The 56858-nt window shown below is 65.7% G+C and carries 53 protein-coding genes and 2 pseudogenes (2 of these 55 only partly in view); 40 read left to right on the top strand and 15 right to left on the bottom strand.

The features are described 5' to 3' along the window. On the bottom strand, window positions 1-137 hold the beginning of the coding sequence (locus AB0L60_RS33225; protein ID WP_364622236.1) for an IclR family transcriptional regulator. 598 nt of this gene lie to the left of the window's left edge; 137 of the gene's 735 nt are visible here — the first part of the coding sequence; the start codon lies at window positions 135-137; its stop codon lies off the left edge, out of view. A 129-nt stretch (window positions 138-266) separates the two neighbouring features. Between AB0L60_RS33225 and AB0L60_RS33220 the strand changes: the two genes are divergently transcribed. After that, window positions 267-1673, top strand: coding sequence for an acyl-CoA synthetase (locus tag AB0L60_RS33220; RefSeq protein WP_364622233.1), 1407 nt, complete (start codon window positions 267-269; stop codon window positions 1671-1673). A 48-nt stretch (window positions 1674-1721) separates the two neighbouring features. Here AB0L60_RS33220 and AB0L60_RS33215 read toward each other — a convergent pair whose 3' ends face one another. Further along, window positions 1722-2360, bottom strand: coding sequence for a winged helix DNA-binding protein (locus tag AB0L60_RS33215; protein WP_364622230.1), 639 nt, complete (start codon window positions 2358-2360; stop codon window positions 1722-1724). A gap of 251 nt (window positions 2361-2611) precedes the next feature. On the opposite strand from AB0L60_RS33215, the gene AB0L60_RS33210 reads away from it, so the two are divergent. The 10 genes from AB0L60_RS33210 to AB0L60_RS33165 are packed head-to-tail and all read left to right on the top strand — an operon-like array spanning window position 2612 to window position 12197. Then, window positions 2612-3805 carry a Rieske 2Fe-2S domain-containing protein gene (locus tag AB0L60_RS33210; protein ID WP_364622227.1) on the top strand — a complete coding sequence of 398 codons (1194 nt, stop codon included), beginning with the start codon at window positions 2612-2614 and terminating at the stop codon, window positions 3803-3805. Between the two features lie 2 nt (window positions 3806-3807). Next, window positions 3808-4863, top strand: a complete 1056-nt coding sequence (locus AB0L60_RS33205) for a 2Fe-2S iron-sulfur cluster binding domain-containing protein (RefSeq protein ID WP_364622225.1) — start codon at window positions 3808-3810, stop codon at window positions 4861-4863. 50 nt (window positions 4864-4913) lie between these two features. Continuing rightward, the gene (locus AB0L60_RS33200) at window positions 4914-5789 is read left to right on the top strand and encodes a VOC family protein (RefSeq protein WP_364622222.1); all 876 of its coding nucleotides are present in this window, start codon (window positions 4914-4916) and stop codon (window positions 5787-5789) included. A gap of 1 nt (window position 5790) precedes the next feature. Further along, window positions 5791-7086 (top strand): amidase, encoded by a 1296-nt coding sequence (locus AB0L60_RS33195; RefSeq protein WP_364622219.1) that lies wholly within the window; start codon window positions 5791-5793, stop codon window positions 7084-7086. Beyond that, window positions 7086-8450 (top strand): acetylornithine deacetylase, encoded by a 1365-nt coding sequence (locus AB0L60_RS33190; RefSeq protein WP_364622216.1) that lies wholly within the window; start codon window positions 7086-7088, stop codon window positions 8448-8450. Before AB0L60_RS33195 ends, AB0L60_RS33190 begins: the two co-directional genes overlap by 1 nt. Further along, a complete protein-coding gene (locus AB0L60_RS33185; RefSeq protein WP_364622213.1) occupies window positions 8447-9199 on the top strand; it encodes an aspartate/glutamate racemase family protein in 753 nt (250 codons plus the stop codon). Before AB0L60_RS33190 ends, AB0L60_RS33185 begins: the two co-directional genes overlap by 4 nt. 28 nt (window positions 9200-9227) lie before the next feature. Next, the gene (locus AB0L60_RS33180) at window positions 9228-10082 is read left to right on the top strand and encodes an alpha/beta hydrolase (RefSeq protein ID WP_364622211.1); all 855 of its coding nucleotides are present in this window, start codon (window positions 9228-9230) and stop codon (window positions 10080-10082) included. After that, window positions 10079-10324, top strand: coding sequence for a hypothetical protein (locus AB0L60_RS33175; protein WP_364622208.1), 246 nt, complete (start codon window positions 10079-10081; stop codon window positions 10322-10324). Before AB0L60_RS33180 ends, AB0L60_RS33175 begins: the two co-directional genes overlap by 4 nt. Next, on the top strand, window positions 10315-10698 hold the full coding sequence (locus AB0L60_RS33170; RefSeq protein ID WP_364622206.1) for a hypothetical protein: 384 nt from the start codon (window positions 10315-10317) through the stop codon (window positions 10696-10698). The genes AB0L60_RS33175 and AB0L60_RS33170 overlap by 10 nt, the downstream gene beginning before the upstream one ends. Beyond that, complete coding sequence (locus tag AB0L60_RS33165; protein ID WP_364622203.1) at window positions 10695-12197, top strand: NAD(P)/FAD-dependent oxidoreductase; 1503 nt, start codon at window positions 10695-10697, stop codon at window positions 12195-12197. The genes AB0L60_RS33170 and AB0L60_RS33165 overlap by 4 nt, the downstream gene beginning before the upstream one ends. 81 nt (window positions 12198-12278) lie before the next feature. On the opposite strand, the gene AB0L60_RS33160 is transcribed toward AB0L60_RS33165, so the two are convergent. Continuing rightward, on the bottom strand, window positions 12279-12746 hold the full coding sequence (locus AB0L60_RS33160) for an SRPBCC family protein (RefSeq protein WP_364622320.1): 468 nt from the start codon (window positions 12744-12746) through the stop codon (window positions 12279-12281). Beyond that, window positions 12733-15393, bottom strand: a complete 2661-nt coding sequence (gene adhE / locus AB0L60_RS33155; RefSeq protein ID WP_364622200.1) for a bifunctional acetaldehyde-CoA/alcohol dehydrogenase — start codon at window positions 15391-15393, stop codon at window positions 12733-12735. The genes AB0L60_RS33160 and adhE overlap by 14 nt, the downstream gene beginning before the upstream one ends. 366 nt (window positions 15394-15759) lie before the next feature. Between adhE and AB0L60_RS33150 the strand changes: the two genes are divergently transcribed. The 6 genes and pseudogenes from AB0L60_RS33150 to AB0L60_RS33125 form a co-directional block, all read left to right on the top strand. Beyond that, a complete protein-coding gene (locus AB0L60_RS33150) occupies window positions 15760-16188 on the top strand; it encodes a nitroreductase family deazaflavin-dependent oxidoreductase (RefSeq protein ID WP_364622317.1) in 429 nt (142 codons plus the stop codon). After that, window positions 16188-16376 carry a hypothetical protein gene (locus AB0L60_RS33145; RefSeq protein WP_364622198.1) on the top strand — a complete coding sequence of 63 codons (189 nt, stop codon included), beginning with the start codon at window positions 16188-16190 and terminating at the stop codon, window positions 16374-16376. Before AB0L60_RS33150 ends, AB0L60_RS33145 begins: the two co-directional genes overlap by 1 nt. A 151-nt stretch (window positions 16377-16527) precedes the next feature. Continuing rightward, window positions 16528-17442: pseudogene (locus tag AB0L60_RS33140) on the top strand (nitrilase-related carbon-nitrogen hydrolase); the annotation flags it as partial. Between the two features lie 69 nt (window positions 17443-17511). Next, window positions 17512-17724, top strand: coding sequence for a hypothetical protein (locus tag AB0L60_RS33135; RefSeq protein ID WP_364622314.1), 213 nt, complete (start codon window positions 17512-17514; stop codon window positions 17722-17724). 144 nt (window positions 17725-17868) lie between these two features. Next, window positions 17869-18054 carry a hypothetical protein gene (locus tag AB0L60_RS33130; RefSeq protein WP_364622195.1) on the top strand — a complete coding sequence of 62 codons (186 nt, stop codon included), beginning with the start codon at window positions 17869-17871 and terminating at the stop codon, window positions 18052-18054. A 29-nt stretch (window positions 18055-18083) separates the two neighbouring features. Then, window positions 18084-18351 (top strand): annotated as a pseudogene (locus AB0L60_RS33125) (IS5/IS1182 family transposase); the annotation flags it as partial. A gap of 45 nt (window positions 18352-18396) precedes the next feature. Here the strand turns inward: AB0L60_RS33125 and AB0L60_RS33120 are convergent. The 6 genes from AB0L60_RS33120 to AB0L60_RS33095 all read right to left on the bottom strand — a co-directional run bounded on the left by AB0L60_RS33120 (window position 18397) and on the right by AB0L60_RS33095 (window position 26104). Then, on the bottom strand, window positions 18397-20022 hold the full coding sequence (locus AB0L60_RS33120; protein ID WP_364622311.1) for an indolepyruvate oxidoreductase subunit beta family protein: 1626 nt from the start codon (window positions 20020-20022) through the stop codon (window positions 18397-18399). Then, the gene (locus tag AB0L60_RS33115) at window positions 20019-22184 is read right to left on the bottom strand and encodes an indolepyruvate ferredoxin oxidoreductase subunit alpha (RefSeq protein ID WP_364622193.1); all 2166 of its coding nucleotides are present in this window, start codon (window positions 22182-22184) and stop codon (window positions 20019-20021) included. The genes AB0L60_RS33120 and AB0L60_RS33115 overlap by 4 nt, the downstream gene beginning before the upstream one ends. 13 nt (window positions 22185-22197) lie before the next feature. Continuing rightward, window positions 22198-22968: a cyclase family protein gene (locus AB0L60_RS33110; protein ID WP_364622191.1), complete on the bottom strand. Its 771-nt coding sequence runs from the start codon at window positions 22966-22968 to the stop codon at window positions 22198-22200. Window positions 22969-23079: 111 nt separating this feature from the next. Further along, a complete protein-coding gene (locus tag AB0L60_RS33105; RefSeq protein ID WP_364622188.1) occupies window positions 23080-24690 on the bottom strand; it encodes an NAD(P)/FAD-dependent oxidoreductase in 1611 nt (536 codons plus the stop codon). A 110-nt stretch (window positions 24691-24800) separates the two neighbouring features. Next, the gene (locus AB0L60_RS33100; protein WP_364622185.1) at window positions 24801-25238 is read right to left on the bottom strand and encodes a cupin domain-containing protein; all 438 of its coding nucleotides are present in this window, start codon (window positions 25236-25238) and stop codon (window positions 24801-24803) included. Further along, a complete protein-coding gene (locus AB0L60_RS33095; protein ID WP_364622182.1) occupies window positions 25238-26104 on the bottom strand; it encodes a fumarylacetoacetate hydrolase family protein in 867 nt (288 codons plus the stop codon). The genes AB0L60_RS33100 and AB0L60_RS33095 overlap by 1 nt, the downstream gene beginning before the upstream one ends. Before the next feature lie 81 nt (window positions 26105-26185). Between AB0L60_RS33095 and AB0L60_RS33090 the strand changes: the two genes are divergently transcribed. The 4 genes from AB0L60_RS33090 to AB0L60_RS33075 all read left to right on the top strand — a co-directional run bounded on the left by AB0L60_RS33090 (window position 26186) and on the right by AB0L60_RS33075 (window position 31300). Then, entirely contained in the window at window positions 26186-26683 is a 498-nt protein-coding gene (locus AB0L60_RS33090) for a RidA family protein (protein WP_364622179.1), read from the top strand. Window positions 26684-26788: 105 nt separating this feature from the next. Continuing rightward, window positions 26789-28402: an AMP-binding protein gene (locus tag AB0L60_RS33085; protein WP_364622176.1), complete on the top strand. Its 1614-nt coding sequence runs from the start codon at window positions 26789-26791 to the stop codon at window positions 28400-28402. Beyond that, window positions 28399-28890: a thioesterase family protein gene (locus AB0L60_RS33080; protein WP_364622173.1), complete on the top strand. Its 492-nt coding sequence runs from the start codon at window positions 28399-28401 to the stop codon at window positions 28888-28890. Before AB0L60_RS33085 ends, AB0L60_RS33080 begins: the two co-directional genes overlap by 4 nt. A gap of 7 nt (window positions 28891-28897) precedes the next feature. Beyond that, a complete protein-coding gene (locus AB0L60_RS33075; protein WP_364622170.1) occupies window positions 28898-31300 on the top strand; it encodes a bifunctional salicylyl-CoA 5-hydroxylase/oxidoreductase in 2403 nt (800 codons plus the stop codon). A 69-nt stretch (window positions 31301-31369) separates the two neighbouring features. Here the strand turns inward: AB0L60_RS33075 and AB0L60_RS33070 are convergent, their stop codons facing one another. After that, window positions 31370-32368, bottom strand: a complete 999-nt coding sequence (locus tag AB0L60_RS33070; protein ID WP_364622166.1) for an AraC family transcriptional regulator — start codon at window positions 32366-32368, stop codon at window positions 31370-31372. Between the two features lie 37 nt (window positions 32369-32405). On the opposite strand from AB0L60_RS33070, the gene AB0L60_RS33065 reads away from it, so the two are divergent. The 5 genes from AB0L60_RS33065 to AB0L60_RS33045 all read left to right on the top strand — a co-directional run bounded on the left by AB0L60_RS33065 (window position 32406) and on the right by AB0L60_RS33045 (window position 38337). Continuing rightward, window positions 32406-33389 carry an SDR family oxidoreductase gene (locus AB0L60_RS33065; RefSeq protein WP_364622163.1) on the top strand — a complete coding sequence of 328 codons (984 nt, stop codon included), beginning with the start codon at window positions 32406-32408 and terminating at the stop codon, window positions 33387-33389. A 27-nt stretch (window positions 33390-33416) separates the two neighbouring features. Continuing rightward, complete coding sequence (locus AB0L60_RS33060; protein WP_364622160.1) at window positions 33417-34646, top strand: styrene monooxygenase/indole monooxygenase family protein; 1230 nt, start codon at window positions 33417-33419, stop codon at window positions 34644-34646. Further along, a complete protein-coding gene (locus AB0L60_RS33055) occupies window positions 34643-36358 on the top strand; it encodes a flavin reductase (RefSeq protein ID WP_364622158.1) in 1716 nt (571 codons plus the stop codon). The genes AB0L60_RS33060 and AB0L60_RS33055 overlap by 4 nt, the downstream gene beginning before the upstream one ends. 165 nt (window positions 36359-36523) lie before the next feature. After that, complete coding sequence (locus AB0L60_RS33050) at window positions 36524-37429, top strand: acyl-CoA thioesterase domain-containing protein (protein WP_364622155.1); 906 nt, start codon at window positions 36524-36526, stop codon at window positions 37427-37429. A gap of 23 nt (window positions 37430-37452) precedes the next feature. Continuing rightward, window positions 37453-38337, top strand: coding sequence for a PaaX family transcriptional regulator C-terminal domain-containing protein (locus tag AB0L60_RS33045; protein WP_364622152.1), 885 nt, complete (start codon window positions 37453-37455; stop codon window positions 38335-38337). Window positions 38338-38733: 396 nt separating this feature from the next. Here AB0L60_RS33045 and AB0L60_RS33040 read toward each other — a convergent pair whose 3' ends face one another. Next, complete coding sequence (locus AB0L60_RS33040; RefSeq protein ID WP_364622149.1) at window positions 38734-39321, bottom strand: TetR family transcriptional regulator; 588 nt, start codon at window positions 39319-39321, stop codon at window positions 38734-38736. Window positions 39322-39428: 107 nt separating this feature from the next. On the opposite strand from AB0L60_RS33040, the gene AB0L60_RS33035 reads away from it, so the two are divergent. From AB0L60_RS33035 to AB0L60_RS33015, 5 genes are all read left to right on the top strand, one after another. After that, window positions 39429-40574: an FAD-dependent monooxygenase gene (locus AB0L60_RS33035; RefSeq protein WP_364622146.1), complete on the top strand. Its 1146-nt coding sequence runs from the start codon at window positions 39429-39431 to the stop codon at window positions 40572-40574. A gap of 18 nt (window positions 40575-40592) precedes the next feature. Then, window positions 40593-41261: an MBL fold metallo-hydrolase gene (locus tag AB0L60_RS33030; RefSeq protein ID WP_364622144.1), complete on the top strand. Its 669-nt coding sequence runs from the start codon at window positions 40593-40595 to the stop codon at window positions 41259-41261. 32 nt (window positions 41262-41293) lie between these two features. Further along, window positions 41294-41782, top strand: a complete 489-nt coding sequence (locus AB0L60_RS33025; RefSeq protein ID WP_364622141.1) for an ester cyclase — start codon at window positions 41294-41296, stop codon at window positions 41780-41782. 120 nt (window positions 41783-41902) lie between these two features. Further along, window positions 41903-42448 carry a 2,4'-dihydroxyacetophenone dioxygenase family protein gene (locus AB0L60_RS33020; protein WP_364622138.1) on the top strand — a complete coding sequence of 182 codons (546 nt, stop codon included), beginning with the start codon at window positions 41903-41905 and terminating at the stop codon, window positions 42446-42448. Window positions 42449-42650: 202 nt separating this feature from the next. Beyond that, entirely contained in the window at window positions 42651-42875 is a 225-nt protein-coding gene (locus AB0L60_RS33015; protein WP_364622307.1) for a zinc-binding dehydrogenase, read from the top strand. A gap of 202 nt (window positions 42876-43077) precedes the next feature. Here AB0L60_RS33015 and AB0L60_RS33010 read toward each other — a convergent pair whose 3' ends face one another. Next, window positions 43078-43830 (bottom strand): GntR family transcriptional regulator, encoded by a 753-nt coding sequence (locus tag AB0L60_RS33010; protein ID WP_364622136.1) that lies wholly within the window; start codon window positions 43828-43830, stop codon window positions 43078-43080. A gap of 98 nt (window positions 43831-43928) precedes the next feature. Here AB0L60_RS33010 and AB0L60_RS33005 point away from each other — a divergent pair, with 98 nt between their 5' ends. The 8 genes from AB0L60_RS33005 to AB0L60_RS32970 all read left to right on the top strand — a co-directional run bounded on the left by AB0L60_RS33005 (window position 43929) and on the right by AB0L60_RS32970 (window position 51690). Then, window positions 43929-45116, top strand: coding sequence for a CoA transferase (locus AB0L60_RS33005; RefSeq protein WP_364622133.1), 1188 nt, complete (start codon window positions 43929-43931; stop codon window positions 45114-45116). Beyond that, window positions 45113-45979, top strand: coding sequence for an aldolase/citrate lyase family protein (locus tag AB0L60_RS33000; RefSeq protein WP_364622130.1), 867 nt, complete (start codon window positions 45113-45115; stop codon window positions 45977-45979). Before AB0L60_RS33005 ends, AB0L60_RS33000 begins: the two co-directional genes overlap by 4 nt. Next, entirely contained in the window at window positions 45972-46781 is an 810-nt protein-coding gene (locus tag AB0L60_RS32995; RefSeq protein WP_364622127.1) for an ABC transporter ATP-binding protein, read from the top strand. Before AB0L60_RS33000 ends, AB0L60_RS32995 begins: the two co-directional genes overlap by 8 nt. Continuing rightward, entirely contained in the window at window positions 46778-47620 is an 843-nt protein-coding gene (locus AB0L60_RS32990) for an ABC transporter permease (protein WP_364622124.1), read from the top strand. Before AB0L60_RS32995 ends, AB0L60_RS32990 begins: the two co-directional genes overlap by 4 nt. Window positions 47621-47631: 11 nt before the next feature. Next, window positions 47632-48663, top strand: a complete 1032-nt coding sequence (locus AB0L60_RS32985; protein ID WP_364622121.1) for an ABC transporter substrate-binding protein — start codon at window positions 47632-47634, stop codon at window positions 48661-48663. Further along, window positions 48660-49511 (top strand): cyclase family protein, encoded by an 852-nt coding sequence (locus tag AB0L60_RS32980; protein WP_364622118.1) that lies wholly within the window; start codon window positions 48660-48662, stop codon window positions 49509-49511. The genes AB0L60_RS32985 and AB0L60_RS32980 overlap by 4 nt, the downstream gene beginning before the upstream one ends. Next, window positions 49501-50874, top strand: a complete 1374-nt coding sequence (locus AB0L60_RS32975; protein WP_364622115.1) for an MmgE/PrpD family protein — start codon at window positions 49501-49503, stop codon at window positions 50872-50874. Before AB0L60_RS32980 ends, AB0L60_RS32975 begins: the two co-directional genes overlap by 11 nt. A gap of 114 nt (window positions 50875-50988) precedes the next feature. Then, a complete protein-coding gene (locus AB0L60_RS32970; RefSeq protein WP_364622112.1) occupies window positions 50989-51690 on the top strand; it encodes a hypothetical protein in 702 nt (233 codons plus the stop codon). A 203-nt stretch (window positions 51691-51893) separates the two neighbouring features. On the opposite strand, the gene AB0L60_RS32965 is transcribed toward AB0L60_RS32970, so the two are convergent. Further along, window positions 51894-55196 carry a protein kinase gene (locus AB0L60_RS32965; protein WP_364622110.1) on the bottom strand — a complete coding sequence of 1101 codons (3303 nt, stop codon included), beginning with the start codon at window positions 55194-55196 and terminating at the stop codon, window positions 51894-51896. A 387-nt stretch (window positions 55197-55583) separates the two neighbouring features. Then, window positions 55584-56213 carry a TetR/AcrR family transcriptional regulator gene (locus tag AB0L60_RS32960; RefSeq protein ID WP_364622107.1) on the bottom strand — a complete coding sequence of 210 codons (630 nt, stop codon included), beginning with the start codon at window positions 56211-56213 and terminating at the stop codon, window positions 55584-55586. A 57-nt stretch (window positions 56214-56270) separates the two neighbouring features. Between AB0L60_RS32960 and AB0L60_RS32955 the strand changes: the two genes are divergently transcribed. Next, a protein-coding gene (locus tag AB0L60_RS32955) for an alpha-L-rhamnosidase N-terminal domain-containing protein (RefSeq protein WP_364622105.1) crosses the window boundary here: on the top strand, window positions 56271-56858 show its 5' end (the start). Its footprint extends 1800 nt past the window's final position; 588 of the gene's 2388 nt are visible here — the first part of the coding sequence; the start codon lies at window positions 56271-56273; its stop codon lies beyond the right edge, outside the window.

The raw sequence follows: 56858 nt of genomic DNA, 5'->3' as shown, positions 1-56858 counted from the left end.
GCCTGCTCCAAGGTTTTCAGACAGCGTTGAACCGTGCTCTTGGGGATGCCGAGGCGCCGCGCGAGCTCGCTCAGTCCGGTTGGTTGGGTCGTTGCGACCTCCTCGAACACGCGCAGTGTAGTCAGCACGCTGTTCATGCGGACCTCCCGAAACGAGTGGGGGCACGCCTCGATCCTTGACGGCGAGGTTGCCCGGCAATAGCGTATGCGGTCCATATAGTAGCACGCCGGTCCATAATGTGGACCATACACTAGAAGGAAACCGACATGCCAGTACCACTCCTGACATCCATCCACACCGCCTCGGACGTCGCGGGGCCGCTGGTCACGATCGGCGACCGGGCGTTGTCCGCGGGCGAGCTGCTGGGTGCGGCGACCGCCGTAGCCGACGAGATCGCCGGGGCACGGGCGGTTGCCATCGATGCCCGCGCCGACCTCGAGACCGTCGTCGCAACGGTCGGGTGCCTGCTCGCGGGCGTGGCTGCGGTTCCGGTGCCACCGGATTCCGGCGTGCTCGAGCGGCGTCACATCCTCACCGATTCGGGAGCTGAGCTGTGGCTCGGCGAAAAGCCCTCGGACGTGGTGCTTCCCGGCTTCCGCGTCGATGTGTCCGCCCGGTCCTCCACGGCTTACCCGGAACCGGAACCGCGGACACCGGCGTTGATCGTCTATACCTCCGGCACGACCGGCGCTCCCAAAGGGGTCGTGTTGTCGCGCCGGGCCGTTGCGGCGGGGGTGGACGGTGTCGCCGAGGCGTGGCAGTGGACCCCGGATGATGTGCTGGTGCACGGTCTTCCGCTGTTCCATGTGCACGGTCTGGTCCTCGGCGTGCTCGGCGCCCTGCGCGTCGGCTCCGCCTTGGTGCACACCGTGCGCCCGGCTCCCGACCGGTACGCGGCGGCCGGTGGCAGCCTGTACTTCGGCGTGCCGACGGTGTGGTCGCGGGTCTGCGCGGATCCGGCCTCGGCCCGGGCGCTGGCCGGTGCCCGGCTGCTGGTCTCGGGCAGTGCTCCGCTGCCGGTCCCGGTGTTCGAGGAGTTGACGGCGCTGACCGGCAACGCCCCGATCGAGCGTTACGGCATGACCGAAACCGTCATCACGATCAGCACCAGATTCGACGGGGAACGCCGGCCCGGCTGGGTCGGCCTGCCCGTGTCGGGTGTGTGCACCCGGGCTCGCTCGGAGTCCGGGGAGGAGATCGCCCACGACGGGGAAACACTGGGGCACTTGGAAATCGGTGGCGGTACCCTCTTCGACGGTTATCTGAACAATCCCGCCAAGACCGCCGAGGTGATGACCTCCGACGGGTGGTTCCGGACCGGCGACATCACGGTGATCGACCCGGCCGGATTCCACCGGATCGTCGGCCGGGAATCGGTGGACATGATCAAATCCGGTGGCTATCGGATCGGCGCGGGCGAGGTCGAACAGGCCCTGCTGGCGCATCCCGCTGTTCGCGAGGCCGCGGTCGTCGGCGTGCCCGATGCCGACCTCGGCCAGCGGATCGTGGCCTATGTGGTCGGCGAGACCCCGAATCCGGGCGAGGTCATCGACTTCGTCGCGGGGTCGCTCTCGGTGCACAAGCGCCCCAGGGAGATTCGCGTCGTGGAGGCGCTCCCGCGCAACGCCATGGGCAAGGTGCAGAAGAAAGTACTGCTCGATGACGCCCGATGAGGAGCATACGGCCGGTCCGTGCTTGCGCGACGGGCCGCACGACGCGGCTCACTCCGCCTGCGGCCGCCCACGCCGCCGGGCGGGTTTCGGCTGTGCCGCTTCCTCTTTCGCCGGTTCCGCCGTCGCTGGGAACATGACCGACGGGTTGATGGTCGCCAGATCCCGGCTGGCGGCCGCGTAGAGGCCGGTCAGTATGTGCATCGACCGGATGGCGTGCTGCAATTTCGCCGTCACGTCGGCCAATTCGGCCAGATTCGATGTCAGCAACTCCTGACGCAGCGCCGCGTACCGATCGGTTATCTCGCGTCCCGCCTCGGTCACCCGGAACACCGACGCGGTGCCCGACTTACTGCGCTCCAACAGCCCCAGGCTGACCAGCTTGCGCAGGTTGTACTGCACGTTCGGCAGGTCCTCGCGATTGGTGAGCTGCGCGATGGTGGCGGTGTCCTTGGGACGTTCCTGCATCCGTACCACGTGCAGCGCCACTACCTCGTTGAAGGACAGGTCGGTGTCGCCGGCGATGCGCAGGGCGTTCACGGCGAACCGCTCGAACTCGCCCTCGACTTGCAGCAGCGCGAATTCGAAGGCCGTCAGCGCTTCCTCGTGCGTGTTCTGCGCCAGATGCCAGCGTCGCTGCGGATCCAGGGGCGGCGGCTGAGTGGGCGCGGCAGGGTCGGTCGAAGCCATCGGCGCAGGGTTCTCCGTTCTGGGTATGAATCGGGCTCGATCTTCATTGACCACTCAACACTCGCGGTGGTCCGGTCCGCAAGGTGGACCATGGAATATTCGTGAAAAATCTATTGACTCTCTACGGAGATTCTGTACTGTGACTCAGGACACCGCAGTGTCCACCCCTTCGAATCGCGCAGATCTTCCGATCCGCGCGCCTCTCATCTCCCGCCGCGTGCGTGAATTCGCTTGTCTCTGGAGGTTTTTCCATGTCGTCGAAGCACTTCAACGGCAGTTCCGCCGGGGTCACCCGGCACTACGCGCCCTATGTCCAGGCCAACTGGGGCTACGCCAACCACTGGTATCCGGCACTGTTCTCCGACGAACTCGCCGACGGCGCCGTCAAGGGCGTCACCATCGGCGGCCACGACATCGCGCTGCGCCGCTCGGCCGGCAAGGCGTATGCGCTGTCGGATCGCTGCATCCATCGGGGTGTGAAACTGTCCGCCAAGCCCATGTGCCTGTCCGAGGGCACCGTCACCTGCTGGTACCACGGCTACACCTACGGCGTGGAGGACGGCACGCTCACCACCATCGTCGGCAATCCGGACGATTCGCTGATCGGCACCACGGGCCTGCGGACCTATCCCGTGGAAGAGGTCAACGGCCTGATCTTCGTCTTCGTGGGCGACCGCGACTACGGCACCCCGCCGCCGCTGGAGGCCGACCTGCCGATCCGGGTCACCAACGACCCCAACGACACTCCCGTGCCCCACCTCATGGACGAGGGCATCGTGGTGCGCGGCATCCACCGCAAGCTGGTCGGCAACTGGCGGCTCGCCGCCGAGAACGGCCTGGACCCGGGCCACCTGCTGGTCCATTGGGACAACCAGATCCTGGTCGCGCTCGACCGCGCCCTGCCGCTGGGCGTGAACGCCCTGTCGGAGAACGCGACCGAGGAGATCGACGTTCCGGACGGCCCCAAGGGCGTGATGAACCGCTACGACCGGCCCGATCTGTACAAGCCGGTGCTGGAGAACCCGAAGGTCGACATCAAGGCACGCGGAACGGTCTCGCACTACTTCCGCACCTCGCTGTGGGTGCCCGGTGTGCTGATGGTCGAGCACTGGCCCATCACCGATCACGTGCAGTACGAGTTCTATGTCCCGATCGACGACCATCATCACGAGTACTGGGAGATCGTGGCCACCCGCGTCGGCAGCGACGACGAGCGCCGCGAATTCGATTTCAAGTACGAGCACTTCTTCAAGCCGCTGGCCCTGGAGGGTTTCAACAACAGCGACGTCTTCGCTCGGGAGGCCACCGAGGAGCACTACACCCGCTTCGACGGGTGGAACAACGAAATCCTCTGCGACATGGACTATTCCATCATCGCATGGCGCAAGATGGCGGCCCGGCACCCGCGCGGCTTCTTCGAATCCCCCTACCTGGACGAGGACTGAGCATGACCATCGCTCCGATCGACCCCGTGCCGGACACCGCCGTGGCGCCCGTAACCCACTGCGTGCGTTTGAAGTTCGCCGACACCACCAAGGAGATCCAGGTACCCGAGGGCATTTCCGTGCTCGACGCGGCGACTGCGGCCGGGACCCGGCTGGTCCATCAGTGCGGTATCGGCACCTGTGGCACATGTGTGGGACGGGTGTCGACCGGAGCGGTGTCGATGCCCGAGGGCCGCGTGTATCCGCTGCGCGGCGACGAGATCGCCGATGGCATGCGGCTGCTGTGCCAGGCGCACGCTCACGGCGACGCCGAGGTGGAACTGGACTATCCGGCTGCCATGCTCGACGACAACCCGGTGGTGCTCACCACCGTGAAGCTCACCGAGCTGAACTGGCTGGCCGATACCGTGGCCGAGCTGAAAGTCGCCGTACCCAAGTCGGTGTCGTTCTCCTTCCGGGCCGGGCAGTACGTCCGCCTGCGGGTGCCGGGCACCGACGAATGGCGCTCCTATTCCATGGCGTCGGGTGAGCGCAGCAAACGCCGCCTCGCCTTCACCATCAGGGTGCTACCGCAGGGCGCGATGTCGGAGTATCTGCGCGAGCGGGCGGCCGCGGGCGACGAACTCGCGATGGAGGGTCCGCTGGGCTCGTTCGGGCTGTCGGGACAGTCCGGGCCGATCCTGCTGCTGGCGGGCGGCACCGGGCTGGCTCCCATGCTGTCGATCCTCGAATCGCTGCAAACGGTCAGGGACCGCGCGCCCATCCGGCTGGTCTTCGGCTGCGCCCGGGAGCGGGACCTGTTCCATCTCGACGAGCTCGACGGTCGCCGCAGCTTCATGCCGAACCTGTCGGTGCGGGTCACCGTCGATGAACCCGTGGAGCGGACGGATCTGGTGTGCGGCAACCCCGTCGACGCGCTCACCGCCGACGATATCGCCCCCGACACCTCGGCCTACCTGTGCGGCCCGCCCGCCATGCTCGACGCCGCCCACGCTCGGCTGCAGGAACTCGGCCTGCCGCGCGAGCGCATTCACTCCGAGCAATTCCTTCCCAGCTGAACATCTTTCGCGGCCCCGGTTGCCGCAATCGCACGAATCGAGACATCACCATGAGTATCGCCCGCCTCGGCGCTCTCGCCGTCGACGTATCGGATATGGCGGCCTGGGAGCACCTGCTCGTCGACATCCTCGAACTCGATACCCGCCCGCGTGGCGCGGAAACCGATCCGCTCCTGGTGCGCCTGGACGATCGGCCGCATCGGCTCGCCCTGTATCCCGCGGCGCAGGACCGGATCCGCCGGGTCACCTGGGAGGTTGATTCGCCGGGCGAACTGCGCGAGCTGGCCGACGCGGTGGCCGCCGAGCGCATCGATATCGAGTGGACCCACGCAGACAGTGAGGATCCGCCGAATGCGGTGTCCGCCTTCCGTTTCCGTGATCGCGATGGTTTTCCGACCGAGATCTGCTGGGGACCGCTCACCGACCATCATCCCGTCCAGACCGGCGGTGTCATCAGTGGATTCGTCACCGGCGAGCTGGGTCTCGGGCATGTGGTGTACATGTGCAAGGACTATCCGGCGGCGGTGGACTTCTACACGCGGGTGTTCGGCTTCGAGCTCACCGACTACATCGCCTGGGACGGTGCGGACGCCACCTTCCTGCACTGCAATGCCCGCCACCACAGCCTGGCGCTGATGAACGAGTGCTTCGGCTTCCAGGGCGGCGATTTCAACCATCTCATGATCGAAACCGCCACCCTCGACGATGTCGGGCGCGCCTACGACCGGGTCAATGCCGCTGGGATCGGCCTGAAGATGACCCTGGGCCGGCACACCAACGACGGCGTCACCTCCTTCTACGTCAGCACCCCTTCGGGTTTCGGCATCGAGATCGGCTGGGGCGGCGACCTGGTGGGGGAGGACTGGTCGGTGCGCACCTACGGTTCACCGGCCCGCTGGGGACACGAAGTGCAGAAGGCGCGCTGAGATGGACATCGATCAGGCGGTCCGGCACGAGCTCGACGCCTGCGCGCCGGCCACCGCGGCGGTCGAACGCTATCTGGACCGGATCGACAAGCGCGACAGCGAGATCCGCGCGTGGGCGTTTCTGGACCCGGAGCTGATCCGGGCCCGCGCCCGCGAGCTCGACACCGAGCCGGGACATTCACCGCTGCACGGCATCCCGATCGGCGTGAAGGACATCATCGACACCGCGGACCAGCCGACCGGCTACGGTTCGCGGCTGTGGGCCGGGCACCGCCCTGGTCGCGACGCCGAGGTGATCCAGCGGCTGCGGCGCGCGGGAGCGCTCATCTTCGGCAAGACCACCACCACCGAATTCGCCACCTACCACCCGACATCCACCCGCAATCCCCACCACCTCGGGCACACCCCCGGCGGTTCGTCGAGCGGGTCGGCCGCGGCGGTCGCCGACGGTCAGGTGCCGATCGCGCTCGGCACCCAGACCGCCGGATCGGTGCTGCGGCCCGGCTCCTATTGCGGGGTGTTCACCCTCAAACCGACCTACGGCCGCTGGGCCTTCGACGGCGTCCTGCCGGTGGCACTGACCTTCGACACCCTCGGCGCGTTTGCGCGCCACCCGGTGTGGCTCGGTGCGGTCGACGATGCCGTCGCCGATCGCAGTGTCGACGAATCGCTGCCTGTCACAAGGGAACTTACAGTCGGCGTGCTACGGCCGCCGTGGGCGGATCGGGCCACTCCGGCTGCGGCCAGGCAGTTGGAGGAGTTCGCCGACGGGCTGCGCGCCCACGGTGTCGGCGTGGTCGACATCGTGGTGCCCCCGGAGCTGGCGGACCTCGACGCCGCGCACACGCTGATCATGGCGGCCGAGGCTGCCGCGGCCCTGGCTCAGCGCATCGATCGCCCGGGCGCGGACCGCATCAGCGACGAACTGGCGCGCTTCCTCACCCTGGGAGAACTCGCCACCGCGAGCGAGATCCAATGCGCGCGAACGGTGCTGCGCGCCGCGCGGCGCTTCGTGACCGAAGCCCATCGGCGCGTGGACGTGCTGCTGACCCTGGCCGCGACCGGCGAGGCCCCGGAGGGACTGACCAGCACCGGTGACCCGGTGTTCAACAAGCTCGCCAGCGTCGCCGGAACGCCCGCGATGGGGCTGCCCGTCGGCACGGGCGAACGGGGACTGCCCCTCGGGCTCCAGTTGATCGGCCCGCCCCACACCGATCACGCGCTGGTGCGCATTGCCACCTGCCTCACCGACCGCCTCGACCTGGCCCGGCGCTGCCCGCTTTCGGAGGAGTTGTGATGAATACGGCCATCACCCGCGAACAGGACCCCCACGGGACCGATAGCGTCCAGTCCGTACCGCTGGACGAGGAACGGCGCGCCATGTACGACGCCGTCTGTGAACGCCTGAACCCCAACCGTTTTCGCGACCTGCTGGTCTCGCTGGTGAACATCCACAGCCCCACCGGGCAGGAGCGGCGGGCAGCGGAATTCCTTGCCGGGTACCTGCGCAGCGAGGTCGGAATCGACGCCGCCTACCAGCCGATGAGCGAGCACACCGGCAATGTGCTCGGCGAGATCCGCGGCAACGGCGGCGGCAGCCGGCTGCTGCTGTACGCGCCTCTCGACACCCACATCGATCCCGAGGCCGACGTCCCCTGGGTGGGACCCGCACTGCGGCCGGACATGCTGCCCCAGGCTCGGGTCGAGGGCGATCTCGTCATCGGCCTGGGCGCCTCGAACCCGAAATGCATGGTGGCCGGGCTGATCGAGGTCGCGCACGCCGTGGCCGACGCGGGCATACCGCTCACCGGCGATCTCACGCTCGGCTTCGCCGGGGGCGGCATGCCGGTCACCATGAGCACCCGCGACCACACCGGAATGAGCAGCGGCGTCTTCCATCTGCTCACCCACGGCGCGATGCCCGATCACGCCATCGTGTTCAAGCCGTGGTGGGCGGTCTATCCCGAGGAACCCGGCATGTGCTGGTTCAAGGTGTCGGTGCGCGGCACCTTCGGCTACGCCGGAATCAGCAGGGGCACACCGGGTTTCCGGTCGTCGATCGTGCCTGGCGCCCGGGTGGTCCAGCACATCGAGGCGTGGCTGCCCGAATACACCGCGCGGAATACCTCCGGGTCCACCATTCCCGAGGGCTGGATCTCGGCCCTGCGGTCAGGAAACCCGGACAAGCCGGCCTTCCCCTCGGCGACCACCGAGATCTACCTCGATGTGCGAGTCAACCCGCGCACCACACCCGCCGAGGTCCGCCACCAGTTCGCCGACCTGATCGCTCGCATCCGCGCCGCGGAACAGGACATCGAACTGGACTGGGAGATGTACGGTTCTCTGCCCGGCGGCATGACCGACCCGGGCAACTGGATCGTCCAATCATGCCGCCGCGGTTGGGAAGAGGTGGAGGGCCGCGCCTACGAATCCACCCCGCTGCTGGGCGGGCAGACCGATGGCACGCTCATCCGCCGCCTCGGGGTGCCGTGCGCCCGCATTGGCTATCCATGGCCGCCCGCCGCCGCGCCCGCCGAACTCAACGAGGGGCTCGGCGGCATGGGGGTCGCCTCCGTATCCGACGTCATGACCGCGACCCGCGCCGTCGCGTACGCGGTGATCGACACCCTCACCCGCTCCCGAGAGGACCTCGCACTGTGACCCATCGTGTACTCAATATCGTGCCCGTCCCGGTACCGCCGGAAGCCCTCGACGCCTTCGCCGCCCAGATCCCGCCCGCGGTCGTGCATCCTGGCTTCGAGAACGTCTTCGTCTCCGCGCGCGCCGGCGGTACGACCCTCGACAGCGCCTACGAGACCACGCTCGCCGACGCCTTCGTACTCGACGCGGGTTGCCGTGCGGAGGAGCAGGGCTATGCCGCGGTGTGCGTGAATTCCATGAGCGATTCGGCACTGGCCGCGCTGCGTTCGCGGCTCAGCATCCCGGTGGTGGCCCCCAGCCAGGCGTCCATGCTGCTGGCCGCACTGCTGGGCAAGAAGTTCTCGGTCGTCACCATGTGGCCGCAGTGGCACGAGCTGTACCACAAGGCCGCCCGCGAGCACGGTCTCACCGCGCGGCTGGCATCGGTGCGCGATATCGGGGTGCCGCCCGATACCGCCGAACTCCTCGCCGGCAAGGAGGATTTCGTGTTCGCCGCGCTGGAACGCGAGGCGCGCGCGGCCATCGACGAGGACGGGGCGGATGTGATCCTGCTCGGGTCCACCACCATGCACCAGTCGCACGCTCACCTGGAGCGGGTCCTCGAGGTCCCCGTGATCAATCCCGGAGTCGTCGCCTACAAGATGTGCGAACTGCTGGTGCAGACCGGGCTGAGCCACAGCAAGCGGGCCTACCCGGCGCCTGCGCGGGTGCAGGACGAACTGCTGGCCGCCGTGGCGGTGGCCGGATGAATTCTCTTTGTCGCGAACGGAGTACACGATGACGACCACCAATCCCGAGATCGGCCTGAGCCTGCGCACGGGTTCTTTCGACACCAACTACCACGATGTGGGTGAAGGCAGCCCGGTGCTGCTGCTGCACGGTTCGGGCGCGGGCGTCTCCGCCTGGGCGAACTGGCGCGGGCTGATTCCCGTACTGTCCGAACGGTTCCGGGTGATCGCGCCGGACCTGGTCGGCTTCGGCTACACCTCGCTGCCGGAACCAGCCGAGTTCGCCATCTTCGACAGCTGGATCGACCAGATCCTGGCGCTGCTCGACGGTCTGGGCGTCGAGAAGACGCACGTGGTCGGTAATTCCTTCGGCGGCGGTCTCGCGCTTCACCTGGCCACCCGGCATCCCGAGCGGCTGGACCGCATCGTGCTCATGGGCGCGGGTGGAGTGAAGATGGCCTTCACCGACGAACTCGATCAGCTCTGGGGCTATACGCCGTCGGTGGCCAATATGAAGAAGATCATGGACATCATGGCCTTCGACCGGTCACTGGTGACCGACGAACTGGCCGAACTGCGCTACCGCGCCACGATCCGGCCGGGCGCGCAGGAAGCCTTCGAGCAGGTGTTCCCGCCGCCGCGGCAACGCTGGCTCGACGCCCAGATCGTCCCCGACGAACTGCTGGCCGCCATCGAGCACGAGGTGCTGATCCTGCACGGGCGCGAGGACCGCGTGGTGCCGCTGGACGCCTCGCTGCACATGTTCCGCACCATCCCGAACGCCCAGCTGCACGCCTTCGGCCGCTGCGGGCACTGGACCCAGATCGAGCATGCCCAGCGCTTCCAGCAGCTCGTCGACCAGTTCTTCCGGGAGGCCGGCTCCGCGATCGGAGCCGGCGTATGACCAGTGCCGCCGTGCTGGATTCGCCGATCAATGCCCTGGTCTGGCTGGCCAACACGCTCGGCACGGTCGGCGTCGCGGTGGAGCGGGGCGAGATCGTCATCCCCGGCTCCATGACCGCCGCACTCCCGGTGCGCCCCCGGCGACAGCTTCCACATCGAATTCGCCGGCCTGGGGACGCTGGCAACCCACTTCGCCGCCGAGTGAATCACACCGCGGCACAACAGGAGTCACCATGCCCATGATCACGGCCGCGATAGTCGGCCCAGGCAATATCGGCACCGAGGTACTGGCAACGGTCTTCGACAGGCTCGGCGTCAGGACCGGGGTCGACAAGGACGTCTTGCTGTCGGCCGCAGAGGAAGTCGTCAAGCCGCACATCACCCGGCTGCCGGTCATGGACCGGTCCTCGATCGTCCAGGGTTATGCCGGGGTGTACCCGAGTTTCCTGCTGCACGCCGAGCGCGCCGCGGCGCGCTACGGCGTGGCCTCGCACGAGATCCTCTACCGCATCGGCGCGAAGCGCTGTGTCGGCGGCCAGCAGGACATGACCATCGACATCGCCCTGGAACTATTGCGGGAGCAGGCCGCCGGCGAACTCGCGATGGAGGCCCGATGAGAATCGCGATCGTCGGCGCGGGGGTGGCCGGATTGTGCTCGGCCAAACTGCTACGCGAATTCGGCTACGACGTCACCGTTTTCGACCGCACACCGGATGTCGGCGGCGTGTGGAGCCGGACACGGCAGTATCCGGGCGTCACAACACAGAACAACAAGGGCACCTACGCGTTCTCGGATTTCCCGATGCCCCGGCATTATCCGCAGTTCCCCACCGGCGCGCAGGTGCAGGCCTACCTGGCCGACTATGCCTCGCGGTTCGCCTTGGCCGACTGCATCCGGCTGAATACCGAAGTGCTCACCGCCGACCTGGACGAATCCGCCGGGGTATGGACGCTGATCGCCAGGGATGTGGCGACCGACGTGGTGTCCTCGTCGGAGTTCGACCAGCTCATCGTCGCCAACGGTATCTTCTGCGACCCGTTCGTCCCCGAATACCCAGGCCTCGACGACTTCCGCACCGCGGGCGGGAGGGTCTGCGCGGCCTCGGAATTCAACGATCTCGCCGACGCGGTGGGCAAGGACATCGTGGTGGTCGGGTACGGCAAGTCGGCCTGCGATATCGCGGAGGCGCTGAGCGAGGTGGCCGAGTCGACGACCGTGGTCGCGCGCGAGGTCACCTGGAAGATGCCGCGCCGGCTCGCGGGTTTCCTCACCTACAAATACATCCTGCTCACCCGCCTGAGCGAGGCGTTGTTCGAGCACGTCGACCAGCGCGGCGCGGCCCGGTTCCTCACCGGGCCGGGACGGTTCGTGCGTACCGGTTTGCTGGGCGCAGTCGAGTGGATCACGCGGCGGCAGTTGATGTTCGACCGTCTCGGCCTGGTGCCGGAAGGCCGCTTCGAACGGATCGTCCGCCACGCGGTGAGCCTGGCCACCGAAGGGTTCTACGAGAAGATCCGCGACGGGGTCATCGACTTCCATCGCGGTGCGGTCATCACCGGGCTCTACGACAAGGACGGCCGGCCGACCGTGGCGCTGTCGGACGGTACCGTGCGCGCGGCCGATGTCGTGGTCTGCGCCACGGGATTCAAGCAGGAGACGCCGTTCCTCACCGAGGACATCCGGCATCGGGTGACCGACGCCGACGGCAACTTCCTGCTCTACCGCCAGATCCTGCCCCTGGACGTGCCGCGCCTGTTCTTCGTGGGCTACGGCTCCTCCCTGCTGAGCCCGCTCAGCGTCGAAGCGGCGGTGCTGTGGGTGATCAGCTATCTCGGCGACGGCGCCGTGCTTCCCGATCCGGCGGACCGCCGGGCGTTCACCGAACGCCGACTGGCCTGGATGATCGAGCGAACCGAAGGCAAACAGGCCAACGGCACGAACATCATCCCGTTCTCGGTGCGGCACATCGACGAGGTGCTCGACGAGGTGGGCATCAATCTCGGCCCCGCGGCCCGCCTACGCCAGTGGTTGCTGCCCGTCGATCCCGGAGCGTACCGCTCGGCGGTCCGCAAGCTGCACCGCCGACTGGGCGAAACCGGCAGACGCGGAAACTGACGAGTCTGCCCGACCACCGCGCCATCGCCAGGGCGTTCCACGGCGCGGCCGGCCACGGCCCCGGCGCGCACTTCATTCTGGTCATAGCGGCCGGTCTCGCCGAGATCCACCGCTCAATTCAATCCTCTGCTGCAAACCGGTCAGTGTGCTGTCCACCAATCCTTTGATGACTCTGCTGCGGATGAAGCCGGGCAGCGGCAGGTTGTGACGAATGGTCAGCTGATAGGTGACGGAGGTGGTGTCCGGCGTGATTTCGTCGAGCTGGTAATGGCCTTCCTGACCGGTCTGCAACCGCCCCTGCACCATGGACCAACTCATGCCGTCGTCACGGTGACGGTATCTGAGGGTGTAGCTGTCGGTGCCGACCGGCGCGGATGCCGTGAACCGGGCGGTCACCGGCAATCCGGTCTGCTCATCGATCTCGAGTACCTCTGCTTGGCGGATCTCGGGGATCCACTCCGGCTGGCTGTTCAGGTCGCGGATCGTCGCGAGCACCGTCGCCCGCGGCGCCTGGACCCGCACGGTCCTGGTGGCGCTATCGGTCGGCATGGTCACCGTCCCCGTAGTAACCGAGGCGAAGCAGCGTGGTGATCTCACTGAGCAGCGGCATCCGCGGGTTGGTGCGATTGCTCAGGTCCTGGAATGCGGTCATCGCCAATTCCGGTAGGGCCGCGAGGAATTCGTCCTCGGGAATGCCGATCTCCCGAAGTGTGCGCGGCATTTCGAGCCGGTCGAGCAGGTCTTGCACACCCTGGAAGAGCCGGCGGCGGCTTTCTCCGGGTTCGTGCCCGCCGAAGACGATCCGCCCGAGTTCGGCGTACTTCTCGGGGGCGACATAGGCCGAGTAGCCAGGAGCGGGCATGAACTTCGTCGGCAGGCCGGCGTTGTAGCGCAGGGTGTGCGGCAGGAAGACGCCGTTCGCACGGCCGTGGGCGATGCCGAACCGGGCGCCGACAGCGTGGGCGAGAGCATGATTGGTGCCGACGAAGGCATTGGAGAACGCCAGGCCGGCCAGCGTGGCGGCATTGGCCATATCTGTGCGGGCGCGCAGATCCCGGGGATCGTCGCAGGCTCGGGGAAGCGCCTCGAAGATCAGCCGCGCCGCCTGCACACAGAACGCATCGGTATAGGGCGAGGCGAAGACCGAGGCCAGGGCCTCGAGGGCGTGGGTGAGGGCGTCTATACCGGTGTCGGCGGTCAGGGTCCGCGGCATCGAGACGGTGAGCAGCGGATCCACGATCGCCATATCGGGCACCAGGGAATAGTCGACCAATGTTTCCTTACGGTCTTCCAAGGTCAGCACCGCTGCGGGAGAGACCTCCGATCCGGTGCCCGCGGTGGTCGGCACCGCCACCAGTCGCACCGTGTGCGGATCCTGCGGGTAGTCGGCCATGCGCTTGCGTGGATCGAGGAAGGGCAAAGTGAGTTCGGACAGATCCTTCTCAGGGTGCTCGTAGAACAGGCGGATCGCCTTGGCCGCGTCGATCACGGATCCGCCGCCCACGGCGATGAGCACGTCGGGCTGGTATGCCTCGAGCAACTCGACGCCGCGCCGGACGGTGGCCTCGCCCGGCTCCGGCTCGACCTCGCTGAAAATCTTGATGTGCCGCGCGCGCAGTTTGCCGCGGAATTCGTCCACCACCCCGCGCTGTTCGCTCAGCGCGTCGGTGATGATGAGGACGCTGTCGCACTCGATATTCAGCAGGTTCTCGAGCGCCCCCGCATTGAAGAACGTGTTCGACGGGACGCGGAACCACTGGGGCGGGCTGCGCCGATACGAGACCGTCTTGATGTTGAGCAACTGCATGTAGTTGACGTTCTCCGTGGTGCTCGAACCGCCCCACGTGCCGCAGCCGAGGGAGAAGGTCGGGGTGAGGTTGTTGTAGATCCCGCCGAGGGCCCCGACCGCCGTGGGCGCGTTGACCAGGATCCGCCCGGTGCGCACAGCCAGGCTGTAGGCGTCGACGACAGCCTTGTCGTTGGCGTAGATCGCGGAGGTATGCCCGAGGCCCCCCTGCTCGGTGACGAGGACCGCGGCATCGATGGCGTGCTGGACATCGCGGGCGCGCACCAGCCCGAGAACCGGCATCAGCTTCTCGCGCACCAGCGGATGTGTGTCGAGCCGGTCGAGTTCGGCCGGCAGCGGCGCGAGGAGAATCTTGACCGATGGGTCCACGGCGAATCCGGCCCGGGCGGCCAGGTCGGGTGCCTGGCGGCCGAGAGCGTCGAGGTTGGCCGTCTCGCCGCAGCCGAACGCGAATTCCGCGAGGGCATCGGACTGCTCCTCGGTGAGCAGGTGCGCGCCCATCCGCTCGAATTCGGCGACGGTGGCGTCATAGATCGCATCGTCGACGATGCAGGTCTGCTCGGCAGGGCAGATCACCGATGCGTCGAAAGTCTTCGAGATCAAAATATCGACGACGGCGGCCTTGATGTCGGCCGTGCGATGCAGGTAGATGGGCGCGTTGCCGGGACCGACACTCAGCGCGGGCTTTCCGGCCGCGTTGGCCAGGGCGACGATCTTCCGGCCACCGGTCACCCAGATGAAGTCGACCCCCGGATGCCCGAACAGATAGTGGGTCACCTCGTGGGCGGCGTCGGGAATCACCTGCAACGCGCCTGCGGGTAAACCCACCGCCTCCCCGGCTCGCCGAAGGATCTCGACAGTGCGTTCACACGACCGCACGGCGACGGGCGACGGCCGGAAGAGGATCGCGTTGCGCGTCTTGGCGGCCACGATCGCCTTGTACAGCACGGTGGACGTCGGATTGGTGACCGGGGTGATCGCCAACACCACTCCGATCGGATCGGCGACGCGAACGATGCTGCGCTCGGCGTCCTCCTCGATAACGCCCACCGACTTCTTGTCGCGCAGATAGTCGTAGAGGAACTCGGTGGCAACGTAGTTCTTGACGACCTTGTCCTCGAACACGCCGAAACCGGTCTCCTCGATAGCCACCCGCGCCAGCTCGGGCGCCGCCCTGATCCCGGCGCGGGCCATTGCCTCGACAATCGCATCGACCTGTTGTTGATCGAGTTCGCGAAACGCCTTCGCCGCGGCGCTCGCCGTGTCGACCATTGCGTCCACCTCGGCGAACCGGGCCGGGCTGCGATCGGCCACAGCCGTGTCGGCAGTGGCTGCGTCGCTGCTGTGATCGACGGCCCGAGCTTCGGTACCGGTCCGGATGTCGGTCATGAGATCTTCTCGAATCGGAGATTCTCGGTTTCGAAGGCACTCATCGGCGACAGTACTCGCGCCGGCCGGCGTTGACTGAGGTCTTTGTGCCCTGCCATAGGCCCTGTTCGGCCTCCGACGGGACGGGCGCCGACTGCCGGGCCGGAAGCAGTCGATGGGCTCTTCGGTACTCATCCGCGACAGCGAACCACGGTGGTGAGCGGACTGGCCTCGATGATCGGCGCCATCATCGCGGCATCGCCCGGCCGTGAGGGCCTCGCTGGGCGATGCGCTGTTCGCGCCCACCACGGTCAAACGTCCAAACGGCCGTGCGGTCGGGGGCGATCGGCCCTGGGCTGCGGACCTGCGCTGCGCGAAACTGACGGTATGGCCGACACTCCGGCACCGGCTCCTCGGGCGGCATCGGCGCGTGATGCAGTGCGCGTGTTCAACAAGTACGTGACCAATCCGGTCATGATGCGGCTGGCCGGCCGCAGGCACTGGTATGCGTCGGTGATCCGGCACACCGGCCGACGGACCGGGAAGCCCTATGCCACTCCGGTCGTCGCCGAACCGGTCGCCGAGGGGTTCCTCATCCCGCTTCCCTATGGGACCCATGTGGATTGGCTGCGTAATCTGCAGTACTCCGGCACCGCAACGATCCAGTACCAAGGCCGCGTCTACGCCGTCGGTTCACCCGAGATTGTCGATGCCGCCGCGGCGGCGCAGCAGCTGTCGGCCCGGCGCCGGCGCCAGTTCCGTCGATTCGGCATCGACCGGTTCGTCTGCGTGCAACGCGCCGACGGCGACTCATAATGGCCTCCAGCAAGCTCGTGTGGCGCCCCGAGTGGGACAAGGGCATCTTCACCACCACCCCGGCCGGCCGGTTCCTGTTCTACGTCATCGCCGCGATGGACAAGATGATCGCGGACCTGATCGGCGAGGGCACTGGGCGCCCCCGAGGGACTTGTTGGCCCCGCTCACCGCTTGCGTCCAGACACTGAAAACTTCTCCATTTGGAGAAAACATGAGATACGCTGTGCGCACAGGACGCAACGGTCGGCAGTGGAGGACAACGATGACCAACACGATCATCACCGGCGGGCGGGTGCGAACGCTCGCGCCGGACACGCCGGAAGCGGTCGCCGCTATCGAATGGTGTGGTGCGGAATGACCGGCCAAGCCGCCGGGGCAACACCGGTCGCGCCTTATATGGCGGTCGGGTTGTCGACCATCGTTCACGGCATCGGGGCGCGCGACCACATCGCGCGCAACCTCGACACGATCGAGGAGACCATTCACGCGGCGGTGTCGATCGTCGGCATCAACCTGCCGGTGAAACTCGTCGCTCTGGCCGAAGGGGCTCTCACCGGCTTCACCGACGAGATCTTCGATCTGCCGCACAGCCGGTGCGCCAGAGAGCTTTTCATCGATATACCCGGCCCGGAGACCGATCGTCTCGCTGCGCTGGCCCGGCTGTACGAAACCTACCTCATCGTCCAGTGCAAGGCCCGCTGGCCCGAGGTCATCGCGGACCGGTTCTTCAATGTCATGGTGGTGATCTCGCCGCAGGGTGAGATCGTCCATCGGGCCGCCAAGAACCATGTGTGGTGCCGGGAGCATTCGTGTACCCCGCACGATGTCTACGATCGGTGGGTCGAGCTGTTCGGCGACGGCATCGACGCCTTCTATCCGGTGCTGCGGACCCCGGACATCGGCAACATCGGCACCCTGTGCTGCAGCGACGGCGAGTACCCGGAAGCCGTTCGGGCCCTGGCGTTCAACGGCGCGGAGGTGGTGTACCGACCCAGCGAAGCCGTGCCGATGACCGCGGCCGGTCCGGACGCTGGAGGCACCTGGCTGCTGCAGAATCGGGCGCACGCGCACTTCAACGGGGTGTACATGGTGTGCCCGAACACCGGGCCGGTTTACTCGAGCCCCGCCGCCGAGCATCCCGTGGACATCGCCGGCGGCAACGGGCACATCGTCGACTATCACGGTCAGGTGATCGGGCGGGTATCGTCGGGCGCCAACGCGATCATTGCCGCGCCGGTGGATGTCGAGGCGCTCCGCCAGTATCGGATGATGAATCTGAACTCCAACTGGCTCAAGGACATTCGCACTGAGTTGTTCCAGCGTATGTACGACCGGCCGATCCATCCGGCCAATCTTTGGCTCGACCGTGAGCCCGGGCGGCACGCCGCGGTCGACGACATCTACCGGGCCAATATCGCTCGTCTGGTACAACAACGCGCGTATACCGAACCCGCACACCGGTTTCCCGGTGCACGCCACATCCCCGTGCCAGGCGACGGCGACATGGACGCCGTCGTGGCAAGGTGGCGGACGTAGCCTCACCGTTCACCCGTCGCCATCGCGGCCGAAAGAACGTGACGTGGTCTGCACCGCCCACAAGCCCCGCCTTGTCGTCGGCAGATCAGGTTAGAGCGCGCGCAACCAGGTATCGTCCTGCTGCGCGCGCTGGCCGAATCCGCGATGGTGGAGACACATCTGGTCTTCACGCATGGAGCGCGGCGCTGCGTCCAGCTGGAGACCGGCGGCCGGGTCGAGGACGTCTCGCTGTTGGCCGATGACGTCCACCACTCCGCTTATCTGTCCACCTCGATATCGTCGGGGTCCTTTCAGACCCTGGGTATGCCCGTGGTGCCGACGTCACACTGACGGAACGCCGGCGTGGTTCTAGCCGTGCGTCGCTGACGTATTGGGGGCGGTGACTCGCGGCTTCGGATCGACCGAATCGGACCTTCGATTCCGAGCGTGTGGTTGCCGCCGAAACCTGTGTGCGGCAAGGCAGGACACGCCGCGCGTTGGATTCTGTAGGATTCGACGCGGTCGCCTCCCCCCCGGGCACGGTGACGCAGATTTGCGGCGATCCGCCGGGTCGGCCGCCAGGTTCCCGGGGCCGCGGAACTCGTCGACACGCAATGCCGAGCCCACGATTACGACGACCCAGGCAAGCGCCGGTCGTGCGCAGATGCCCGACGCGTTGCCTTCAGAGGATTGTCAGCTGGGCACCGCTGCAGCGAGCTCGATGGTCAGAGCTGTGTGGGTCTCGTCGGCGAGTGCGGCCGCCCGAAGTTTCGAGAGTCGTTCGGCTGCATCAGGGTGCCCGGTCAGTTTGTGGGCAGCGTGCATGAGTTTTCCGAAACTGTCGGCGCCGTGTTCGAAGGTGGCGCCGTAGCCCTTGAGCACACATTGGCATTCGAGGATCTCGCGAGCGAGGTCGGCATCGAGTAGGGCGGTGGTCGATGCTGCTTTCAGCCATTCGTTGATGGCTTGCTGTTCGCGCTGATAGCGCAACGATCGTGGGCGCAAAGGGCGAAGTCGGGCCGTTATCGACAGGGCGGTGTAGCCGGTGATCGAGCTGGTGTTGACGGTCATGCCTCGGCGGGTCAACTTTCGAACCAGCCGTTGGAATGTGCTGGAGCGGCGCAGGACCGAGCCAACTCGAGCCGGCATGGTGTCGGTGATCTCGTCGATCTGTGGGTGGAGGTACTCGCGGACCTGAATCAGTTGGTCCGGTTCGGCACGCGCCTCGGAGCGGATGCGATCCATGCGGTGTCGCCGGATTTTCTGCAGCGCAACCTGAATGGTGTCCTGATAACACATCCACAGTGCGATCTGCCGGGCTGCTTCGGTGGTGAGCAGGGCGCTGCCCTCGGCATCTGGATCTACTGCCGCGAACTCCCTTACGCGACTCAGATATAGCCGAGAGTACGAAGTGTCCTGATACACCGCGGTGCGGACCAGGCCATGCAGGGTCATGGACCGCGCCGCAGGCGGGAGATCTCTGACGGTCTCCGCGAGCTTCCGCAGTTTGGGGCCGACGAGAGCTCCTGGGTCGGACGCGGCTATTTCGTTGCGGCGCTTATTTTCTCGTGTCTTCCGCTCGTCGGCGGTGAGCGGCCGGGGGATAAGGGTTAATTCCACTGGCTGTGAAGTTCGCGGTGGGATCGGGGGTTCGGTGACTGTCGGTGTGGCGGCGGCGCTGAAGCCGTCGGCGAACGCACGCAGGGACTGTTCGACCCCTTTGCCGAAGCCGCGAATCGGCTCTTCGAATTGTTCTCGGGTGAACGGTAATACGCCGGATCCGGCCACTGCGCCGAACAACGCCGCACTGATCACGCTGCGGTGGTGGTCGGCTACTGCCATGAAATCGGACGCTATCAGCCGCTTCGATCCGCGCCGGGCCGCGTCCAGCAGCGTCGCGCTGTCGACCCGACCATCGCCGAGAGCCATCTTCTCGTCGATCGAATACACCCTGTGTGTGGAGGTGAACAGGGTGGTTCGGTCCGGTGTCGTGAAACCACGTTGGACGGCGCGGGCCGCTTCCATCAGCTCGGAGGCAATCACGATGTCCACTTCGCCAGGGGTGGGGAACACGCTCAGCACAGGTTCGCCGCGTCCGGTTCCGATGGTGTGGCCGGTTCTGGAGGGTGGGAACAGTTCCACGTAGTACACGGTGGATCCGGTGCGCTGGGCGACACCGGGCACAGACGTGGTCTGGGCGAAGTAGTCAGCTGACTCGGCGACTTCCACGATCCAGTCGGAGAGTACGCCCCCGCCTTCGCCGCCCATGGCCAGGATCGCGAGTGTTATGGGGCGCTGTCCGGTGTACCAACCGGTCATGGTGTTACCTCGAATCCGGCGGCGCGGCGCTCTATTCCGCGCGCGAGCATGTTGATCCACCAGGTGCGCAGCCGGGCCAGCATGCGATCGCGCCGGGTGGGGTTGTAGACAACGTCCGTTCGATAGAAGGACGGACACAATACGGCCGCATGCGCGTTGGCGCCGCACACTCCGCATCCGACGCAGCTGTCGAGCACGGTCGCGATCGGATCGGTGCGCATGGGGTCGGGGTTGTCGGTGATGGTCAGCGACGGGCAGCCGGAGATGCGGATGCAGGCGTGATCACCGGTGCAGGTCTCCGGGTCGACGCCGAAACGTTCGCGGACCACCCGCTCGCCGGCCTGCAATGCCTGTGCCCGCTGCGGCTTCTCACGTCGTTGCCGGTTGAGCTGGCATTCGCTTTGCATGACAAGGACTTTCGGCCCTGTCTCATCGGTGGTGAGCGCATCGACGAAGGTGTCGCGCACGGTGGTGACGTCGTAGGTGTCGGCTATTGTCCTGGCCCACTTGACACCGATGCCGCGGACGGCCCTCTCGATGGGATGTTTGGTGGAGCGGGTCGGCAGGTCGGCGTGCGAGGAGAGCACGTCCTGACCTCCGGTGGCGGCCGCGTAATCGTTGTCGACGACTACCAGTAGCTGGTCGTTCTTGTTGAAGACCGCGTTGCCGACGCCGCTGCTCAGCCCGTTGTGCCAGAAGCCCCCGTCGCCCATCATCGCGATGGTTCGGCGGTCGGAGCCCTTCGAGTTCAGCGCCGCCGCAGCCGCCGAACCGAGGCCATAGCCCATGGTCGTCGCCCCCAGATCGAACGGCGCGTTGATCGAAAACAAGTGACAGCCGATGTCGGCACTGATGTGATGTTCGCCCGTTTCGCGTTCGGCGAGTTTCAATCCGCTGAAGATGGGTCGCTCCGGGCATCCGGTGCACAGCCCGGGGGGCCTGGGCCGCACAGTGTGCGGCTCGACCCGGACCGCGAACGGGCTGGCCGGATCGTCGGCCGAGCGCAGGAGCGCGGGTTCGGCAGAAATCACCTCGGGCAGATAGCTGCTGAGAAAGGTATGCACTCCACGCGTGACGACCAGCGAGGTGTACTCGCCCGCCATGGTCAGCATGTCCTTGCCGTGCAGTTCTGTGGGTATGCCGGCACGGCGCAGGATGGCATTGATGTTCTGTTCGATGAAGTCGGGCTGGCCTTCTTCGATCAGCAGCACCGAGCGCTTGCCGGTGCAGAATTCGATGACTTCTTCGTCGATCACCGGGTAGGCAACGTTCATTACGTACAGCGGTACCCGAGTGTTGCCGAACGCATCCGAGCAGCCGAGCAGTTCCATCGACCGGTTGAGGGTGTTGTACAGCCCTCCTTGAACGATGATTCCTACGTCGGCGAGGTCATCGCCGAACACCTCATTGAGCCCGTGGTCGCGGATGTGCTTCACCGCGGCGGGCCATCGGTTTTCGATCTTTTCCTTCTCGTGTTGAAAGTTGGCTGGCGGCAACACGATTCGACTCACGTCGCGAGTGGGCTGCCGAGTCGCTTCGGTGACCGTCATCGGAGGTCGCTTGTTGTCTTCGGCCTGGAACGCTCCATGCAGGTGACAAGAGCGCAGCCGCAGCAGCAAGAACACAGGGGTGTTGCTCGCCTCCGATAATTCGAAGCCGGATTTGACGGCGTTCACGATCGCGGTGATGTTCGGCCGCGGATCCAACAGCCACATCTGCGATTTCATCGCGAACGCGTGCGAACGCTCCTGCATGATGCTGGAGCCTTCGCCGTAGTCCTCGCCCAGAATGATGAGTGCACCGCCGGTGACGCCGCCGCTGGCCAGATTCGCCAGGGCGTCGGCAGCAACGTTGGTGCCCACGGTTGACTTCCATGTCACCGCGCCACGAAGCGGATAGTGCACCGATGCGGCCAGCATCGCCGCCGCGGTAGCTTCCGAGGCACTGTTTTCGAAATAGACGCCGAGCTCGTCGAGTACGTCTTTGGAATCGCCGAGCACGTCCATGAGATGGGAGATCGGTGCGCCCTGGTAGCCGCCGACATAGGCGACGCCGGACTGCAGCAGCGCCTTCGTGACCGCCAGGATCCCCTCCACGTGCAGGGTAGTGCCGCAGCCCTGCCGCAGTTTGCCGACCTCGTTCGTAAAAGACCGTTCCGCCATGGTTTTCCCTCCCCTATCCGGCGTCACGTTCGACGAGTGCGAGCACCCGCGCCGGGCTGCCGGACCCGCCTACGATCGGCAGTGGGGACACGATCAGCAGGGCGCCGGTGGCGGGCAGCCGGGCGAGGTTGCGCAGACTGGTCAGGCCCCATTTGTTGGCGCCCAGTAGCTGGCTGTGGCACGGGAAGGGCGGTTCGAACCCGGCGGCCGCGCCGGCGTCGGTGCCGACGGTTTCCACGCCGAGTCCGGTCAGTGCGGACTCTTCGGCCAGCCATTTGGCGCAGGCGGCGGAAACGCCGGGTGTGTGCCCGTCATTGGTGAACGCGGCGGCATCCTCACCTCGGGATTCCCATCCGGTGCGATAGAGCAGCCAGCCGCCCGCTGGGAGCGGTCCGTGCTCTTTCTCCCAGCGGCGGATGTGATCGACTTCCAACAGGAATTCCGGGTCGGCCGCGACCTCGGCGGTCATGTCGATCATGGCAACGGGCGCGAACAGTGTGCGCATCGGGGCTTGTGAGACATCGTGTCCGTCACGGCCGCTCAACCAGTGCACCGGTGCGTCGAGATGGGTGCCCGTGTGCTCGCCGGTGTGGATGTTGTTCCAGTACCAGGCGGGCCCGCGGTCGTCGTAGCGGCTGATCTCCTCGAGCCGGAACGGGACGGTGTTGGCCAGCGGCGGCGGTAACTGCAGGATCGGGGTGGACTCCTGCAACGGAGTAGTGAGATCGATGATGTCGACAGCGCCGGAGCGGGTCGCTTCGATGACGGCGTTGAGCAGAGACATCGTGGCTCCTGTGGTGAGTAACTGGTTTCGAAGTCTGATGCGGCTGGTCGGGCCGAGCTATCCGCTGCACGCGGCGGTTGTCCGGCCGGCGCAGTCCACCGGCGGCGCTGTTCAACGTGTGCGGAACAGTCTGCGCAGCTTGCGATTTCGTGTGAGCGTTCGCGCTACGAGGTGTCCCGATCCGCCGCTCAAGCCGGGGCCGGGATGCGTGGATGCGCCGATCTGCCACAATCCGGACACGGGTGTCGCATGCCGTCCGGCGGACGGCAGGGGGCGCCACAGATAACTCTGGTCCAATTCGCACGAACCCCCGTAGGGATCGCCCATGACGGCATTCGGATTGTGTGCGGCCAGATCGGCCGGGGTGATGACGTCGACCGCGAGCACTTTCCGGGGAAGGTCGGGGGCGTGGGTCGCGATTCGCGCCAATACCCGATCGGCGAAACTCCGTGCCAGCGCCGGGGTCCAGCCGTGAGTTGTATCCAGCGCTCCAGCCGCATCGCCCATCGGTGCGAATGGGACTTCCTGCAGTTGCAGCCAGAGTGCGGCCGTGCCGTCCGGCACTCTGCTGGGGTCCAGCAGGTACTGCTGGCCTACGACGACGGTCGGTCGGCGGGGGAGCAGCCCGGCTTCGGCCTCGGCGCAGGCGATTCCGGTGCTGTCGGATCCATCGGAGATGTGAATCAACGGAATGTCCCGCAATCGGGTGTCGGCCCAGTCCAGTGGCGCCGACAAGGCGACATGGACTTGCATTTCCGCGCGGCCGTAGCGGAAGGTCGCAGCCTCGGCGCGGATGGTGGACGACACTGCTTCAGGTGGTAACAGCTTGTCGTACAAGGCGGTTGGCGTCACCGAAGCGAGCACCGCGCGGCGGGCGTAGGTGGCGTGGCCATTGGCGACGACCCCGATTGCTCGGCCGTGGTCCACTAGGATCCGCTCCACCGAGGTGGAAGTTCGCACCTCTACGCCGAGGGAATGCAGTAGTGACTCGAACGCCGTCAGCAGCCCGGCGGATCCGCCGGCAACCACCGGCAGTCCGGCCCCGTGCAGGGTGGCCGCGAGCAATGGCATCATCAGTCCGCCTGAAGCATGGTCCGGAGAGAGACCGGCGTGCAGCAGCCACGGGGCATAGAGGTGATCGACCTCGTGGCCGCGGAACTCGCGGCGCGCGAATCCGCGACCGCTGCTGAGCGCCATCCGCAGCCAGTCTTCAGTGCCGCGTCGCCCACCGCGGATCAGACCGGCCAGCGGTCGGAGCGTGGACGGCGAGCGAAGTTCGGCGTCCATCAGTCCGCCGATCGGTGCCGCACTCGCGGCAAGCCGGGCCAGCATCGCGAGATACGCGGCCCGGTCTCCGGGGTCGGCGAACTCCATGACGGTGCGTTCCGGATCGCGGTGTGCGATGGTGACGCGGCCGTCATCGGCAACGCTGGCGGTCACCCATTCTTCGGTGTTGCGGAATTCGAGTCCGTGTTCGTGCAGGTGGGGTCCGAGGCTCGCATAGGCGGCGCCGGAGACGAACAACGGATGCCAGGACGAATAGGTGTCGTGCCGGTAGCCGGGAAGAGTGCGTTCCTCGGTGGCGATGAATCCGCCGATCTCCGCATTGCGCTCCAGCAACTGCACCGACCAGCCGGCCAGTGCCAACTCGGCCGCGGCCACCAGGCCGTTGACCCCTGAGCCGACGATAATCGCGTCGGCTTCGGTTGTGATGTCGGTCATAGGACGCACGGTATGGTTGCGGCACGTGCTCGGCTATACGCTGCGCGCGGCATCTGTCCGGATCGTGCGGTCCGATGGCCCGGGCCGGTGGTGCGACCCGAGCTCGAGTCTCACGCCCGCCGGTATCCGACCAGGATGGAATCGTCGACATCGGGCAGGTTGACAACGATATTGTCCGGAGTGCGGCAGGTCAGCCAGACCAGCTTTTCGGTGGTGCTCATGTTCACCTCGACGTGTGGCATGAACGGTGGCACGAATACGAAATCGCCTTCGCTCATGTCGACGTACTCCTGATAGTTCTCCCCGTAGTAGATGCGTGCCTTCCCGGTGAGGACATAGCCGCCGGTCTCGGCTTCGCCGTGGTGATGGGGCAAGGATCGGTAGCCGGGTTCGTTGGTCACCTTGCCGTACCAGATCTTGGTCGCCGGGGTGTGCTGCGGGCTCACGCCCGAGACGCGCACCGCGCCACCGGACTGTGCCGTCCCGGTGTACTCCGCTCCGGCTCTGGTGACAATCGGAGCGGCCTGGATGGTGGAGTCGCTGGTCATCATGATTCCTTTCCGTCCCGCTGGGCGGGCTCGATATCATTGGGGGACACGGTGATTCGATTGCGTAGCAGGCCGATGCCCTCGATTTCGGTCTCGACGACGTCGCCGGCACGCAGGTAGCGCGGCGGGTCCGCCGCGATGCCGACACCCCCCGGGGTGCCGGTCAATACGACGTCACCGGGACGCAGCACGGTGAACGCGGAGATGTACGACAGCAGGGTCGCCGGGTCGAAGACGAGGTCGTCGGTCGTCCCGGTCTGCTCCTCGGTGCCGTTGACCCGGCAGACGATGCGGAGGCCATCGGTGGGGTCGGCCTCGTCGGGTGTCACCAGATCAGGACCCAGTGGAGTGGTGGCGTCGAATGCCTTGCCTTGCAACCACTGCGAAGTCCTCCGCTGCCAGTCGCGCACCGAGAAGTCGTTCGCGACGGTGTATCCGGCGATGGCTGCCCGCGCCGTGTCGCGATCGGCGCGGCGCAGGGTGGCGCCCACAACGATCGCGAGTTCGGCCTCCCAGTCGAACAGCACCGCCTCGGCCGGGCCGGGCAGGGCGATGTCGGCGTTCCAGGCGGTGAGGGTGTCGGCGAATTTCGCGAAGAGTGTGGGGAATTCGGGCGCGTATCGACCCATCTCGGCGATGTGGGCGCGGTAATTGTGGCCGCAGCACACGATCTTGGTCGGCGCTGTCACTACCGGCGCCGCCTGCCCTGGTGGTGGCTGCGCGCCGGGCAGCGGTCGGACCGAGCGCCAGTTCGGGTCCGAGAGCAGTGCGCCGACGTCGGCGGCTCTCGTCGCGTACCACTGTCCGTCGGCGCGGACTTCGGCGCGACTGCCGTGGTCGTCGCGGAGAACTGTTCGCAAACGCATCGCTGGAGACTCCAGGAATTCGGCCGGGTTGCCCGCGGCGGCTTCGAACGCAAGGAGCGACAGCTCGTATATAGCGTTCTATTGACGATCATCAATCTAACACCATATTGTGGTTCGGGCCACCCCTTCGAATCGGCTCGCCGCCCGGTGGGTCTCCGCGAGAAAGAGGCGATCATGCTCGTCGACCACATCAATCCGCCCGAGCTGGCGAAACCCTCCGGGTTCGCCCACGCCACGCGGTTTCGCGACATCGTGCACCTGGCGGGCCAGACCGCCTTGACACCCGAGGGGACGATCGTCGACGGCGGGATCGTCGCCCAGTTCCGGCAGGCGCTGGCCAATGTGATCGCGGCGCTCGAGGCTGCGGGTGGAAAGCCGCAGAATCTACTGTCGGTGACCATCTACCTGCTGGACATTCCCGGCTATCAGGCTCACGCCAAGGAAATCGGCCGGCTCTGGCGCGAGTTGGTTGGCGAGGCGTACCCGGCGATGGCCGGAATCGGTGTCACCGCGCTCTGGCAACCCGAAGCGCTCGTGGAGATTCAGGCCGTAGCCGCGCTGGATTCCGAACAGCCTTGATCTCACCCGCTCGGTGCGGCCTCGGAACATGGCACGACATCGACGGCGGTCAAATAGAAGCAATGAGATTGAATTAGCCTCACCAGTTCGAAAGGGCCGAGCTTGATGCTCACACCCTCCGCGCACAAAGACACCTTCTGCCGCGACAATCTCCCGCCCGAAGCCGACTGGCCCGATCTGGTCTTCGACCTGGCAGGGCTGCGCTACCCCGATCGTCTCAACTGCGCGAGCGCCTTGCTCGATGCGACGGTAGCGGTCCATGGCCGGGCCAGGCCCTGCCTGCACTCCGAGTCCGAAACTTGGACCTACGGCGATCTTCTCGACCGTGCGAACCAGATTGCGCATGTGCTGGCCGACGACTACGGCCTGGTTCCCGGAAATCGTGTGTTGTTGCGCGCTCCCAATACCCCGTGGCTGGTTGCCTGCTGGTTCGGTGTAGTCAAGGCAGGTGGTGTGGTGGTGACCACCATGCCCCTGCTGCGTGCTCCCGAGCTGACCAAACTGATCGAGCTGACCCGCCCGGCGCTGGCTTTATGTGATCACCGGCTGCTCGACGAACTGTCCGCGGCCGACACGGCCTTGCGTATCGTCTCGGTCGGCGGGACGGGCGACGATGACCTGATCCGCAGGGCGGCAGCGAAACCGGTCGCCTACACCGATGTGCGGACCAGTGCCGACGACGTGGTGCTGCTCGCGCCGACCTCGGGTACGACCGGAATGCCGAAGGTCGCCATGCACTTCCACCGCGACCTGCTGGCCATTGCGGACACGTTCTCCGCACATGTGCTGCGACCGCACGGCGCTGATGTCTTCATCGGGACACCGCCTTTGGCATTCACTTTCGGCCTCGGTGGGCTGGTGACGTTCCCGCTGTCTGTCGGAGCGTCGGTCGTGCTGTTGGAGAAACCCGATCCGGATGCGCTCGTCGCCGCGATCGAGAAGTTCTCGGTGACAGTGCTTTTCACTGCGCCGACCGTGTACAAGTCTTTGATCAAGCGCGACGATCCGGAGCGCCTGAAATCCCTGCGCCGGTGCGTTTCGGCCGGTGAACATCTGCCCGAAGCCGTTTTCGAGCGGTTTCACGAACGGACCGGGCTGAAGATCATCAACGGTCTCGGCGGCACTGAACTGCTCCATGTCTTCATCTCGGCGGCTGACGACGACATCCGCGCCGGCTCCACCGGTAGGGTCGTGCCCGGATTTCGCGCCGAGATCCAGGACGACGATGGCAGTCCGGTACCGGATGGCACTCCCGGCCGGCTGGCGGTACAGGGACCAACCGGATGCCGGTATCTGGCCGATCCCCGTCAGCGTCAGTATGTGCGCAATGGCTGGAATATGACCGGCGACACCTACGCTCGCGACGCCGACGGCTACTTCTGGTACCACGCCCGCAGCGACGACATGATCGTCTCGGCCGGGTACAACATCGGTGCACCGGAGGTCGAGGCGGTCCTCGACCAGCACCCGGATGTGGTCGAGAGTGCTGTGATCGGTGTTCCCGATGAGGACCGCGGCATGATCGTACACGCGGCGGTGGTGCTCCGGCCGGGCGTCGCGGGCGACGCGGCGAAGGCTCGGGAGCTCCAGGACTTCGCCAAAAGCACTGCGGCACCGTACAAGTACCCGCGCAGTATCGAATTCGTCGACAGTCTGCCCCGCAATCCCAGCGGCAAGCTACAGCGGTTCAAGGTGCGCGAGAACTGGGGGACGCGATGACCGACATCGTGATCGAGCGTGTCGTGGACTGGCAGGACACCGATGCCGCCGGGCACTACCACCACAGTACGGTCGTGCGCTGGGTGGAGGCGGCCGAAGCCGCGCTGCTCGACCGAATCGGGCTGCGCTGGCTGTTCGGCCGTATTCCACGAGTGCGATACGAAGTCGACTACCTGGAGCGCCTCTGGTTCGGCGATACCGCGTCCATCAGCCTGTCGGTGGGCAATGTCGGCCGATCCTCGCTCCGGTACGACTTCATCATCACCAGGATCCCCGCGGTGACGCAGCCGTCACTGCCGGAACCGTCGACGATCGCGGCCCGCGGCGTCCTGACAGCCGCCCATGTGCCCAGCGCCGACCGGGGCTCGATGCCATGGCCCGACAACATTGCCGCGGCCTTACGCGGCGCCCCGCTGCCCGAATTCGGCTCGGCCGAGTCCAACTGGCAGCCACCTGAATTCGAACCGACTTCGATCCGAAGAGTGTGAGGCTTTCATGCGTATCGCCGTGATCGGCGGAGGGCCCGCGGGGCTGTACTTCTCCGCCTTGATGAAACAACTCGACCCCACCCACGACATCACCATCTGGGAGCGCAATGCTCCCGACGACACCTTCGGTTTCGGTGTGGTGTTCTCCGACGAGACCCTCGGTGGCATCGAGCATGCCGACGAGGAGATCTATCGTGCGATGAGCGAGCAATTCGCCCGCTGGAGCGATATCGATATCCACTACCGGGGTGAGGTCCGTACCTCCGGCGGCCAGGGGTTCGCGGCGATGAGCCGCAAGGAGTTACTGCGCATCTTGCAGCGGCGATGCGCCGATCTGGGTGTCACCATCCATTTCCGCACGCTCGCGCCGGATGTGGAGGAGTTGTCCGCCACCCATGATCTGGTGCTTGCGGCCGATGGTCTCAACTCCGTGGTGCGGACCCGTTTCGCGGATGTGTTCGGCCCGGATCTGGATCGGCGGCACAACAAGTACATGTGGCTGGGCACCGACCGGGTGTTCGAGGCATTCGAGTTCTTCATCAAGCACACCCCGTACGGGGTCATGCAGGTACACGGCTATCCGTTCAGTGCCGAGCAGAGCACCTTCATCGTGGAGATGCACGAATCCGTGTGGCGGAAAGCCGGTTTCGATGTGTTCGCCGACCGCGCGTTCTTGCCCGGCGAGAACGACGAGAAGTCCATCGCGCTACTGGCGGAGATCCTGGCCGACGAGTTGGACGGCCACGGTCTGCAGGCCAACAACTCGCGGTGGATCGATTTCACCACGGTCCGCAACCGGACGTGGCGGCACGGCAATGTGGTGCTGATGGGTGATGCCGCGCATACCGCGCACTTCTCCATCGGCTCGGGCACGAAACTGGCCATGGAAGATGCCCTCGCGCTCGCCGCCTGTCTGCACGAAAATGACTCCGTCGCAACTGGTCTGGAAAAGTACGAGCAGGAACGACGGCCCGTCGTGGAGTCCATTCAACGGGCTGCCCAGGCCAGCCTGGAGTGGTTCGAAGCGATCGGCAACTACACCGATCAAGCGCCGGATCAGTTCGCTTTCAATCTCCTCACGCGCAGTCGCCGCATCACCTACGACAACCTGCGGCTGCGTGACAACGGATTCGTGAACCGGATCGACGGGTGGTACCTCTCGATCCAGGACGATACGCCGCAGAACGCGGCGGTGATCGGCGACGAAACTCGTCCGCCCATGTTCTATCCGTTGCGGCTCAAGGGAATCGAGCTACCCAACCGGATCCTTGTCTCGCCGATGGACATGTACTCCGCCGTCGACGGCGTGCCCACCGACTTCCACCTGGTGCATCTGGGCAGCAAGGCGCTCGGCGGCGCCGGCCTGGTAATGACCGAGATGGTGTGTGTGTCGCCCGAGGGGCGCATCACGCCCGGTTGCGCGGGGCTGTACACCACCGAACAAGAGCGGGCGTGGGCCCGGGTCGTGGATTTCGTGCATGCCAATTCCCGATCGAAGATTGGTGTGCAACTGGGGCATTCCGGCCGCAAGGGCGCCACCAAGGTCATGTGGGAGGGCATCGACGACCCGCTGGACACCGGCGGCTGGGACACCGTCGCCCCGTCGGCCATCCCGTACGGACCCGACAGCCGCACCCCGCGCGAGATCACGTGCGAGCAGATGGACGAGATCACCGAGCAGTTCGCTCGGTCGGGCCAGGCCGCCGCCCGCGCCGGGTTCGATCTGCTCGAACTGCACTGTGCGCATGGATATCTGCTGTCTTCTTTCCTCTCCGCGCTGGCCAATCAGCGCACCGATGATTTCGGCGGCTCACTCGAGAACCGTTTGCGCTTCCCGCTGCGCGTCTTCGATGCGATCCGAGCGGTGTGGCCCGCGGATCGGCCACTGTCGGTGCGCATTTCGGCCACCGACTGGGCGGAGGGGGGCAACACCGTCGACGACGCGGTCGAGATCGCTCGTGCATTCGCCGAACACGGAGCCGATGTGCTGCATGTGTCCTCCGGCCAGGTGGTCAAGCATGAGAAGCCTGCGTTCGGGCGCAGTTATCAGACGCCGTTCGCGGACCGGATCCGGCAGGAGGTCGGTGTGCCTTACGGCATCTCGGTGGTGGCGGTCGGTGCCATCTCCTCCTACGACGATGTCAATTCGGTCCTGCTCGCCGGGCGCGCCGACCTGGTGGCGATCGGCCGTGCTCATCTGTGGGATCCGCAGTGGACACTGCACGCCGCGGTGGACCAGCAGTATGTCGGCGAGGCGGCGGAATGGCCCGCGCCCTTCCGCGCTGGTAACCGCAAACCGCCTAACGGCCGCACCGACGGCCCGCCCCCGCGTCTTCAGTTGATCCGTGCTGCTGAAGGAGTAACGACCCTCCGGCGACGCTGGCAGCCGGACGTCGGTGTGAGTCGCTGAGTACGGTCACACAGGATCTGTTGCGTCCCCCGCCCGGCTACGGGCGGGGGATTTGCCTTGTGGTGTGGGCTATTTCCGGACGGTGCGGTCACGTTCCAGTCGAAGCGTCCGCGACGGTGATTCGCCATAGCGATCGCGGTAAAGGATCGAGAAACGGCCCGGGTGCAGGAATCCCCACCGCATCGCGATATCGGTCACCGTGGCGGTTGTCGGATCGGCCGCCAGCAGGTCGGTCCGCACGCGCCGCAGTCGTACATCGCGCAGGTATGCCATCGGTGTCGTGTCGTAGTAGCGGCGGAAGCCGTCCTGGAGCGTGCGTGTGCTCACGCCGATTGCCTCGGCGATGTCGTCGATGGTGAGGGGTTCATGGGCGTGGGCCTCGATCAGATCCGCCGCCTGCGCGATGGGCCGGGCCACGGTCGGCTGTGGTCGCCGGTCGAGCTCGTCGCGGTAGTTGTGCGGCTGGCCGAGCAGCAGCTGGCTGACGAGGAGCCCTTCGAATTCCCGGACAGGTATCGATTCCGGGATCTCGGCCGAGCCGACGGCATCGGTCAACAGCTCGAGCAGCCCGCTCCAGGTGCGGCCGGCCGGGGTCGTGAGATCCATCCGCGGGGTGAATGCGAGGGGCGTGGTCGGTTCCCTTCCGATCTTCTTGCGCAGCACGTCGTGAACCGATGCGCGATCCAAACGCAGCAGCAGTTGCCGATTCGCCCCTTCCCACGACATCGATACTCGCGGTCCGGGTTCGAGTACCGAGGCCACTTCCGGTGTGGAGGTGAAACTTTCGGCTCCAACGGTGATCGTGGCACGACCGACGAGGGGGACCTGGACGAGGTAGAAGTCGTCGAGATCGCGCGGGTCGATGCGGACATCGGTGCCGTACTCCAGGTAGTACACGCCCACGCTGTTCCAGCGCAGGCCGTTGAAGTGTGCGTCGAGTCCGGTACTGCGGCTCAGCGGTGACAGCCGGTGGTCGCAAAAGGCCTGGCCGACGGTGTCGCGTACGACGTCAGGGTCGCTGGAGGCCGCTAGGCGGTATCGGCTGAGCGGGCGCTCATCATCGTTCATGCTTCCTCCAGGCGGCGCACGCGCACATATCGTCCTGTTGACCATCGTCATCATTGCGCGTTACCAGTTTGTTCTATTCCGGCGTCATACGTGTCAAGAACCGGTGGATCGACGCTGTGCGGACAAGCTCCGCGTTTGCGGGATAGCCGACGATCCAGCCGCTCCTTACCGTGACTCGGGTCACATTAGCGGGTGTAGTTCGGAGGGCCGCATGTCAACCTCAATCTCACTGTCCACGAAAACGGCGATCGTCACAGGTGGCGCCACCCTGTTCGGGACTGGCGTCGTCGCCGAGCTCGTCGCCGCGGGCGCGCGGGTGGTGGTAGCCGATATCGACGAGGTGGGCGGCGCGGCGGTTGCCGAGAAGTTCGACCGGGCCGCGTTCGTCCGGACCGACATCACCAGCGATGAGTCCATCCGGCGTTGCGTCGGTGCGACGGTCGAAAGGTTCGGATCGCTCGATGTCCTGGTCAATCTGGCCTGCTCGTACGGAGACGATGGCGCCGACACCGACCGGGCAACCTGGTTGCGGACCCTGGACGTCAATTTGGTCAGCGCGGTGCTGTTCGCTGCCACCGCCCGTCCCCATCTGGCACGGAGTCGCGGAGCCATCGTCAACCTGAGCTCGATTTCGGCGAAGGTCGCGCAGGCCGGTCGGTGGGTATACCCGGCGAGCAAGGCCGCTATCGCCCAGGTCACCCGCAACATGGCGTTGGATTACGCCGCTGACGGTATCCGAGTCAATTCGGTGAGCCCGGGCTGGACCTGGTCGAAAATCATGGACGAGCTTTCCGCCGGCGACCGCGCGCACACCGACTCCGTCGCGGCGCCCTTCCACCTGCTCGCCCGCACCGGCGACCCATCCGAGGTGGGTCGTGTGATCGCCTTTCTTGCCTCCGAAGCAGCGTCGTTCGTCACCGGCGCCGATTGGGCCGTCGACGGCGGCTACTCCGCTCTCGGCCCGGAGCAGACCGTGAGTGCCATCCCGCAACTCGCCGCCGAGAGCGCTCCGGCGCACTGACCCGAACCCGAAAATCAAAGGAACACAATGCGTACCATCACCATCATCGGTGCCGGTCAGTCCGGCCTGCAGCTCGGCATGGGTCTGCTGGATGCCGGATACGACGTCCGGATCGTGTCGAACCGCACCCCCGAAGAGATCTTCACCGGCCAGGTGACCTCCAGCCAGTGCATGTTCGGCAGCTCGCTGGCCCGAGAACACGCGCTCCGTCTGGATTTCTGGGCCGAGGGATGTCCGGATGTGGACGGCATCGCGTTCACTGTTCCCGACGACAAAGGGGGTAAGGCGATCTCCTGGGCTTCCCGGCTGGACCTTCGGGCGCAATCTGTCGACCAGCGGGTGAAGATGCCACGCTGGATGGGCGAATTCGAACACCGCGGTGGTCAGCTCGACATCCACGATGCCAGCCTCGACGACCTCGAGAGATATGCGCGCGAGTCCGACCTGGTGCTGGTGGCGGCGGGCAAGGGTGACATTGCCAGGATGTTCGAACGTGACTCGGCCCGTTCGACATTCGACCGACCGCAACGGGCCTTGTCGCTCACGTACGTGACCGGTATGGCACCCCGCGAACCATATTCGGCAGTGTCGTTCAATATGGTTCCCGGGATCGGCGAGTACTTCGTATTCCCCGCGCTGACCACGACCGGGCCGTGCGAGATCATGGTCATCGAGGGTGTGCCCGGCGGTCCGATGGATTGCTTCGGTGGTGTCACCGACCCGCACCAGCACCTCGAGACCGCGAAGAAGATCGTCGAAACTTACCTGCCGTGGGAGGCCGAACGTTGCCGCGACCTCGAGCTCACCGACGACCTGGGCGTGCTCGCCGGTCGCTTCCCACCCACCGTGCGCCGGCCGATCGGGGTGCTTCCTTCGGGAGCTCCCGTGCTCGGCATGGCCGACGTCGTCGTGCTCAATGACCCCATCACCGGGCAGGGATCCAACAACGCCTCCAAATGTGCCGCCTCCTATCTGGCGAGCATCCTCGAGCACGGCGAGCGCCCCTTCGACCGGCAGTTCATGCACGACACGTTCGAAAGGTATTGGGACTACGCGAAGTACGTGGTGGCCTGGACCAACGGGCTACTGGTTCCCCCACCCGAACACGCGCTGGCGATGTTGGGCGCGGCCGGAACGAGTCCGCGTATCGCTCGTCGCTTCGCGAACGGTTTCGACGATCCGCGGGACTTCTTCCACTGGTTCATGGACCCCGACAGCGCGCGGTCGTACCTCGACGACCTCGCCCCGGCAGCATGAACGCCCGGGAACCCCACCGCATCGCGATCATCGGGGCAGGACAGGCCGGAGCCTTGCTGGCGTTGGGGCTGCGGCGCCACGGCTGCGCGGTGACCTTGATCGGCGACCGCCACCCCGACGAGGTCCGTACCGGTTCGGTGCTGTCGAGTCAATGCCTGTTCGGGTCGGCCCTACGGGTCCTGAGCCGTATCGTCGACGTCGAGGAAGATGCCCCCGCTATCGACCGTCTTGCACTGAGCATCGACGGTGTGGGGGAAGTGGTTTCGGCGTTCGAGACTCCTGCGTACTCGATCGACCAGCGTGTGGCCTGCGCCGCCTTGATCGAGGCGTTCATCGCCGAGGGCGGGAGCTTCCACGTCGAGGACGTCACCGTGGAACGTCTGGATTCCCTTGCGGCACAACATAGTCTGACCATCGTAGCGACCGGTACCGGAGACCTGGGAAGGATGTTCGTCCGTGATCGGGTGCGGTCGCCGTACGACCGTCCGAAGCGGGCGCTGGCGGTGGCGTATGTGCGCGGACTGCTGCCCGACGATTCCGGCGCCGACCTCACCATCTCGGTGATGCCGGGGGCCGGGGAAGTGATCACGCTGCCTGCGCTCACCACCTCCGGCCCGTGCTCGATCCTGGTCGTCGAAGCGATCCCGGGCGGACCGATCGATCGCTTCGACAACATGACGACGCCGGAGGAGCATCTGCGACGGTGCGTGGAGGTCCTCGACGACGCGTTTCCGAAGATCGCGGCCCGAGCCCGTGACATCGAGCTGACCGATGACGGCGGTGTGCTGCGCGGCCGGTTGACGCCCACGGTGCGACGGCCGGTGGCCTTCACCGCGTCCGGGCATCCGGTGCTGGGCCTGGCCGACGCGGTGGTGCTCAATGATCCGCTGACCGCGCAGGGCGCGAACAACGCCGTCCATGCGGCAGGTATCTACCTCGATGCGATATTGCGGCACGGCGCGAAGGCGTTCGACACCGAGTGGATGCACGAGGTATTCGAATCCTTCTGGCGCAACTGGGGGCGGTGGTCCGTGGCGTGGACCAACCGCATGCTCACCGAGATCCCCGAGCATGTACTGGATTTCGTGCGGATCGCCGCGGACGAGCCGGCGGTGGCCGGGCTGTTCGCAGCTGGATTCGACGACCCGAGCGCCGTGCACGACTGGTGGTTCGACCGGTCCGACGCCGAGCGCGTGCTCGATGTGGTCCGGTCCGAATCGAATGCGGTCGACCCGCGGGCCTTGCGAAATGCCCTCGGGCTGTACGCGACCGGTGTCACGGTCGTGACCGCCCGCGCACCCGACGGCCGCAAGGTCGGGGTGACCGCCAACTCGTTCACCTCGGTCTCGCTGGATCCACCGCTGGTCGCCTGGTGCCCGGCCAAGAAGGCACCGAGTCTGCCCGACCTTGTCGCAGCGTCTCACTTCGCCGTGAACGTGCTCGCCGTCGACCAGCATGAGCTCTCCCGGCAGTTCGCCACGCCCGCGCCGGACAAGTTCGCCGGGGTGGCCCACCACGACGGTATCGCGGGAGTTCCATTGCTGGACAACAGCATCGCCCGCTTCCAGTGCCGGACCGTGCAGCGGGTGGAAGCCGGTGATCATGTCATTTTCATCGGCGAGGTCGAGCAGTTCGACACCTGTAATGGTCAGCCGCTGGTCTTCCACTCCGGGGGTTACCGAATCGCCGCCGATCATCCCGACTTCTCCTGAACGACAAGGGCGCTCGTCCACCGATCGTCCGGGAGGCCGTAGTTGCCGTCGCGTGGCCATCACCTTGTCCCATGATGTAGATTATTCTTGACGATCGAAATGTTGACTCTATATAACTGCTGCCGCAGTTCGTACCTGCCGGCCACGCTCTGAACGGACGGATCGATGCAGACCGAAACCCCGACCACATCCGCGATCTTCACTGCGGCGGTAACGCTGACGCCGACCGAGCCGCAGCACTTCGATCTGGCCTTCGACGCCATCACGCAGCCATGTCCATGGCCCAAGGCGTACGGAGGCGATCTGGTGGCTCAGGCAGCGGCGGCGGCGATGCGGTCCGTGACCGATGGCAAGACGCTGCATTCGATGCACAGTTACTTCCTCCGCCCTGCCGATATCGGGGCGGTGGTGCGCTACGAGGTCGAGTTGCTGCGAGATGGACGCGGCTACAGCACTCGCCAGGTTCGGGGTTATCAGAACGACAGGCCGGTCTACGTCTGCCTGGCAAACTTCGCGGCTGGTGAATCCGGCGGCACCTTCGCCGGGCACATTGCGACTCCCGTCCCCGATCCGGACGAGTTGCCCAGCTCCGCGCGTTATCTCGCCGACCGTCACGGCGGGACCATGACCGATGAGTCGAAGACCTACTGGTCCGAAGGTCGGAGCTTCGACATGCGCCACGTACCGGGCCCGGTATACCTGACGGTTGAAGGAAAGCGGGCGCCGTACCAAGCGGTGTGGGTGAAACCATTCGACCCGCTTCGCCCGGTTGACGGCCTCACCGATACCCAACGTGACCTCGCCGCCCTCGCCTACGTCTGTGACTACACCATCCTCGAACCCGTCCTGCGAGTGCTCGACCTGCCATGGGCCCGGCCCGGCCTGGTCACCGCCAGCCTCGACCACGCGATGTGGTTTCACCGCCCCGGCCGGGTCGGCGACTGGCTGCTCTACGTGCAGGAAGCGGTCGCCGCTGACGCCGGGCGCGGCGTCGGAATCGGTCGCTTCTACGACCGCGACCAGCGTCACCTGGCAACTGTCTTGCAGGAGGGAATGATTCGCGCCTCGTGACCCAGGGGACGTATGGTGCAAATATGACGACAGGGCTGGAAGTGGTGCCGAATGTGCGCGGACGAGAAGCTCGCCTCGCTCAGTTGATCATCACCATCTTCGGTCTGTGCGCGCGTGCCGAAGGCAACTGGCTGTCCACGGCGTCGGTGATCGCGCTGATGGGAGATCTGGGAGTAGATGCCCAGGCGGTCCGATCCTCCATATCACGGCTCAAGCGACGCGGCGTACTACTGAGCGAGCAGAACGCGGGTGCGGTCGGATACTCCCTTTCGGAATCGACGCTGGAGGCGTTGGCCGAAGGCGATGTGCGAATCTTCCATCGCGCCAGGGCATCCGAGGAAGACGGTTGGATTCTGGTCGTTTTCTCTGTGCCCGAGTCGGAGCGCGAGAAACGCCACGCGCTCCGATCGAGCCTGACCCGGCTCGGCTTCGGCACCGCGGCACCGGGCGTCTGGGTCGGCCCCGGAACACTGGCCCGGGAGACCCGTCAGATGTTGGACCGTCGCGAGTTGTCCGGCTACGTCGACATGTTCACCGGCCGCCACCTCGGATTCGGTGACATGCGCGTGAAGGTGCGTCAATGGTGGAATCTGCCAGAGCTCACTCAGCTGTACACAGACTTCCTCCAGCGGTACCGGCCCGTCCTCTACCAGGTAACCGCGACGAATATCGCCCCGCAGGAAGCGTTCCAGCTCTACGTCCCGATACTGACCGAATGGCGCCGGCTACCGTATCGTGATCCCGGTCTCCCATTGTCACTACTGCCCCCGGCATGGAACGGGGAGGCCGCCGGCACCTTGTTCGACGAACTGAACGAGGCCCTCGCCATTCTCGCCCAGAAGCACGCGCTGGCCGTGATTCATGGGCAGCGCGCGAAGAGGCGGGGCGCGGCGCGGAAGGAGCGCTGAGCCCCAACGCCGGTCTATCCGGATGGTGGGCTGCCGCGTCGTAACCGATCTCGACCGACGTCGATTCCATGCTCGATCAGCTTTGGTCGATCGCCGCGCGCACCGCCGACGTAGGCGCCGTCGGCCCGGATGAGGGCTGATGGTGTTGAACGGTTCCGCAGCTGTCCCAGGGCCGGCCGGGCGCCGTCGCGGCCCTGGGGTGCTCGCGCCGGTGAGCACAATCAGCAGCAGGCCCAAACAGTCGACGATGACATCGCGTTTGCGGCCCGCCACTTTCTCCCCTGCGTCGAAATCGGGTGGCGCTGCAGCAATTTCGGCGGCGCGGATCGACTGCGAGTCGATGACCGCCGCGGTCGGATCGGATTCGCGTCCCGCGGCGCGACGACAGCGGTCTGTCTACGGACGCCAGGTATTCAGCACGCGCTCCAGCCCATGGCGCAGGGGAGTCAGATCGTCGGGTGCGCGGGTGAATCGATCGAAGATCAGGCCGTCGAGCAGTGCGACGATGATGCGGGCATCATGATCGGGGTCGTCGGAACCGGCTGCAACGGCGATTGGCCTGACCGCACGCCACATCGCGGCGGCGCCGCTGCTGACGGCGGCTCGAACCGCAGGATTCCGGGTGCCTTCCAGTAGTACCTCGTACCTTGCGATTTGGTGGATCGGGTCACTTTCGATCCATTCGATGAGAGCCTGCTGAAGCGAGTCGTAGTCCGGCTCAGGTGAGCGGCGGGCCAGTACCAGCATCAGCTCGTGCATGAGGTCGGTCAGGCGCTTCTCGTCGAGTTCGGCGAGGCGCTCGACTGCGGCTACCACCAGATCGTTTCGGGTACCGAAGTAGTAAGTGACAGCGCCATGCGGTACGCCGGCGGTCTCCTGCACCGACCGGTGCGTGACCGCTGCGAGGCCCTTCGTGCCGATCACCTGAATTGCGGCGTCAAGCAGGCGAGCGCGGCGGTCGATGACATCTGAACTCTGTCGCATGAGGTCAGTATCCCATCCACTCTTGACAGCCCTAGTAAGTAGGTCTACAACTGTAGCAAGAACTGCTACGAGTGTAGTAAAGCAGGCTGGTTGCTGAAGGAGTATTGGTGGCGATACCACAGAGGATCTTGATTGTCGGCGGCGGGATTGCGGGATTGACGTTTGCTGCCGCTTTGAAGCGTCACGGCGCTTCCGCTGATGTAATCGACCTCGCGCCTGAATGGCGCCCAGTCGGATCTGGAATTGCGATCGGATTCAACGGAGTTCTGGCGTTGAACTCCATTGGATTGGGGAGTGCGGTCCAGGAGCGTGGGGTTCAGCTCAACAGCGTGACTCTCCTGGACTCGGATGGAAACCGCATGAACGGATTCCGGTTCAGCTCCGTGGCGGATGTCTATGGAGCGTCAACGACCGGGATACACCGCGGGGCTCTGCATGACGTCCTCGCCGGCTCGCTCGAGAATAGCCCGCGACTCGGGATCACCGTGACCGCATTGAGGGAGCTCGACAAGGGTGTGGTCGCAGAATTCAGCGACGGGACCAGCGCGGAGTACGACCTCGTCGTCGGCGCCGACGGGCGGAATTCAAAGGTCAGGAAACTGGTCTTCGGAGAGGTTGATCGCCATTATGCGGGCTACTGCGCGATTCGAGTGGTTATCCCGCGACCGCAGGGGTTCGAAGGTATGTGTGAACTCTGGGGTAGTGGTCGGAGAATGGGGATACTTCCAATCGGTGACGATCTTCTGTATTCGTACTCTACTTTTCTTTCCGCTCGAGGCGCGGTGCGTGATCCGTCCGAGAATATGAATCTCCTGCGTGAACTGTTCAGCGATTTCAAGGGACCGGCCAGGTATATCGTGGATTCGAATCCGGATGAGGATGCGATCCATTACGGCGATATCGAGCAGGTAGTCCTACCGAAGTGGATCTCGAGGCGAGTAGTTCTGATCGGGGACGCAGCGCACGCCATGACCCCAGATCTCGGGCAGGGCGGTTCTATGGCAATCGAGGATGCGATCACGCTGGCTCGAATCCTGGTCAATTCGACTGAAATTGCGGACGCGTTGCATCGCTTCCAAACCGGCAGGTACAAACGAGTTCGAGATATGCAGCGTAAATCTCGTCAATACGGATGGATGGTTCACAGGCGCACTGCACCTGCTCGTGCCATTCGTCGACGTGTTGTCGAGAGGTTTGAATCGGATCATCTCGCGCGCACCACAGTTGCCAGCTTGATAAATCCAGTAGCCTGAACGCTGTTAGGAATGGCAATGATCACCGAACTGGCCGAGGATGTATACCAGATTTGCGGGTATCCGAGGTACTCTATCAATTCCTACGTAATCGACGGCGTTCTCGTCGATGCCGGAACCCGGTACAGCGGCCGACGCATACTACGTGATATAGCGCGTTTTGATATTCGGGCGCATGCGGTAACGCATGCGCATCCCGATCACTTCGGGGCGAGTAGGAAAATTTGTGAGGAATTGGGAATCCCTTTGTGGGTCGGTCATGCCGATGCCGCGGCGGTCGAGACGCTCGGGCTGATGTACGACCGATTTCCGGATCATCCTGCTCCCAGGATATTGAGCCGCCTCCAGGGCGGCCCGCCGGCGGTGGTCGACCGGCGGCTTCGTGAGGGTGATCGGGTCGGGAGTTTCGAAGTCCTCGAAGTTCCTGGACACACGGTTGGTCACTTGGCGTTCTGGCGCGAGTCGGACCGGACTCTTCTGCTCGGCGATGTTGCGAGCGGCCACCATCCGTTCACGGGAGTCCGCGGATTGCGGGAACCGTTCGAATTCTTGACGGCGGATCCTCGGGGCAATCGTAAGTCCATTGCCAGACTGGCCGGGCTCGGTCCGGACTTGGTCTGCTTCGGGCACGGGCCGGTATTGCGTGATGCCGACAGGTTTGCTGATTTTGCGGCTGCCCTCCAATAACCGGAAAAGAATCATTCACAGGGAAGGAAGTTGTGAAGTTGGATATCCAAGATATCAACAAGGATGTCGTGGTGCGCCTCATGGAGGCATTTTCTGTGGCAAACCACGGATTGCTCGACTCCCTTATGTCCGACGACTATATTCAGCATAATCCGACCCCCAACGGCCGTGAGCCGGTCAAGCGTATGGCGGACATCCTCCAGACTGCATTTCCCGATGGGCGGATGGTGATCAACGATATTGTTGCCGAGGGCGATAAGGTTGTAGCCAGAATTTCTATGACAGGTACGCACACCGGGCCGCTCATCGGTATAGCTCCGACCGGCAAGCACGTCGAAATGACTTCGATTGATATTTGGCGGGTCGAGGACGGGATCTGTGTAGAACATTGGGACGAGATCGACCGGGTAGGTTTGCTCCGTCAGATCGGTCTGAAAGCGATTCTTCGTGCACTCTTGAAGAGCAGTAGCCGTCGCCAGATACTCTCTTTCGCGCGTGAGCAAGGGATCATGCGACGCTGAAATGGGGCTGGATCCGCGCACTGATCTTCGCGGCTTGACATTCCGATACGCGGAAGGTTCTCGCGCTGATTCGAGATTCGCAAGCGTATTCATTATAGAGAAATATGAGAGAGGTTGAACATGAATTTTCCTGGTCCCGTCCGGACGTCGAGCGGAGCGCTTCTTCCCTTTGTCGCTCTGCCGCAGACCGAGATTCTGACGGTAAACGTCGGTGGAACACCGCTGATCAGGGATGCACTAGGTCCGGGAGTGCATTTTCAGCCGCTGCGACTGGACGTTGAAGCCGGCGTGTGGCTGGTGTTGGCGACCTTCTCGCCAGGTGCGGTGATTCCACTCCACTATCACACCGGTATTGCTGAGGTCTATACCTTGTCAGGCAAATGGTATTACCTCGAATATCCGGAACAGCCACAAACGGCTGGCTCCTACCTTTTTGAGCCCGCAGCATCCACACATACCTTCGTCTGCCCTGAATCGAACACCGAGGACACAGTTATTCTCGTGCGGGTCGAGGGTGCCAATGTCAACTTCTCCGAGGATGGAAGCTACCACTCGATCCTTGATGCTGCGGCAATCCGGTATCTGACCGAGGAACTGGCCAATGCCCAAGGCTTGGGAACCGTGGACTTTATCTCTGGGGGTACCGCGGAGAACGCCCTGAAATAGGGAGTCGGTAGTAACTTCGATTTCACGCCGGGCCTCGTCCCGGCGTGATCGGTTTCGGATTGGGATTGTCCGATCGTATCCGATTTGGTGGGTGTGGTTGAGCGGCCCGATGAACCATATGTGCTGAAATGACCGATTCGATGGGATCGACCGTGCGCGTGTTGCTCGCTGAGATCCTCGTGTCGGCGAGGATCGCGTCCAACTGTTCTTCGCTGGCCGCACCGTCGCCGGCTTCAGTCTCGGAGCCCTGAGCGCGGACCGCCCAGATCTGGCGGGAGACGCGCTGCGGCAAGCGGTCGACCTGATTGCCGGCGGATCCGTACGCGTAGAGGTGAATACGGTGCTGCCCCTCGAACAGGCCGCTTGGGCGCATCACCGCGTCGAATCGGGCGCGACCATCGGGAAAACCGTTGTCGCCGTGTCGTAGTGCCCAGGTAGCCAGTCGTCGCTTTCGGCGTTCCCGGCCTCGATCGGGTAGAGCGGCGGCGACGAGGTCCCCGACTGCGTGGACCCCGGACACAATGGTGCGCAGCCTGTCGTCGGCGACTTCACGCAGCCGTTGTCGACGGCGACGCCGCCGTCACATGGCCGATGCCGAGCTGCGATTCGTCGCCGATCTCGTGCCGTGATCACGCCCCGGACTTCTCCTCCCGACTGTGCATGGTGGCCAGGCGGGCGGAGGCGGCCAGCCGGACTTGCTGCACCATATGGTTTTCGGCGCCTTCGGCGTCGCCGACTTCGAGCAGGGCCAGCAACCTGGCATTGGAGTCCACGGCCTGTGCGGCGACTTTCGGGTTCGACCACACTGATTGCTCGATGGGGATGGGGTGACTCTCCCAGATCCACTGCAGGTGCCGGGCGATGATGGAGCGTCCGCCGGCGCGGGCGATCTGGGCGTGGAACTGCCGGCTGGCGGCGGCCATTCGTGAGGGGTCGCCCGCATCGAGCGCGGTGCGCAGTTCCCCATGGATTTCGTGTAGCCGCTGCACTTCGGCGGGGGAGATCGAGGTGGCGGCGAGCCGAGCGGCGAGGCCCTCGACGGCGGCACGCAGCAGATACAGCTCTTCCATTTCGCCGGCGGCGAGTTCGGCGACCTTGGCGCCGAAATTCGGCTCGTAGACAACCAATCCGACCGATTCCAGATTCCGCAGAGCCTCCCGCACCGGCGTAATGGAGACGCCGAGGCGTTCGGCGACCTTGTCCTGCAGGATCGGCGTGCCGGGAGGCATTGCGCCGCTGAGGATTTCCGACCGGAGCACGTCCTGAACGTAACTGGCGCGGCTGCCGGGCGGTTTGACCTTGGCGTAGGTCGGGGCGGATGCGGTGGTACCGGTGTCGGGCTGTCCCGTTCCGGTTGCGGCCGATGCGCTGCGCCGTGCCATCGAGTCGGGCCTCCTGTTTCTCGTGTCGCCGTCTGTCCTGATCGTAGTGCCTCCACAGACCCCTTGACGCTTCATTTTATAACTTATAAGTTAATGCCATGATGTGTCCTGAGTCACTGAAAGTGGTGGATGCGGCGACCCTGTTCGCCGGGCCCCTGGCGGCGACGATGCTGGCGGACTTCGGCGCCGACGTCGTCAAGATCGAACACCCGCGGCGCGGCGATCCCAGCCGCGGTCACGGAGCGAGAAAGGACGGAGTCGGGCTCGTCTGGAAACAGCTCGGCCGCAACAAACGCCCGATCGGCGTCGACCTGTCGGCGGAGCAGGGGCAGGCCATCGCGCGGGCACTGCTCGCCGACGCCGATGTGCTGATCGAGAATTTCCGTCCTGGCACCCTGGAGCGCTGGAATCTCGGGCCGGAGGTGCTGCACGAGCTGAACCCGCGGCTGGTGATCGCCCGCGTCACCGCTTTCGGGCAGTTCGGGCCGCGCTCGCACGAGCCCGGCTTCGGCACGCTCGCCGAGGCGATGAGCGGATTCGCCGCCATGACCGGCGAGCCCGACGGACCGCCGACCCTGCCCCCGCTGGCTCTCGCGGATGGAATCGCCGGGCTGGCAACGGCTTTCGCGATCATGGTGGCGCTGCGCGAGCGTGAGCGCACCGGCCGCGGCCAGGTGGTGGACCTGGCCATTATCGAACCGATCCTGATGATGCTCGGCGCGCAGATCACCACCTACGACGCCCTCGGCGTGGTGCCGCGCCGCACCGGAAACCGGTCGGACAACAATGCGCCGCGCAATATCTACCGCACCCGCGATGGCCGCTGGCTGGCGGTTTCGACCAGCGCCCAGTCCATCGCCGAGCGCGTGATGACCCTCGTCGGTCGCCCGGATCTGGTGGCACAGCCGTGGTTCGCGAGCGGCTACGGCCGCGTCCAGCACGTCGACGAGGTCGATGGTGCGGTGGCGAGCTGGATCGCCGACCGTGATGCCGCAGAGGTCGTCCAGGCGTTCACCGAGGCGCAGGCGGCGATCTCCCCGGTGTACGACATCGCCGACATCTTCGGCGACCCCCAGTACAAGGCACTGGAAACCATTGTGCGACTGCCGGATCCGGAACTGGGGACGGTGGCCATGCAGAATGTGCTGTTCCGGCTGTCGCAGACCCCGGGCGCAATCCGCTGGCCCGGGCGGGCACCGGGCCAGGATACCGACGACGTGCTCGGAGCCCTCGGCTTCGCTGCCGAGCAGATCGAGGCCTGGCGGCAAGCCGGAGTCGTCGCATGAGATACCCGGGTACCTGGCTCTATGTCCCTGGCGATCGGCCCGACCGGATGAGCAAGGCCATGGTCTCCGGCGCGGAGGTCGTGGTGCTCGACCTGCAGGACGCCGTCGCAATGTCGCGCAAACAGCAGGCTCGTGCCACGGTGGCCGAGTTCCTGGCGGCGGCTGAGCCCGCAACGGGGGCGCCGCGGATCCACGTGCGGGTCAACAATGTTCACACCGAGACCGGGCGGCGTGATCTCGACGCCGTCGCCGGGCTGCCCGCGCTCGCCGGCATTCGTCTCCCGAGGGTGGAAGCACCGGCCGATATCGAATCGGCCCTCCGCGTCGTCGGCGCGGGTGGGGCGGGAGCCGGTTTCCACTGCCTGATCGAGACGGCGGCCGGTGTCGAGAACGCCTATCGCGTCGCCGCCATCCCGGGCGTCGCCGCGATTTCGCTGGGGGAGGGCGATTTGCGGGCCGAGCTGCGTGCTCTCGACGAGCAGGCGCTGGAATGGACGCGCAGCCGAATTGTGGTGGCCGCGGCCGCGGCTCAGCTGCCACCGCCGGCGATGGCCGTGTTCGGAAACATCAAAGACGCTGCGGGGCTGCGAGAGTCGTGTGAGCGGGGACGTCGACTGGGTATGCGCGGCCGCGCCGCGATCCACCCCGCTCAGTTACCGGTTATCGCGGAGGCGTTCGAGCCGACGGCTGCCGAGGTCGAGCAGGCCCGGCACATTGTCATCGAGGCGGACGCCCATGCGGGCGGATTCGCCTTGGACGACGGCACATTCGTCGATCAACCGGTCGTGGCCGCGGCCCGGCTGACGCTCGAATGGGCCGAAAGATATCAACCCTCCAGTGCACGAGGACGTGACCATGAGTGATCACCCCACGTCGGATCGGTCTCCCGCCCTGATCGAATTCTCCGACGTTGCAATGACATTCCGCGACACCACGCGCTCCTTCCGCGCGATCGACGGGCTGTCGCTGTCGATTCCGCGTGGCCAGTTCTGCTGTGTCGTCGGCCCCAGCGGATGCGGCAAGTCCACGCTGCTCAATATGGTGGCCGGTCTATTGGAGCCGACCCGCGGTGAGGTTCGTTACGACGGAAGAACCGTGACAGGAGCCAATACTCGCGTCGGCTATGTCACCCAGAAGGACAATTTGCTGCCGTGGCGAACGGTGCGCGCGAATGTGCGGTTGCCCCTGGAAGTGCGCGGCCTGGGCAAGGCCGAGACCGACCGTCGCACCGACGAGGTGCTCGACCTGGTCGGGCTGGCCGGGTTCGGTGACGCGTATCCGCGCCAGCTGTCCGGCGGTATGCGTAAACGCGTCACCCTCGCCCGCACGCTGGTGTACGAGCCGGAAGTCATTCTCGCCGACGAACCCTTCGGAGCCCTCGACAGCCAGTTGCGCACGGTGCTGCAGGGCGAACTGCTCGATCTGCGTTCGCGCACCGATGCCACCGTGCTGTTCATCACCCATGACCTGGGGGAGGCGATCGCGCTGGGTGACCGGGTGCTGGTGATGAGCGCCCGGCCCAGTCGCGTCCTGCTGGACGAACCCGTCGAGCTGCCCCAGCCCCGCGACGCGTTCTCCGCACGCTTCGCACCGGAGTATGCGCGCCTGCACGAAACCCTCTGGGCGGCATTGAGCCCCGAGGTCGAGTCGGGAGTGTCGGCATGAGCACCGCCGCAGCTGTCCCCGCTTCCGCGATGGGCGGGCGGGCTCCCGCGACCGATGCGGACTTCGACACTCGTTATCGCCGGAAACAGCGCACGCACCGGCTGGTGGTCTTCGTGGTCCGGATCCTGATCGTCCTCGCGCTGCTGGGCGCGTGGCAGGGACTGTCGGGACCGGTCATCGATCCGTTCTGGGTGTCCTCGCCACGAGCGATCGGGGAGCGGCTGCTCGAGTGGACCCGCGATGGCACCCTGGCCTCGAATGCGCGAGCGACCCTGCTGGCCATGGCCATCGGCCTGGCGCTCGGATCGATCGCCGGAATCGCTACTGGATTCCTGTTGGGCCGCATCCGATTCCTCGGCGATGTGCTCAATCCGTTCATTGTCGCCCTCAACAGCCTGCCCAAACTCGCGCTGGCGCCGCTGTTCATCCTGTGGTTCGGCATCGGCCTGCAGGCCAAGGTCGTGATGACCGCGCTGGTGTGCTTCTTCCTCGTCTTCTACAACACCTTCGCCGGTGCCCGGGATGCGGATTCCGAACTGCTCGGAGTCGTCACGGTGCTCGGCGCCAACGGCCGGCAACGGTTGACGAAAGTGATTCTGCCGCACACGATGTCGTGGATCCTGACCGGAATGCGGCTGGCCGTGCCGTATTCGCTGCTTGGTGCGGTGGTCTCCGAGATCACGGCGTCCAACGAGGGATTGGGCCACCTGCTCAAGACTTCCGCCAACACCTTCGACACCGCCGGCACGTTCGCCGCCATCGCCGTGCTCGTGGTGGTCGCACTGCTGCTCAATATCGCGGTGACCCGCGCCGAGAGCCTGAGCTCCCGGTGGAAATGAGAGAGATCGCCATGTCAACCAGAACCAGACTCGCGGCAGTCGTCGCCGCGCTCGCCCTCATCGGGTCCGCCGTCGCCGGCTGCGCTGGGGGCGGGACCAGAGTCACCGACTGTTCGGGGCAGACGGTGAAGATCGGCCAGTCCACGGTCGGCAATCTGCAATACGCGGCACTGTATGTCGCACAGGACAAGGGTTACTTCGGCGAGGGCGGGCTGAAGGTCGAAACACTGGAGATGGGTGGGGGTTCGGAGGCGATCCAGGCCCTGGCGGGCGGCAGTGTGGACGTCGCACTGACGACCTTCGCCGCGATCCTCAGCGCGGCCGAGCGCGGCGCGCCGCTGGTGGCCTTCGCCGCCACCGCCGATCGCAACACCGCCGACGTCGGCGTGAAGAACCGCTTCGCGCCGCCCGCCGGCGCGGATCTCGACACCGCCGTGCGCGCGCTGCGCGGACACCGGGTGGCCGTCACTTCGGTCGGCTCGGGGGCCGACCAAACGCTGCGGTATCTGCTGCGGCGTGCGGGGATGAATCCCGACTCCGATGTGACCATTGTCGCCGCGGGCGGTGCGGCCGAGACCGTCGCCGCCTTCGCCAACGGCTCGGTCGACGCCTACATCATCGGGCCGCCGGCCTCCCTGGTGGCCGCCGAGCGCGGGGACGGGCGCGTCATGCTGCGCCTGGCCTCCGGCATCGCGCCCGACCTGGACAATCTGCTCTATGGCGTCGCGGCCACCAGCAACGCCACCATGAACCGGAAGGAACCGGTGATGCGCTGCTTCGCTGTCGCGCTGAACAAGGCCGACGCCTTCATCCACGGCCAGCCGGACCAGGCCGCCGCCCTGCTGCGATCCCGCTTTCCCGAGATGACCGACTCACAGTTCGCGCAGAGCTGGGACCCGATCGTCAAGGCCACGCCCGCCACGGCGGCCATCAACCCCGGCGAAGCCGCCAAGGCGGCCCAGTTCGTGAGCACCGTTCTGAACAAATCCGGCATCGACGCCACCAAGGCCTACGACGGCCGCTTCTCCGAGGACCTGAAATGACCAACCACACAACCGATTCCGTCGCCGAACTGCGGACCGTCACCGATGCCCTCGCGGGTCTGCGCACCATCGAACTGGGACAGCCGCTCGAGAACGGCATGCCCTGCTCACCCAGTCACCCGGGCTTCCGGATGGCCCTGCTGCGCAGGCACGGCGACCGGGTGAACGCCCAAGGCGGATCGGGCGCGAACGAACTCATCGTCACCGGCGGCCACGTCGGCACCCACCTGGACGCGCTGTGCCACGCCGCCATCGACGGCCGCATGTACGGCGACGTGGACGCTCACGCGGCAAGCGTCGGCGGTTCGTTCACCGTGCACGGCGTGGACACGGTAGCGCCGTTCCTGTGCCGCGGTGTGCTCGCCGATATCCCGAAACTGCTCGCCGTGCCGCGGCTCGAACCCGGATTCGGTATCACCGCCGAGCATTTGCGCGCGGCGTTCGGTGACACTGTTCCGGGCGCCGGCGACGTCGCGCTCATCCGCACCGGCTGGCCGCAGCTCTATCACGACCCCGCCGCGTACGTCGGTCACGAGACCGGCGTCCCCGGTATCACGGCCGAGGCCGCGGAATACCTTGCCGACACCGGGATCCGGGCCGTCTGCAGCGACACCATCGCCACCGATCAGATCCTGCCCGGCATCGGTCACGCGGCGCTGCCCGCACATGGCGTACTGCTGGTAGAGCGCGGCGTGCACATCATGGAGGTGCTGACCTTCGAGGAACTCGCAGCCACCGGCGTACAGGAAGTGCTGTATCTGGCTGTGCCGCTGAGGATTACCGGTGCTACCGGATCCCCGATCCGGCCGCTCGCGCTGATCCCGGGGGAGGTCGGCGATGCTTCGTGAACTGTCCCGGACGGTGGCTGATTGGGCGCACACGGCCTACTCGAAATCCGAAGTGCCCGAGGCGGCCCTCGCGGCGGCCGGTGAGCACTTGATCGACACGGTTGCCGTCGCGATCGCCGGAATCGGCGAGGCCCCCGTCGATTCCATCCGACGCGCCACCCGCACTCGCGGTGACACCGGCCGGTTCGCCCTGGTCCTGGGCACGGCCGCACACGCGCTCGACTACGACAACGCCCAGACGCCGTCGCTGGTGCACCCCGGCTGTGTGATCGTGCCGACGGCCATCGCCATCGCGCACGAAGGACCGGGCAGCGGTGCCCACGATCTGCTGCGGGCGATCGCGATAGGGGAGGAGATCAGCCTCTGGCTCGGCGAAACCGCTGTCACCGATGGCAATTCCATCCTCTTCGAGCGCGGATTCCATCCCACGGCGGTGTGCACGCCAATCGGCGCAGCCGTGACCGCGGGCCTACTGCGCGGCCTGGCCCCCGAGCAACTCGCCCACGCGATCGGGACCGCCGCCTCGCTGTCCGGCGGGATCCTCGAAGGCAACCGCACCGGCGGCCAGACCAAGCCGATGCACGCCGGATTCGCCTCCACCGCAGGCGTTCTAGCAGCCGAGCTGGCCGCCGCGGGCGCCACTGCGCCGCCGACCGCGCTGGAAGGACGATTCGGATTCCTGCAGGCATTCCTCGGCATCGATCCGGCCGAGGTCCGGTGGCCATCGGAGACCGCCGGCGCGTGGCGAATCGAGTCGGTAACGACGAAACCGTACCCTACCAACGGGTTCACCCATTCCTCGATCGACGCCGCACTACAACTGCGGGCTCAGGGATTCCGCCTCGAACCCGGGGCGGCGCTGCGAATCGGGGTGGCGGAACCGGTGCTGCGGACCGTCGCCTTCCCCGAGGCCATGAAATACGCGCCCCCCACGGCCTACGCCGCGCGCTTCTCCGGTCCGGTGGTCGTCGCAATGGCCTTGCTCGGCGGATCGGGACTCGGTGTCGGACTCGCGGACTTCGACCGTGAGAACGCCATGGACGAAAGGATTCTCGCTGCCGCCCGGCGAGTGCGGTTCGAAGCCGACCCCGAGGCCACCGCCGCATTCCCCGATCGCGTCGTGGCCTTCGCAGTCGGTATCGACAGCGACGGCGGGCAATACCGCGTCGACATCGACACCGGGCGCGGCAGCCCCGGTAACCCGCTGTCACAGCGCGAACTGCGCACAAAGTTCGACGATTGCGTCATGCCGCGACTGGGCATGGCGACCGCCGCCTTGTGGGAGACCCTGCGGGCGAGCATCAACGGCGACGACACGGCCTGCGCTGCCGTGATCTCCACCCTCGCCGAACATTTCGGCTGAGCGCCACCCCCGAATTCGACCGGCCGCCCCGCCGCACCCGACCGGGTCGTGGCGTGATGCGGCGTGCCCAGAACTCGACCGATCCGGTTCGAGAAGAAGAAAAGGAAACGTCCGATGAGGAAGACTGCAGCGGCATCAATGCTGCTCGTCGCGGCCGTGGGACTCGATGCGGGGCAGGCGACCGCCACCCCGCCGCCCAACCCGGCCACCGTCGACTACACCGCAACCACCACCGAACACTCCACCATCATCAACATCGACGCGGGATCGATGGTCGTCGAGAACGGCGAATTCACAATACGATCGGGTGACGGCACCGTGCTGGCCGGAACCGAATTGTCATTCCGCATAGACGATTTCGTCTTCCCCATCGATGCTCGGATAGCGAATCACACCGCGACACTCACCCCGCTGTTCGATCCGCAACACGCCACCTACAGTCCCGTAGCCCTGCCGTTCGAGGACCAGGCGCCCTGGAAGAACTCCTACGACCGCGAACAGGCCGCCTGGAGCCGGATGGCCAGCACCATCACCATGGGTGCGACCGTCGGCACGCTGGTCGGTGGCCTCGGCGGAGCGGCCGTGGGTTGCCTCGTCGGCGGCATCGCCGGCGCGACAGTCGCTTCGGCCGCCATTGTCGGGCTGTTCGGCGGTTTCCTCCCGGCCGCAGCGATCGGCTGCTTGGGCGGAATCGTGGCCCTCGGTGCGCTCGGCACGATCGCGGGCCAGCTGTTGGTCACCGCCCCGATGACGATCATGGCAGCCGTCCAGTACTTCACCACGATCAGCCAGCCGCTGGCGCCCACCACCAAGTGAGAGTAGGCCCCGGGGCCGGGCCGCGACCTTGGGCGGCACGCCGTAGACGCGTTGGGTGCGTTCACCTTCGAAGGCGCTGGGACCGGTGTGTTCGAGCAGCGGGGTGACCGCGGCCCGGATCCGATCGAGATCCGTTGGGGGAGCTGGATCGATACCCGATTGCCCGACTCTGCGCCGCCAAGTCTCCCGTCCGCCGAGGCGGTTCAGTCGTTGACAGGAGGTCGATGATTCTGTTGTTCGGCGTCTGTGGCGATCCAGGCTGCGATCTGCGCGCGGGAGGTGAATCCGAGTTTGGTCAGGATGTGTTCCACGTGCCCCTGTGCGGTGCGTTGGGAGATCACCAGTTTGGCGGCGATCTGCTTGTTGGTGAAGCCTTGGGCGACGAGGTCTGCGACCTGCCGCTCACGCTTGGTCAGCTCGGCAAAGGGACCCGACGTGAGTTTCGTGTCGGTGGGCTGCTCGCCGAGGGCGTAGGCCACGGCTGCATCCATGTCCATCGCTTGGCCGTGCTGGAAGGCCGATTCGAATCTGCGTGCCCCGAGGGCGGATTGCATCAGCCGGATACATTCGTCGTGATGCTGCCGCATTGTTGGGACGATGCTCGAAATGATCCCCGCCGACCGGTCTACTTCGTGCGCGGCTCCCGTGAGCACTGCCGCACGCTCGACGTCGCCGTCGGCGCAGGCCGTCCACGCCAGCGACTCGAGACTCGCTGCGGCGACAACTGGGCTGTGCATTCGCTGGTTGACGCGCAGTGCATTCGCGAGCAGCTCAGTTGCCCGAGACCGTTCACCTTGCTGCCAGGCGGCAACGCCGATGCCCCACAAGGCCGTCGACTGGAAGAGTAGTTCGCCGCACGTTTGGGTGATGGAAAGCACTTGTCGGTGATACTCGATCGCCCGTTGTGTGTCGCCGGCGAGTTCGTGTGCCCAACCGAGCAGGGTCAGAGCAGCAAGATAGAGATATCCTCGCGGATTCGGGTTGAGCAGTTCGACAGCGCGTTCGAGGGATGAGGTTGCGCGGGCAATCTCACCGCGGTAGAGCGCCACGGCGCCGTCGGCGTGGGCGATCAGCGCTTGGGTCATCGGGGTGGCGTCCTGTTCGGCAAGCGCGAGTCCCTGTTCCACCAGGGTCGTCGCTGCTGGCAAATCGCCCTGCATCGCCGCCAGGCAGCAGCCTGCATAGAGCGCTCTGACACGGTCGGGTATGGCTTGCCGGGCAGGGTGGTTCAGGACCCGGTCGATCCAGCGCCGAGCTTCGCCGTATAGACCTGGGAAAATCCAGAACATATATAGTGCGGCGGCGGTCTGTAGCCCGGCTTCCGCTGCTTCCTCGGAGTTTTCCGCCAGGCAGTGTTCGAGCGCGTCGCGTAGATTCGGTAGTTCGCGGTCGAGCCTGGCGAACCAGTACGGCTGCCGGTCGCTGATCCACCCCGCCTCCGCCTCCAGCGCCAGCCGTTGATACCAGTCGCGGTGCTTGCTTCGTACCAGCTGATCCTCACCGGACTCACGTAGTTTTTGCCGACCGAAATCCTGGACCGTCTCGAGCATTCGGAATCGCACCACGCCGTGGGATTCGTCTCGGATCAGGATCGACTTGTCCACGAGTGCGGACAGCACATCGAGAGGGCTGTCCGGTGCCAGGTCGGTGCCGCAGATTTGTTCGGCGGCATCGAGTTCGAAGCCTCCAGTGAACACTGATAGCCGCGCCCACAACCGTTGTTCGGCCGAGGTGCACAGCTGGTAGCTCCAGTCGATGGACCATCGCAGGGTCTGTTGGCGTGTGGGTGCGGTGCGACTGCCGCGCGTCAGTAGGGCAAAGCGGTCATCTAGGCGTTGCAGGATCTGTTCAGGGGACATTGCCCGCATCCGGGCTGCGGCGAGCTCGATCGCCAGTGGTAGTCCATCCAGCCGGGCGCAGATGCGGGCGATGGTGTCCTTGTTGTCGTCGGTGAGTTCGAAACTTGGCACGACTGCGGTCGCGCGGTCGGCGAGCAAGGTGACCGCATCGTAGCGGGGTAGTCCGCGCAGCGGCGTTTCCTGTTTCGGGTTCGGCACGGTCAGCGGTGGCACCCGCAGTACCGACTCTCCGGCTATATCGAGCGGTTCGCGGCTTGTGGTCAGGATTCGCAGATGTGGACAGGCCTGAAGCCAGGTTTCGACCGACTCGGCCACGGCCGCGACCAGTTGTTCGCAGTTGTCCAGGACCAGCAGCGAGTTGCGTGCGGACAGGAAGTCGACCACAACCTGCGGTAGCGGTCGTGCTGAATCATCGCGCAGTCCGAGGGTGGCTGCAATCACGCCGACGAGCAGTGATGGGTCGGAGATGTCGGCCAGTTCGACCAGCCATATCCCATCGGGAAACTCCCGACGCGCGGTCGACGCGGCTCGCAGCGCCAGCCGGGTTTTGCCGATCCCGCCGATCCCGGTCAACGTCACCAGCCGGGCCGAGGACAGCAGATTCTTCAGCTCCGCCAACTCGGCGCGGCGGTTGACGAAACTGGTCAACTCCAAGGGCAGCAGGCCCGCGGTGCGACGACCCACCTCCGCCGTCTGCGGACGCCACCCCGGGGTGGCGGGTTTACGGTCCCGGAGCTCGCGGTCGGGTCCGTCGTGTAATGCCATCTCATCGACGGTGAATCCATGGTTGCGCTGTGCTTGCCGGAGTGCTTCCCCCAGCGCGGTCGACGAGGGCCGCTGGTGCGGGTCACGGTTCATCGCCGTCGAAACGATCGTGGAAATGTCGGCAGCGATGCCGTGCTCGTGCAGGTCCGGCACCGGCTGGGTGGTGATCCGCAGGAACTGAGCCACCACGTTCTCTCCGCTACGCCGTTCGAACGCCGCATGCCCGGTCAACGCACAGAACAAAGTGGCGCCCAACCCATACACGTCCGCAGCCGGCGTGGGAGCCTCGCCTTCCAACACCTCCGGGGCGGTGAACGCTGGGGATCCAGTCAGGGTACCCGAGGTGGTCTGGAATCCGCCGGTGATGCGCGCGATTCCGAAGTCTGTCAGCGCGGGCTCGCCGTAATCGGTGAGAAGGATGTTGCCCGGTTTCACGTCTCGATGCAGGATGCCCAGGCGGTGCACGGTCTCCAGCGCCCCCGCGATCTTCACCCCGATCCACAACACGGTCTCCACCGGGAGTCGACCCTGCCCACGGATCCGGGTATCCAGGGAGCCCAACGGGTGATACGGCATCACCAGATACGGCCGTCCACTCGCGGTGGTGCCCGCCTGCAATATCGTGACGATATTCGGATGACCAGTCAGCCGACCCATAGCCCGCTGCTCCCGGAAGAAACGCACCCGACTGGTGGTGTCCAGCTCGGCGGTCAGCACCTTCACTGCCACAGTCCGGTCCAGCTCGGTCTGGGTACAGCGGTAGACCACCCCAAAACCGCCCCGCCCGATCTCCTCGGCATCCTCGAACCCGGCCGCGGCCAATTCCTCTGCGACCGGCACTGACACTTCACGGGCTGTGCGGAACGGATCCCGCTCATACATCGGCTGCCCATATCCGCCGGGTGTACCCGGCACCTAGCAACATGAGTTAACTCTTTGGTAACGGACAGCGTATCCCCACCGAACAACGGCCACCAGAAGTGTGGTGGCAGCGGTAGATCCGATCTCAGTGTTGGGTAGTTACCGTCGCCACGGGTCAGGAGGGCTGCTTCGAGAGAAGCTCTGCGGTGAACTGCTGAACATCCTGCAACGATCGATCCGAATCGTTGTCGGAGACCGGCGGATTCGGCCCGGAGTTGTCTGCGCCATCCGATGGCCCCGCCCATCACCGGCTGTTGTGGCATCTCGGCCGGATACTGGACTAAGCGACCAGCCCGGGCTGATCGCCTCGCCGTGGTTTCAGGGCCTCGAATGAGGTTGCGCTACCGGCTAATTGACTGTGAGGGTGCGGATCAGGTCGCGGGTGAAGGAGTCGGTGACGGCTTGCAGGTCGATCGAGTCGGGGTCGAGTAGCCATTGGGTATTGACGCCCTCGATGAAGGCGACTATTTCGATCGCTTTGAGCGTGGGGTCGATGGTGGGGGAGAAGTCGCCGGTGTGCTGGCCCTGTTCGACAAGTGCGGCGACGACGGCGCGCAGGTTGCGGTAGCGCTGGACGAAGTGGTCGTGGGCCAGGTCGCCGGGGTTCAGGTTCTCGGCGAGTAGGACCGCGAACAGGCGCGCCAGGTTGGGGTCGGCGATATTGCGGCGGGCGAAGTCGGGCAGTTTGTCCAAGGCGCGGACGCCGCCCAGGGCGGCGAGTTCCTCGGCGAATCGGAGGCTTTCGTCGTCGCGGGCGTCGATCACCGCGTGCAGCAGGCCGACCTTGCTGCCGAAGTAATAGAGCAGGGCCTGCTGCGTGACGCCGACTCGGGTGGCCACGTCGGCGATGCTGGTGTCGCGGTAGCCGCGCTCGGCGAAAAGGGTGGCCGCGGCTTGGATCAGCTCTTCGCGGCGGGAGCGGCCGTCGGCGCGCTCCTTGCGGCCTCGTCGGCGTGGCGCTGTCGGCTGCGGTTTCATGGGTTCTTCTTACAACACCCTCTTGAGTTTTACCGAGTGGTAAGTAAAACTCTGGGTGTGGCGACCACGCGAGATAGTTGGATCGGACAGTGGATCTGGTCCGATCGCCCGGCGCTGGGCGGACCCAGTCAGGCGCAGCCGTACGGATCCCTGGACCCGAGTCGCTTCGACCAGCGGGTGCTGTTCCGGCGGGGCTTCGAGCTGGCGAGCGTGCCCGCCCGGGCCACGGTGCGAATCACCGCCGATTCCCGGTATCGGTTGTACGTCAACGGAATCGACCTCGGTGCGGGGCCGGTGCGGCACGGGCCGCGCCAGTTGTGCTTCGACGAATACGACATTCGGCACACACTGCGCGAGGGTGGCAACACGGTCGCGGTACTCGCCCGTTTCTACGGTCATCCGGTGCCGTGGTGGGAGCCGTCGCCGCCGAGCTTCACCATCGGTGGCGGCGGCCTGGTGGCGGAGGTCCAACTCGGCGAGGAGATCATCGGGACCGACCCCTCGTGGCGGTTCGCGACCGGCGACGCCTGGCGTCCCGGTCACCCGCCGGGCATGCTGCTGACCCAGCTGCCCGAGAACCTTGATGCCCGTCTACTGGAACCGCGTTGGACAGCAACGGATTTCGATGACTCGTCCTGGTCGTCT

Source organism: Nocardia sp. NPDC051981 (assembly GCF_040680715.1).
Lineage (GTDB): Bacteria > Actinomycetota > Actinomycetes > Mycobacteriales > Mycobacteriaceae > Nocardia.
The sequence above is the reverse complement of the archived record's forward strand: the minus strand, read 5'-3'. Positions and strand labels throughout refer to the sequence as shown.

Bases quoted from the DNA above. Each gene is read 5' to 3' on its own strand.
- AB0L60_RS33220 (WP_364622233.1), top strand. From the start codon at position 267: ATGCCAGTACCACTCCTGACATCCATCCACACCGCCTCGGACGTCGCG.
- AB0L60_RS33215 (WP_364622230.1), bottom strand. From the start codon at position 2,360: ATGGCTTCGACCGACCCTGCCGCGCCCACTCAGCCGCCGCCCCTGGAT.
- AB0L60_RS33210 (WP_364622227.1), top strand. From the start codon at position 2,612: ATGTCGTCGAAGCACTTCAACGGCAGTTCCGCCGGGGTCACCCGGCAC.
- AB0L60_RS33205 (WP_364622225.1), top strand. From the start codon at position 3,808: ATGACCATCGCTCCGATCGACCCCGTGCCGGACACCGCCGTGGCGCCC.
- AB0L60_RS33200 (WP_364622222.1), top strand. From the start codon at position 4,914: ATGAGTATCGCCCGCCTCGGCGCTCTCGCCGTCGACGTATCGGATATG.
- AB0L60_RS33195 (WP_364622219.1), top strand. From the start codon at position 5,791: ATGGACATCGATCAGGCGGTCCGGCACGAGCTCGACGCCTGCGCGCCG.
- AB0L60_RS33190 (WP_364622216.1), top strand. From the start codon at position 7,086: ATGAATACGGCCATCACCCGCGAACAGGACCCCCACGGGACCGATAGC.
- AB0L60_RS33180 (WP_364622211.1), top strand. From the start codon at position 9,228: ATGACGACCACCAATCCCGAGATCGGCCTGAGCCTGCGCACGGGTTCT.
- AB0L60_RS33175 (WP_364622208.1), top strand. From the start codon at position 10,079: ATGACCAGTGCCGCCGTGCTGGATTCGCCGATCAATGCCCTGGTCTGG.
- AB0L60_RS33170 (WP_364622206.1), top strand. From the start codon at position 10,315: ATGCCCATGATCACGGCCGCGATAGTCGGCCCAGGCAATATCGGCACC.
- AB0L60_RS33165 (WP_364622203.1), top strand. From the start codon at position 10,695: ATGAGAATCGCGATCGTCGGCGCGGGGGTGGCCGGATTGTGCTCGGCC.
- AB0L60_RS33160 (WP_364622320.1), bottom strand. From the start codon at position 12,746: ATGCCGACCGATAGCGCCACCAGGACCGTGCGGGTCCAGGCGCCGCGG.
- adhE (WP_364622200.1), bottom strand. From the start codon at position 15,393: ATGACCGACATCCGGACCGGTACCGAAGCTCGGGCCGTCGATCACAGC.
- AB0L60_RS33150 (WP_364622317.1), top strand. From the start codon at position 15,760: ATGGCCGACACTCCGGCACCGGCTCCTCGGGCGGCATCGGCGCGTGAT.
- AB0L60_RS33145 (WP_364622198.1), top strand. From the start codon at position 16,188: ATGGCCTCCAGCAAGCTCGTGTGGCGCCCCGAGTGGGACAAGGGCATC.
- AB0L60_RS33135 (WP_364622314.1), top strand. From the start codon at position 17,512: ATGTACGACCGGCCGATCCATCCGGCCAATCTTTGGCTCGACCGTGAG.
- AB0L60_RS33130 (WP_364622195.1), top strand. From the start codon at position 17,869: ATGGTGGAGACACATCTGGTCTTCACGCATGGAGCGCGGCGCTGCGTC.
- AB0L60_RS33120 (WP_364622311.1), bottom strand. From the start codon at position 20,022: ATGACCGGTTGGTACACCGGACAGCGCCCCATAACACTCGCGATCCTG.
- AB0L60_RS33115 (WP_364622193.1), bottom strand. From the start codon at position 22,184: ATGGCGGAACGGTCTTTTACGAACGAGGTCGGCAAACTGCGGCAGGGC.
- AB0L60_RS33110 (WP_364622191.1), bottom strand. From the start codon at position 22,968: ATGTCTCTGCTCAACGCCGTCATCGAAGCGACCCGCTCCGGCGCTGTC.
- AB0L60_RS33105 (WP_364622188.1), bottom strand. From the start codon at position 24,690: ATGACCGACATCACAACCGAAGCCGACGCGATTATCGTCGGCTCAGGG.
- AB0L60_RS33100 (WP_364622185.1), bottom strand. From the start codon at position 25,238: ATGACCAGCGACTCCACCATCCAGGCCGCTCCGATTGTCACCAGAGCC.
- AB0L60_RS33095 (WP_364622182.1), bottom strand. From the start codon at position 26,104: ATGCGTTTGCGAACAGTTCTCCGCGACGACCACGGCAGTCGCGCCGAA.
- AB0L60_RS33085 (WP_364622176.1), top strand. From the start codon at position 26,789: ATGCTCACACCCTCCGCGCACAAAGACACCTTCTGCCGCGACAATCTC.
- AB0L60_RS33080 (WP_364622173.1), top strand. From the start codon at position 28,399: ATGACCGACATCGTGATCGAGCGTGTCGTGGACTGGCAGGACACCGAT.
- AB0L60_RS33075 (WP_364622170.1), top strand. From the start codon at position 28,898: ATGCGTATCGCCGTGATCGGCGGAGGGCCCGCGGGGCTGTACTTCTCC.
- AB0L60_RS33070 (WP_364622166.1), bottom strand. From the start codon at position 32,368: ATGAACGATGATGAGCGCCCGCTCAGCCGATACCGCCTAGCGGCCTCC.
- AB0L60_RS33060 (WP_364622160.1), top strand. From the start codon at position 33,417: ATGCGTACCATCACCATCATCGGTGCCGGTCAGTCCGGCCTGCAGCTC.
- AB0L60_RS33055 (WP_364622158.1), top strand. From the start codon at position 34,643: ATGAACGCCCGGGAACCCCACCGCATCGCGATCATCGGGGCAGGACAG.
- AB0L60_RS33050 (WP_364622155.1), top strand. From the start codon at position 36,524: ATGCAGACCGAAACCCCGACCACATCCGCGATCTTCACTGCGGCGGTA.
- AB0L60_RS33045 (WP_364622152.1), top strand. From the start codon at position 37,453: ATGACGACAGGGCTGGAAGTGGTGCCGAATGTGCGCGGACGAGAAGCT.
- AB0L60_RS33040 (WP_364622149.1), bottom strand. From the start codon at position 39,321: ATGCGACAGAGTTCAGATGTCATCGACCGCCGCGCTCGCCTGCTTGAC.
- AB0L60_RS33030 (WP_364622144.1), top strand. From the start codon at position 40,593: ATGATCACCGAACTGGCCGAGGATGTATACCAGATTTGCGGGTATCCG.
- AB0L60_RS33020 (WP_364622138.1), top strand. From the start codon at position 41,903: ATGAATTTTCCTGGTCCCGTCCGGACGTCGAGCGGAGCGCTTCTTCCC.
- AB0L60_RS33010 (WP_364622136.1), bottom strand. From the start codon at position 43,830: ATGGCACGGCGCAGCGCATCGGCCGCAACCGGAACGGGACAGCCCGAC.
- AB0L60_RS33005 (WP_364622133.1), top strand. From the start codon at position 43,929: ATGATGTGTCCTGAGTCACTGAAAGTGGTGGATGCGGCGACCCTGTTC.
- AB0L60_RS33000 (WP_364622130.1), top strand. From the start codon at position 45,113: ATGAGATACCCGGGTACCTGGCTCTATGTCCCTGGCGATCGGCCCGAC.
- AB0L60_RS32995 (WP_364622127.1), top strand. From the start codon at position 45,972: ATGAGTGATCACCCCACGTCGGATCGGTCTCCCGCCCTGATCGAATTC.
- AB0L60_RS32990 (WP_364622124.1), top strand. From the start codon at position 46,778: ATGAGCACCGCCGCAGCTGTCCCCGCTTCCGCGATGGGCGGGCGGGCT.
- AB0L60_RS32985 (WP_364622121.1), top strand. From the start codon at position 47,632: ATGTCAACCAGAACCAGACTCGCGGCAGTCGTCGCCGCGCTCGCCCTC.
- AB0L60_RS32980 (WP_364622118.1), top strand. From the start codon at position 48,660: ATGACCAACCACACAACCGATTCCGTCGCCGAACTGCGGACCGTCACC.
- AB0L60_RS32975 (WP_364622115.1), top strand. From the start codon at position 49,501: ATGCTTCGTGAACTGTCCCGGACGGTGGCTGATTGGGCGCACACGGCC.
- AB0L60_RS32970 (WP_364622112.1), top strand. From the start codon at position 50,989: ATGAGGAAGACTGCAGCGGCATCAATGCTGCTCGTCGCGGCCGTGGGA.
- AB0L60_RS32965 (WP_364622110.1), bottom strand. From the start codon at position 55,196: ATGTATGAGCGGGATCCGTTCCGCACAGCCCGTGAAGTGTCAGTGCCG.
- AB0L60_RS32960 (WP_364622107.1), bottom strand. From the start codon at position 56,213: ATGAAACCGCAGCCGACAGCGCCACGCCGACGAGGCCGCAAGGAGCGC.